The following is a 54,179-nucleotide window of genomic DNA, read 5'->3' as shown; positions in this document are numbered from 1 at the left end:
TGCCCTTGGTGGCGGCGCAGGAGGAGTCGGTGACGACGCCGGAGCCGTCGCGCTTGAGGACGGTCTCGCGGGTGTTGCAGGAGCCGGACTGGGTGATCCAGAGGGGGAAGAGGTCGCGGTCGTAGCCGGTGCGGTTCTCGGTGGCGACGGTCAGCGAGGCGAGGTAGCCGCGGGCGGTGGCGCCGCTGACCGGGGTGGGCAGGGCGGCGGAGGCGGCCGGGCCGTTCAGGAACCCGGCGGAGGCTATGAGGCCGGTGAGCGCCGCGACGAGGCCGAACCGTCGACGCGCGTAGAACTTCGGCATGCGAACTCCCTGGGGCGTGGGGGTGTTGGGGTGCGAGCAGGGGAATGCTCGAACCGCCGTGTGGCGTGCGGATGTGCGGCGGGTAAGAAGCTAGTGACGTGTGCATGGCACGTCTACGTCCGTGACGGACTTCGGGGGGTCGGAGGCGTCGCGTACGATGGACGGCGCAGAAGGGGAGTAGCTCTTCGCCGGACCGTCGACATACTGCTCAGCTCGCCTGAGCCGGCGCCCGGAGGCGGGACCCGTGCGCGGGGCCGCCAGCGAGACCTTCGGCAAGCAGTGCACGCCCGCGCCCGACGGCATGGGCGGACCGTGTGCTGCCGTGCCGAGGTGTCTCGCGTGTCGCGCGCGTCAGGGTCCTTCGGCGGGGCGGCCCCGACCGACAGAGGATCCCTTGATCAGCCTCACCGTGACGGCGCTCGTCTTCGGCGTCGTCTTCCTCGCCGAACTGCCGGACAAGACCGCGCTCGCCGGCCTCGTCCTCGGCACCCGCTACCGCGCCTCCTACGTCTTCGCCGGCGTCGCCGCCGCGTTCCTGCTGCACGTCGTGCTCGCGGTCGCCGCGGGCAGCGTGCTGACGCTGCTGCCGCGGCAGTTGGTGCAGGCGATCACCGGTGTGCTCTTCCTCGGCGGTGCGGCGGTGCTGCTGATGAAGGGGGACGAGGGGGAGGAGGAGGTCCGGGCGCCGGGGGACCAGTCCTTCTGGAAGGTCGCGGGGGCGGGGTTCATGCTCATCCTGGTCGCCGAGTTCGGGGACCTGACGCAGATCATGACCGCGAATCTCGCTGCGCGGTACGACGATCCGATCTCCGTCGGGCTCGGTGCGGTGCTTGCGCTGTGGGCGGTGGCTGGGTTGGGCATCGTCGGTGGGAAGGCGTTGATGAGGCGGGTGCCGTTGGCGTTGATCACCAAGGTGGCGGCGCTGCTGATGATCGGCCTGGGCGTGTGGAGCCTCTGGGAGGCCATCGCCGGTTGACCCTCGCGGGTGCGTCGGCTGCGCCGCTCGCTGCCCCAGCTGCGGGCAGTCGTGCCGCTGGGGCGGCACGGGTGGGCGCAGCGGCACCCCGTCGCGCCGGGCTGCGCCACGCCCCCCCCGAAGTGCCGGGTTGCGCTATGACTCCGGGCGCGGGTGCGTCGTGGCTGGTCGCGCAGTTCCCCGCGCCCCTGGGGGGTTGCTGTCACGTCGGCTGGATGGTTCGAGCCCGCGCCCCTGGGGCGTTGCGGTCGGGGCCGGCTTGGTGGCGCGAAGCGGGGTTGTTTTGTACCGTGGGGGAACAAAGTGGTTCCCGTCCGTTTTCCCTGACCGGCGGGCGGGGCCACCTTGTCCCATCCCGTGCGCCTTGGAGATCCGCCGATGCCGGCCACCGCCACCACCGTTCTCACCGCCCGCGCCCTGCTCCTGGACATGGACGGCACCCTCGTCAACTCCGATGCCGCGGTGGAGCGCGTCTGGCGCCGCTGGGCCGGTCGGCAGGGGCTGGACGGCGACGCGGTGATGAAGGTCGTGCACGGCCGGCAGGGCTACGCCTCGATGGCGCTGCTGCTGCCGGACCGCCCCATGGAGCAGAACCACGCCGACAACGCCCGCATGCTCGCCGAGGAGACCGCCGACACCGAGGGCGTCGTGCCGGTCCCCGGGGCGCCGGAGTTCCTCGCCGCCCTGCGCGGCCTGCCGCACGCCCTGGTGACCTCCGCGGACGTCGCCCTGTCCACGGCCCGGATGGCCGCCGCGGGGCTCGCCCAGCCGGACGTCCGCGTCACCGCCGAGTCGGTCGACGCCAGCAAGCCGCACCCCGAGGGCTTCCTCAAGGGCGCCGCCGAGCTGGGCGTCGCGCCCGCCGACTGCGTGGCCTTCGAGGACTCCGGCGCCGGCATCGCCGCGGCACGCGCCGCCGGGATGCGCGTGGTCGGCGTCGGCCCGCGCGCCGGCGCGCACGGCCCGGACGTGGTCGTGCCGGACCTGACGGCGGTGCGGGTGGAGAGCGGCGCGGACGGGGAGATCCGGCTCGTCATCGGCTGAAAGCTGACGCCCGGACCCTTACGGCTCCCGCGTCTCCGACTCCAGCATCCGCCGCGTCGCCGGCCCGTAGACGCCCAGCTCCTCGGAGCGAAGGCCGCGCGCCCACTGGTAGGTGCGCACCGCGTACTCGACCTGGCGGTTGTACGTGCCGTCCCGGGCGCCGATGTACAGGTACAACTGGCCCAGCCGCTGCTGGAGTTCCAGCACCTCGGGCCCCTGGTCGCCGGGGCCGAGCGAGCCGCCGTCCGCAGGAGCCTCCGGCAGGAGACCCGCCGAGTCACTGGGAGGCGCGTCCGGCGCGGTTGCGGTCGGCGCGGGCGGCCCGGACGGGGTGGACGGCGCGCTCGTCGGAGACGCGGGTCGCGAGGGCGTCGCGCTCGGGCTCGGGCTCTCGGACACCGACGCCGACGCGGAGGGCGAGGCGGACGGGGAGGGTGACGCGGACGCCGTCGCCCGGCCCGGAGCACCGGCGCCCGGGCCGGGGGCGTCCGGGGACGCGGCGGCCGGGTCCGTCGCGGCGTCCGGGACGCCGGCCCGCACCTCGTCGGGCAGGGCGCCGTCGCGCGAGGGCGTCTCGTAGGAGAAGAGCCCGCTGGCGTATCCCGCCGCGCCGATGACGACCGCCAGGGCGCCCGTGGCGGCGAGCAGCGCGTTGCGGCGCCGCCGGCCGCGCGGGGGCCGCCCACTCGGGCCCGTGGCCGCCGTGGCGCCGCCGCCCGCCGACTCGAACAGCCGCAGGTCCCCGGCGCTGGGCACGCCCGGCCCGGCCTCGACCGCGCGCAGCGTCATGGTGGCGTCCGGGTCCGGGGCCGCGGCCTCGCCGCCGTCCCGCAGCTCCACGTACGGCCGGATCCGCAGCGGCTCGAAGTCCTCGGTCGCCGCCGCCTCGGCCGTGCGCGCCTCGCGCAGGGCGTCCGACGTGCGCCGACCGCACCCGCACGCCGGCGTGTTGTCCGCCTCCCGGGCGGCCCCGCACTCCGGGCACGGCTGCCTCTGCTCCTCCATGCGCACGTCCCTCCCCTCGCGTGAGCTACAGAGATTATGCAGACGTTCTCCACACTTCGGTGCCGGAGCCGGTGCCGTCCGCCGGCTCCAGCGGCTTGGTGAACCAGTGCTCGGCGTAAGGGGAGTCGTTGTGCGGGGCGGTCTCCCGGTAGCCGAGCCGCGTGTACAGCGCGCGGGCCTCGACCAGGTCGCTCCGGGTGTCCAGCACCATCCGGGCCGCGCCCAGCGCCCGCGCCGCCTCCTCGGCCGCCCGCACCAGCCGCGCCGCACCGCCCCGGCCGCGCATCCCCTCGTACAGGAACACCCGCTTCAGCTCGGCGGTGCCGGGGTCCAGGAGCCGTACGCCGACGCAGCCGGCCGGCTCACCGCCGCACCGGGCGACCAGCAACCTGCTGTCGGGCGGGGCGAGTTCGGCCCCGGACTCGGCGGCGATCTCCCGTTCCAGCTCCTCGGTGGAGGTCCGCCGGCCCTCGTGGAGCAGGTACCAACGGTCGCTGACCTCGGTGTAGTACGTCCGCCAGAGCGCGGCGGCGAGGGGGGAGTCGTGCGGCTCCGGGGTGATGGTCCAGGTCGTCATGCGGGGCATTGTCCGTACGCCTCCGTCCCCGGGCGAACGTATTTCCGGCCGCGGGCCCGCCCCGGCCCCAACCAGCCGTTTGCGGGCGTGCTTCGGGGCAATCCGATGCGGGAGCCGGTCCGTTCGAGGGGCCGGTGGTTGGGTCCGAACCCGGAAGGCACTCATGTCCACAGGCTTGATCATCGTTTTGATCGTGATCGTGGTGGCCGTGCTCGTCGTCGGGGCCTTCCTGGCCCGGCGGGCACGGGGCTCGCAGCACGGGAACCTGAAGCGCCGCTTCGGGCCCGAGTACGACCGGGCCGTGGCCCGGCACGACGGTGACACGGCGGCCGCCGAGCGCGAGCTGGCCGAGCGCGTGGAGCGGCACGGCTCGCTCCAGCCGAAGGCCCTCGAGCCGGCCGAGCGCGAGCGGTTCGAGGGGCGCTGGGCCGCCGCCCAGGAGCGCTTCGTCGACTCCCCGCGGGAGGCCGTCGCCGAGGCCGACCGGCTGGTCGCCGAGGTCGCGGGCGCGCGGGGCTTCCCCGACGGCGCCCAGTACGAGGAGCAGTTCTCCGCGCTGTCCGTGCACCACGCCCACCACGTCGACGGCTACCGCCGCGTCCACCTCGCCACGCGTGCGGGTGAGGACGGCGGCACCGCGACGGAGGAGATGCGCGAGTCCATGGTCGCCGCCCGCGCGCTCTTCGAGGAACTGGTCGGGGACGGCTCCCGCTCCCGCGTCGCGACGCGCGGCGACCGGCACGAGCCGACCACCGGTTCCTCCCACTCCTGGTCCATGAACAAGCGTCAGCCGAAGGAGAGTTGAGTTTCATGCCCGACGTCACCCGGCAGCCCGGCGGCAGCCCCGCCGAACGCCCGGACAAGCCGCTGGACGCCGACCGCGAGGGTGCCCCCACGGCACCCGACCCGGTCCCGGCCGCCGGCGCCGACCACACGGCCGGCGCACGCCCCGAGACCACCCCCGGCCTGCACACCGAGAACCCCGCCCCGACGGGCGCGGCGCGGACGGCGGCGTCGGAGACGTCGACCGGCAAGGGGACGGGCATAGCCGCCGACCCCCACACGGTGACCGAGCCGCACACGGGTGCCGACCCGCGCACGGGCGCCGACACCGGCCTCGGCGGGACGCACCCGCGCACCGACACCGACACCGGCACCGGCCTCGGCACCCACACCGGAGCCAAGACCCCCGGGGCCGCCGGAACCACCGCAGCGGGCGCAACCGGCGCGGCCTCCACCGCAACCGGCGCGGCCACCTCGGCCTCCCCCACCGCCGCCAAGCCCGACGCCCTCGTCCCCCACGACGAGCTGGACAAGCTCGGCCAGCGCCTCCACCACGCCGTGGCCGGCTTCATCGACACCCCGCGTGAGTCCGTCGAGGAGGCCGACCGCGTCCTGGAGGAGCTGGCGACCCGCGTGACGGACGCCCTCACGCACCGCCGCCGCACCCTGCGCACGTCCTGGCACGAGAAGGGCGAGGACACCGAGCAGCTCCGCCTCGCGCTGAAGGACTACCGCGAACTGGCCGACCGCCTGACGCACCTCTGATCCAGGGCGCTCAGGCGCCTCACGCCCGCTCCGCCCGGCGCTCCCGCCACAGCCGCACGACCTCTTCGACGTCGTAGGGCTTCTTACCCAGCGGGGGGCCGGGCGGCGGCTTGAACATGACGTCCCGGATCTTGACGTTGACGTCCTCGACGATCCGGCGGACGGCCCCCTCGGAGGGCGCGTCCAGGGCCGCGGCCAGCGCGTCCTCGGCCTCCTTGCGCAGGGCGAGGGTCGGGGGCAGCGCGGACAGCCCCTCGCGGGCCATCTTCCGCCGGACCCACCACAGTTCGTCGTACGAGGCTTCCACCTCGCTCGGCAGCGGGCGCCCCGCGCCGGGCAGCCGGTCGAACGCGCCGCAGGCGTCCGCCTCGCGGATCTGGTGGTCGACCCAGGTCTCGAACTCCACGCCGGGTGGCTTCCGCTCGGTCATGGCCCCATTGTCACCCGGCGACCTATCATCGAGCGAGGTCTGCCGAAGGAGCGCACGTGCTCGAACTCACCATGGCCGCCGTCACCGCGGCGGACGCGGGCGCCACCGCCGGCATGCAGATGGCCGACGCGGCGAGCGAGCCGGGCGCGGTGCTGCGGGTGGGCCGCGACAAGTCCCTGTGCCGCCTGGCCACGCCGGACGACTGGCTGTTCGTCTCCCGCGTCCACCTGGAGTTCCGCTGCGGCCCGGACACCACCTGGCACCTCACCTGGCTGCGCGGCTCCCAGCCCACCCCCTCCTCCGAGGTCCGCCTCGGCCCCACCCCGGTCCCCTACGGCGGCTCCGTAGCCCTGCCCCGCGGCGGCAGCGGCGAGATCGTCATCCAGGACCGCTCCGGCCCGCGCAGCGTGAACGTGGGCTTCTACCTCGAAGACCTCCAGGGCTGATCTCCCATGGCCACGGTCGCGAGCCTGCTGTCCTACCCGATCAAGGGCTGCGCGGGCGTGCCCGCGCACACCGCGCTGCTGACCCCCGCCGGCCTCGCTCACGACCGCAGCTTCATGGTCACCAGCGAGGCGGGCGTCTTCCGCACCCAGCGGCGCGACCCCCGCCTGGCCCTGATCCGCCCCGAGATCGACACCGCCGGCGAGGCGCTCACCCTGCACGCCCCGGACTCCGGCCCGGACCCGCTGGTCGTCGAGGTCGACGCCTCGGGACCCCCGCGCCCGGTGGACCTGTTCGGGGCGCCGTACACGGGCATCGACCAGGGCGACGAGGCCGCCGCCTGGCTCTCCGCCGTCCTCGGCGCCCCGAGCCGCCTGGTGCGCGTACCGGCGGACCACCACCGCGTCACCGACGGCCGCACCCCCGGCACCTCCGGCTACGCCGACAGCTGCGCCGTGCACGTCCTCTCCCGGTCCACCCTGGCCCTGCTGCACGAGCGGCTGGGCGAAAAGGGCGCGGAGGGCGCGGAGGGTGCCCGGGCGGTCCCCATGGAGCGGTTCCGCCCCAACATCGTCGTAGACGGCTGGGACACCCCCCACACCGAGGACCGCGCCCACCGGATCACCGTCGGCGACGCGGAACTGGCCTACGCCAAGCTCGCCATCCGCTGCGCCGTCACCATGGTCGACCAGCACACCGGCACCAGGGCGGGCCCCGAGCCCCTGCGCACCCTGGCCCGCTACCGCCGGGCCCCCGAGGGTGGCGTCGCCTTCGGCACGAAGTACGCCGTGCTGCGCCCCGGCAAGCTCTCCGTGGGCGACGAGGTACGCGTCACCGCCTGGGGCGACCCGGAGGTCTGAAGAACCACCCCTGCGAGGTCAGACCGACGGCGCCGACCCCGGCAGCGGCCGGCCCGCCGACTCCTTCATGTACCAGACCGCGACCCCGCCGATCACGGCCGCCGCCATCATGTAGTACGCGGGCATCATCATGTTCCCGGTCGCCCCGATCAGCGCCGTCACCACCAGCGGCGTCGTGCCGCCGAACAGCGACACCGAGACGTTGAAGCCGATGGACAGGGAGCCGTAGCGCACCCGGGTGGGGAAGAGGGCGGGCAGGGCCGCCGGCATCGCGGCCGTGAAGCAGACAAGGAGCAGGCCGAGGGCCGCCATGCCCAGGCCGACCGCGAGCAGGCTGCCCTGGCGGATGAGGAGCAGGGCGGGCACGGACAGGAGCAGGAAGCCCGCACAGCCCGCCGCGATGACCGGGCGACGGCCGACGCGGTCGGTGAGGGCGCCCGCGAAGGGCTGGACGATCATCATCACGGCCATCACCGCGAGGACCACCAGCAGGCCGTGCGTCTCGTCGTACTTCAGCTCGCTCGTCAGGTAGCTCGGCATGTACGACAGCAGCATGTAGTCGGTGACGTTGAAGACCAGGACCAGGCCGACGCAGAGCAGCAGCGCCTTCCACTGCCCGGTGACCATGTCGCGCAGCGGCACGCGGGGCCGCGAGGTCTCCGCCTTGTCCAGCTCGGCCGCGAAGGCCGGGGTCTCCTCAAGGCGCATCCGCAGGTACAGCCCGATGATGCCCATCGGCCCCGCGATCAGGAACGGGATACGCCAGCCCCAGGACGCCATCGAGGCGTCGGAGAGCAGCGCGGTCATCAGCGTGACCAGGCCCGCCCCGCCGATGTAACCCGCCAGCGTGCCGAACTCCAGCCAGCTGCCCAGGAACCCGCGCCGCTTGTCCGGCGCGTACTCGGCGATGAAGGTGGACGCGCCCGCGTACTCACCGCCGGTGGAGAAGCCCTGCACCAGCCGGGCCAGCAGGAGCAGCACCGGAGCGCCGACACCGATCGTCGCGTACGACGGGATCAGGCCGATCGCGAACGTGCCCGCCGCCATCATGATCATCGTGACGGCGAGCACCTTCTGCCGCCCCACCCGGTCGCCCAGCGGCCCGAAGACCATGCCGCCCAGCGGCCGGACCAGGAAGGCCGCCGCGAAGGCGCCGAAGGTGGAGAGCAGCTGGGCCGTCGGGTTGCCCGAGGGGAAGAAGACCTTGCCGAGTGTCACCGCGATGTAGCTGTAGACGCCGAAGTCGAACCACTCCATCGCGTTGCCGAGCGCCGCCGCCTTCACGGCGCGCCGGACAAGGGCGGGATCGGTCGTCGTGGGCGACGCGGGGGGCGGGGGCGCCGTGCGGGAAGGGGTCGTACGGGACGGAGGAGCAGCGGCTATCGGTGCGGCCGACAAGACTTCGCTCGCCACCTTTCGACGGGGACGGGGACCTCGGCCCGCACGGCGGTGTGCTGTTGGCCGGAAATCGACCATAGGTGGCGGCTCGCGCGTCGCGCAGGGTGGCCGCGTCAGCGCCCGGGGTCACGAAACCGCGTGCACGCAGGGACATCACGAGGCCACGCACCGCCGCCCGCCGCACCGATTTGTGATCCTTCTCGCTCCCGGAACGGGACATCGGGCGGAACCGACCGGGATCCGGTCAGGTTAAGAGGGCATAGCCTGCGTCTCCCTCCAGGGACGGTGCACGACCCATAGGGTTCGCAAGGACATCACACGGCGTACACGAACACGTACGCGGTCACAACCGGGGCGGGAGGCCGACGAGGCGTGGCGAACGCGGAGCACGGCGGGCGACCGGCGGAGGCCCTCGCGGCCCCGTCCGTCGAGGCGACCAGGGCGCGGCTGCGCGTCGCGCGGCTCGGACTGTGGCTGATCGCCGCGATCCTCGCCGCGCGCCAGCTCGTCACCGTCCTGGGCACCCCGGAGGGCGAGCGGCTCACCGCCCTGGAGACCTGGGTCGGCGACGAGGGCGTCCTGCATGTGAAGGGCTCCCTCTACGACTCCACGGAGTTCACCGGCACGCCGTTCGTCGGCCTCGTCCTCAAACCGCTCACCCGCGCCGCCGAACAGGCCCTCGGCTGGGGCTGGACCTTCGGCTCGCTGCTGCTCGTCGTCGCCATCGGCCTGATCGTCGCCCGCGCCCTGCCCCAGCCGGCCGGCCGCCGCACCGCCCTGCTGGCCGCCCCGGTCGCCGTCAGCCTGCTGATGGCCTCCCTGCCGGTGCGCAACGCCCTCTGGCTCGGCCAGACCAGCATCCTGCCGGTGCTCCTCGTCCTCCTGGGCTGCTTCGTCGTCCGAGGGGAACGCGCGGGCGGCGTCCTCATCGGCGTCGCCGCCGCCCTCCAGCCCACCATGCTGCTCTTCGCGCCCCTGCTGTGGTTCACCGACCGCCGCCGGGCCGCCGCCTCCACCGCCCTCACCTTCGCGGCCTGCACCGCCGTCGCCTGGGCCGCGATGGCGCACGACTCGTACACCTACTGGGTGCACCACATGGCCGGCGTCGGCCTGGGCGGCGCGGCCGACGACCTCGCCAACCAGTCCCTGCACGGCGCCCTGCTCCGCCTCGGCCTCAACGGCCCCGCGGAGATCGCCCTCTACCTCCTCCTCGGCGCCGCCGTCGCCGCCCTCGCCCTGCGTCGCGCCGTGCGCTACGCCCGCGACGGCCAGCTCCTCCTCGCCGTCGCCGTCACCGGCTGCGCGGCCGTCGCCGTCTCGCCCACCACCTGGCAGCACCAGCTGCTCTGGGTGCTGCCCGCGGTCGTCGGCCGGGTCGGCAGGCGGGCCTCCGACCGGTACATGTGGCCGGTCGCCGTCGTCCTGGTCATGACGCTGCCGCCGAAGATGCTGCTGCCGAACATGGCCGTCCTCGGCACCCTCCGCGACAACGTGGTCCTCCTCGCCGCGCTGGCCGCCGCCGTGGCGGTGCCCTTCCTGCCCCGCACCTCCCCGTACTTCCTGTCCCCGGTCCCCACCGAGCACGCGCCGCCGGTCCCGACCCGCTTCCGCCGCATCCCCCTCCTCCCCTTCCTGCGCCGCGTCCTGACCCGCCCGAACCTCCTTCTGGAGCTGCTGCTCATCCGGGTCACCTACGCCGCCTACTCCAAGGTCCGCCTCGCGGCGACCGGCGGCAGCAACTCGGCGGGCCGGGAGCGGGCCGAGCGGCACGGGCACCAGATCCTCGACATCGAGCGCTTCCTGCACCTCGACATCGAGCACGCGGTCAACCACGCGGTGGTGAAGGTCGGCTGGCTGCGGGACTTCTTCGACTTCTACTACACGTCGTTCCACTTCGTCGTCCCGCTGACCGTCCTCGGCCTGCTCTACTGGCGCCGCCCCGTCGACTACCGCTGGGCCCGCGCCTCCCTCGGCTTCGCCACCCTGCTCGCCCTGCTCGGCTTCTGGCTCTACCCGCTCGCCCCGCCCCGCCTGATGCCGGGCCTCGGCATCATCGACACGGTGCACGGCGTGCAGGACTTCACGCAGCCGGACTACGGCACCCTGACCGCCCTCACCAACCAGTACGCGGCGATGCCCTCGCTGCACTTCGGCTGGTCGCTGTGGTGCGGGCTGGTCATCGCGATCGTGGCGCCGAAGGCGTGGATGAAGGCGCTCGCCCTCCTCCACCCCCTCTTCACCGTCTCGGCCATCGTCGCCACCGGCAACCACTGGATCCTGGACGCGGTGGGCGGCGCGGCCGTGGTCGGCGCGGGCTTCGGCCTGTCCTACGTCTTCCAGGGCCCCCGCGCCCGGACGGTGACGGCCGCCGCCGAGGTCAGCACCGACTCCGAGCGGCCCGCGAAGGACCGTACGCCGAGCTGATCCGGTACTCGCCGGGCGCGGAGACGGTGAGCCGGGTGAACTCGCCGTCCCGGGCCAGGCACCCCCCGTCGGAGCGCAGCCAGGGCGACCAGGCCACCCGCAGGGTCACCGCGCCGGGCCGGTGCACGCGCAGCACCATGTCGACGCCGGACGTGGTCACGACGTCGCCGGGCGCGGACACCAGCGGTACGGCGTCCCGCACCCGGTACACCGACCAGTGCCGGTCCTGCCAGACCGGCTCCAGCCACTTGGGCCGGGCGTCCCGTATCAGCTCGGCCTCCGCCTTGGAGTACCCGTCCGGCCGGGCGCCCTTCGGCAGCACGACCAGGCCGACGCCCCAGCGGTCCAGCCACGCCCGGTAGGTGCCGGGGCCGAAGCTGCCGTCGTAGAACAACCGGGCCCGCTCCATGTCGAGCTGCCGGTTCCAGCCCCGGGCCATGTTGACGTGCGGGGCCAGCCGCACGGCCTCGCGGTGGTTGCGCGCGGGCACCACCTCGACGCGGGTGCGGTCGGCGCCGAGCCCGTCGAGGGCGCGGACCACTCCGCGGGTGTCGGCGGCCCAACCCGGCACCACGGTGGAGACCTTCAGGTCGTCGGCGGTCTTCTTGCCCACCCACCACACGGAGAAGACGAGCACGAGGACGAGCCCGGTACGGGCCGCCCGCCGCCCCCGCTCCACGCTCAGCAGCGCGGCGAGCAGCACGGCCGGGGCGAACAGCTCGGCGAACCGCTCCACGTTCGTGCCGATGGGGGAGGCGATGAGGTACGTCAGCACGACCCCGCCCGCGTACACGGCGCCGCTCCACCGGGCGACGCGCCAACCGGGCGGGGCGAGGGCGGTCACGGCGAGCCCCAGCAATACGGGGGGCCATATCCGGTCGGCGGGCATCAACTGCTCGCCGGTGAACGGGAACAACAACGTCGTCAGTCCGACGACGGCGGCGGGCGGCACGAGGAGCACCAGGGCCCGCCCCCAGTCCCGCACCAGCAGATACCCCGCCCCTACGACGACGAGGAACAACCCGGCGACCGGTGAGCCCATCGTCGCCAGCGCCGCGTAGCAGCCGGCCAGCACCAGCCGCCGCTCGCCGGCCAGCAGCACGCACGCGGCCAGGCCGAAGGCGACGCCCAGCGCGAAGGTCGTCCGCCCGGACGCCACGTCGCACCACAGGGCGAGGGAGGCGAGCAGGGCGGGGCCGAGGGGGTGCCGTACGCCGGTACGCCGGATCAGCACGGCCGCCAGCCAGGTCGAGGCCAGCCCCGCGGCGACAGTGACGGTGCGGACGCCGAGGGCGGCCATCAGGTACGGCGAGATGACGCTGTAGTTGGCGGTGTGCATGCCGCCGTACCAGAACAATCCGTACGCCGAACTCCCGTGCCGCGCCGCGAAGTCCGCCCACGCGATCTGCGCCGCCAGGTCACCGCCGCCGGTCGCCAGCACGGTCCACCACAGCGCGTAGAGCGGGAGGACGGGCAGCGTGGCGAGCAGCGGGACGCGGTGCCGGACGTAAGCGGCGCGGAGCGCTTCGTTCCGGCGCCGGTCCGACCGGGGGCCCGGCCGGGTGAGGGTGAGATCAGCGGGGACCACGGGGGTGAAGACGTGAAACGGGGTGGAAACGTTGGCTTACGCGGAGGCCCAGTTCACGAAGTCGGCGAAAGCGGTGGGGGAGAGGGTGAGGGAGGGGCCGGTGGGGGCGGCCTTGGAGTCACGGACGGCGACGACGCAGGCTGTTTCGGCGACCTCGATGCAGTTGCCGCCCTGGTCGCCGCTGTAGGAGGACTTGCGCCAGGCGAGTTGACCGAGCGGGGCGCACTCGACACAGTTGCCGCCCTGGTCGCTGCTGTAGCTGGACTTACGCCACTGGATGCCCGTCTGCATACCGTTCCTCCATCACGCGCCGGATCAACTCCGCCGAGTCCTTGAGGGACAGCGCGGCGGCCTGCAGGTGATCGTAACGGAGCGAACCGTCTGCGACGCTGTCTGGGTTGGCAGTTGAATGCCCAGTGCCGTAGCCCTCGGTGTAGACGATGGCGGGGTCGCTCGGGAAGCGGTAGAGATCGAACGATCCTTGCAGCCCGGCGTGGACTCCCACCGAGAACGGCAGCACCTGGACATTGATCCGAGGGTCCGCTTCAAAGCTCAATAGGCGGCCGAGTTGGTCGCGCATGATCTCCGGGTTGCCGATCTCTTGGGCCAGTGCCGCCTCGCTGATCACTGCCCAGAAGACGGGCGATTCCTCCTTCTCCAAGATCCCCTGGCGGGCGATCCGGACGGCGGTGCGGTCGTCCAGGTTGCTCTGGTCCATCGCGCCGAGAACGGCCCGGGCGTAGGCCGGAGTCTGGAGGAGACCGTGCACCATGTGCGTGTCGAACGAGTAGATCTCCGTGGCCCGCGCCTGAAGCTCGGCAACCTGCTGGAACCAAGCCGGCAACTGGCTGCGGAGGACCAGCGTGACGAGACGGGACAGTAACCCGCCCGTCCCCAGCGCCGCGTCGACCCGTTCGCTGAACTCCAGCGTCGGCAACTTGCGGGCCGTTTCGATCTGGCCGATGAGGGAGCCGGTGTAGTTGACGATCTCGCCGAGCTGGCGCTGCGTGAGACCGGCGGCCTCCCGGTAGCGGCGTAGCTCGAAGCCGTAGTAGTCGAGCGGCGAGGCGCCCGGGTCGAGGACGTTGATGTGGGTCACACGAAGCCTCCTCCGACACAACCCCGCCCACGCGGGGACGCGTTGTATTGCTTCCGTAGCCCAGGGTAGTCGTGGGCGGTCACGCTCGGAGGGTGAACGAATACATTGCCTCCCGGCACAGGATGTCCTTCACGGTCGGCGCCCACTCGGCCCGGCACGTGCGCCGCATCGCCCGCTCCTTCCTGAGCGAGTGGGAGATGCCCGAGCTGACCGACGCGGTGGAACTGGGCGTGACGGAGCTGCTCGCCAACGTCGTACGCCACGTCCCCGACCGCCGCTGCGCCCTGCTCCTGGAGCGGCGGGCCGACGGCGTCCGGGTCGAGGTCGCCGACGGCTGCCCCGCGCTGCCGGTGCTGGGGGACCCGGGTCCGGACGCGGAGGGCGGCCGGGGCCTGCTCCTGGTCGCGGCGGTGTCGGACAAGTGGGGCGTGGGCCCGCGGATCGAGGGCGGCAAGACGGTGTGGTTCGAGGTGTCGAGTGCTCGATGACGGGGCGCGGGCTACGGGGCGTCGTGGCCGGCGCGCAGCGCGTCGACCATGCTGCGCAGGCTCCGGAACGCGGCCGACTGCTCGGTCTCGGTCATGCCGGCCAGCATCCTGACCTCGACGGACCGGACCGCCGCGGTCGCCTGCTCCAGGCTCCGTCGGCCGCGCGGCGTGAGGCGGGCCGGGAGGGCCTTGCCGACGGGCGCCTCGGCGGGCCGGATCACGTAGCCGTCGCGTTCGAGGTTCTGGAGCAGCACGTTCATCGTCTGCCGGGTCACGAACGCGCCGCGCGCCAGCTCGGAGTTGGACAGGCCCGGCCGCTGGGCCAGCAGCTCCAGGCAGGAGTAGTGGGTGATGCTCATGCCGAGGGGGCGGAGCACCTCCTCCATGGCGGCGCGCAGGGCGCTCGACGCCTCCTTCAGCAGGTAGCCCAGGGACCTGTCCAGGTCGATGCCGTCGTCGCTTTGACTCATGTCAGGATTCTGACATACAGTGGCGTGTGTCAGGAAGCTGACATGCAACTCGTACGGAAGGAGCACCACCATGCCCGCCACCGGCCCCGACTTCATCTCGCTCCAGGCCCGCGACCTCGCCGCTTCGCAGGCGTTCTACGAGCGGTACCTCGGCCTCGTCCGCTCGCCCGCCGGGCCTCCGCACGCCGTCGTCTTCGAGACCAAGCCGATCGCGTTCGCCCTCCGCGACGTCGTGCCCGGCACCGATCTCGCCTCCGCCGACCGGCCCGGCATCGGTGCCGCCATCTGGCTGCACGCCACCGACGTCCAGGCCATCCACGACGCACTGGCCGCCGACGGCCACACCATCGTCGCCGCCCCGATCGACGGCCCCTTCGGTCGGACGTTCACCTTCGCCGACCCGGACGGCTACCACGTCACGCTGCACGACCGCGCCTGACCCCTCAGTCGGACGCCGGACAACCGGACGTCGGACGAAGAGCTGGGTCCGCGGGGAAGAGCAGGTGAAAGGCGGCACCGTGTCCCGGCTCGCTGGTGACTTCCACCGTTCCGCCGTGTGCTTCGACGAGTTTGCGGACGATGGACAGGCCCAGTCCGCTGCCGCCGGTGGAGCGGTTGCGGGACTTCTCCCCGCGCCAGAAGCGGTCGAAGACGTGGGGAAGCTGTTCGGGGGGAATGCCGGTTCCCGTGTCGCGCACCTCGATGGCCACGCGGGCGGCGGTGCGGGTCGCGCGCAGGGTGACCGCTCCGCCGGGGGCGGTGTGCCGCAGCGCGTTGGACAGGAGGTTGCCCAGGACCTGGCGCATGCGCACCGGATCGGCCGTCCATGTTCCGGCCCCTTCCGCGCACACGGAGAGCGTGACTCCCGAGGCGTCCGCCTGTGTCCTGTGCGCGGACGCCGTCTGCTGGAGGAGGGCGTGCAGGTCGAGGGGTTCGCCGTACAGGCGCAGGGTTTCCGCGTCGGCCGCGGCGAGATCCTGAAGGTCGTCGATGAGGTGCTGGAGTTGGAGGGCCTCCTCGTGGAGGGAGGAGATCAGTGCGGCGTCGGTGCCGACGATGCCGTCCTGGGCCGCCTCCAGCCAGCCGCGGATGTTCGACAGGGGTGAGCGCAGTTCGTGGGCGACATCGTTGACCAGGGCGGTGCGCTGTGCTTCGAGGGCGGCGCGGTGCGCGTTCAGCTCCTGGAACGCCCGGGCCAGCCGGCCGATCTCGCCGCCGGTCGCGGCCACGGTGGTGCTCGTGGCGGGTTCGTCGCCCGACTTCATGCGCTGGGCGGACTCTGTCAGGGCCCGCAGGGGGCGCACCAGCCGGGAGGAGGCCAGCACGGTGACCACGACGGTCACCGCGAGGATGCCGGCCGCGGTGGCGGTGAGCTGTCCGAGGTTGTCCGGTGTGAGGCTGAGCCCCGTGCCGTGGATGGTCTCGCCGTCGCCGAGGTAGAGCAGCGCGGCGGATGAGGTCATCGGGGTCAGTTGTTCTCTGCGGCCGGCGGTGACGCAGGCGGTGACGTGGGTGCCGGTGTCCTGGCTGAAGGCGCCTGCGGCGGTGAAGCGCCAGGTGAAGTCGTGGCGAACGGCGACGGGGGGCAGCTGTTGTCGCCGCAGGCAGGGGGTGACCAGCTTCTCCAGTGCCGTCAGGGCGGTGCGCTCGGTGGCGGTGGGCTGGTCGAGTGCGGGGGTGGGGCAGGCGCGGGCCCCCCGGCTGTCCGGGTCGTTGGCGACGCGGATGGTGGGGCGGCCGCTGGGTTCCAGGGTGACGTGGGCGGTGAATGCCCGCGTCAGCAGGCATTGGACGCCTTCGTCGGCATGGGTGCGCAAGGTGGCCCGCTCCGCGGCGGTGAGCCGGTAGGGGCCGATCGCGCGCGGGTCGATGCCGGAGGCGTCGCCGCGTACCACGGAGCGGTCGGCGGCGAGCGGGTCCACCACGCCCGCCGCTCCTCGCGGCAGTGGGCGGCCCGGTGCGGAGTCCGCGAGAACCCGGCCGTCCCGCCGGGTCAGGGCGATCCGCTGCCCTGTGTCCTTGGCCAGTTCGCGCACGGTCCGCCCGGCGCCGTGCCATCCGGGGCCGCGGGCGCCGACGCCCAGCAGGGTGTCGTAGACCCGGGCGTCCTCGTCCAGTTCCTTGCCCTGTTCCTCGCGGATGGCGCCCGAGGTGACCTGGGCGGCCAGCCAGGCGGTGGCGGAGATCGAGCAGATCGCGACCAGCACCGACACGGCCAGCAACCGGGTCAGCAGCCGCTCGCGGAAGGGCAACGGCACGGGCACGGTCCTCGGGTCACGGGCGCGGGGCACCGGCCGGTCCTTCGGTCATGAGTTTGTAGCCGACGCCGTAGACGGTGAGGAGCCGGGCGGGGCGCCGGGCGTCGGTCTCGATCTTCCTGCGGAGATTCATGACGTGCATGTCGACGGTGCGGGCGGTGACGTAGTCCTGGGTGCCGTGGATCGTGTTGAGGAGCTGCTGCCGGGTGAACACGCGCCCCGGCTCTGCGGCCATCGTCGAGAGCACCTGGAACTCGCCGGGGGTGCACTCGACGGGCTGTCCGCGGACGGTCACCTGGTGGCGCGGAAGGTCGACCACCACGTCACCCACACGCAGGACCCCCTGGTCGTGCCGGCGGTGCTGGGAGCGGCGCAGCAGGGCGCGGGTACGGGCCATGAGCTCGCGTGGACTGTAGGGCTTGGTCATGTAGTCGTCGGCGCCCAGGTCCAGGCCCTGGAGAAGGTCCTCCTCCGCGGCGCGAGCGGTGAGCATGAGGATGGGAAGCCCTGCCACGGTGGCGTCGCCGCGCACGATCCGCAGTACGTCCCAGCCACCGGTGTGCGGCATCATCGCGTCCAGGATCAGCAGGTCGGGGACCTGCCGGCGGGCGCTCTCCACGGCTGCCCCGCCGTCGTGCACGACGGCGCAGGTGTGGCCCTCGTTCTCCAGGTAGCGGCGGATCAGTTCGGCCTGCTTCCTGTCGTCCTCCGCGACCAGTACGTATGCGCTCACACCGGGGATGTTACGCAGCGGTACTCCTCAGCCGGGCCCGGGCGCCCTCGGCGGCTTCAGTGGGGCTTTTTGTAGTCGACCTTGGTGACGTCCGGCACGCCCGCCAGCTTCTTGCGGCCCTCCAGGAGCGGGTCCTGCGCGGTGTCCTGAAGCAGGTAGCGGCGGAAGAACGCCGTGGCGTAGCCGGTGGTGATGCGGCGCTGGACGTTCTCGCCGAGCGGGGTCTGGTCCTTGTGCCTGCCGTCCTGCGAGGCGCAGGTGCCGGGCCTGGTGCCGGGGAGGGCGTCGTCGACACCGCCCACCTGTCCGCTGCGGGGCGACCACTGGGTGTTGAAGCTGTTGTGGTTGCCGCCGGTGAGCGTGATGCCGTGCAGGGGAACCTTGTTGCGTCCGCTGTTCCACTTGATGAACTCGCCGGTGTTCACCTGGTCGCACGTCCCCCACAGAACGGCGAGGGGGACCCGGGTGATCGGCTCGTTGTCCCAGGTGGCGGTGGGCGCAAGACCGAGGGCCGCCTTGACCTGAACCCCGGCGGGCCAGTCCTTGTGCCGCTGGTCGGAGACGTGCTGCATGACACCGCCCCCGCCCATGGAGTGCCCGAGGGTGCCCACTCGCTTCAGATCGACCTTTCCGGTGAAGGACACCGTGTTCTGGTGACCGCTGTTCCACACCTTCCCGGCGAGCGGCCCCTGGCCCGTCTCGAGCCGACGCCACAGGTCGAGGTGCCTGTTGATGAGGTCCGCGCGGGCCTGGTACACGGAATCGGCCTGGCCCCCGCTCGTCGCGTTGATGCCGTTGGCCCCCATGGAGACGACCACGAAGCCCTGCCGGGCGAGGTTCTCGGCCAGGTAGTCGTAGCCGGAGCTGCTGGGCAACGCGTCGACTCCCGGCTTGCACGGCCAAGCCCACAGCCGGTCGCTCATCCGGTCGATGATCTTCTGCTGGCGGGCCTCGCCGGCCTTGTCACCCGCTTTCGACGCCTGGTCGAAGGCTTTCCGCGCCCGTTCCAGAGCGCGCTGCGCACTGCGGTCGGCGCAGGTGGCCCACAGGCCGTGCTGCATGACGATCAGCGGATGCCTGCCGCGGGCCACCCCGCCCCGGTCCTTCGGGTAGTGCACCACCGCGGCGATCTCGCTCTTCCCCTGGTACGGCGCCGCGGGAGTGAACGCCTGGTTCCCCAGCTGGTACGTGGCCCTGCCCACCGCCTCGGGCTTCTGCGCCGCTGCCGCGCCGGCCGGACGCTCGGCCGGCGCCGGCCCCGGATGCCCGGTGCCCGCCGCTGCCAGGTTGGGGATCGCCGCCACGGCGCCCAGCACCACCACCGTCCCCACCGCCAGAACCGGCTTGCGGGAGAACCCTCCCAGCAGGGGCCGCGCGTGCTTCTTCACCGACATGTCCGGTACTGCCTCTCGCCGTTTGAGTGGGTCCGCGGTCCGGCAGCTGCTCTGCGACGGGCAGCACACGAGCGGACGCCGGCCCATGGTGGCGACTTCTTGTCAGGAAATTGTCAGAACCGTATGCGGAACCGGTCTTCCCGACATCGATACGGCGATGGCCGGGTGGGACGCCGGGCGCTCATCGGCGAAGTGCGCGACGCTCGAACGCGGGCCGCTACGTTCCAGGTTTCATCCCGAGGCCAGTTGCTCCGTGATCTCCTTGATCCAACCCGCGCTCCCCGCCTTGTCGTTGAGGCTCGCGGCCCATGCCTCCGGCTCCAGCTTGTGGTCGGTGGGGCCGGCCTTCAGGGCGACCAGGAGGGCCCTGGCGGAGGCCCGCAACTCGTCCGTGGTGCCGGCGCTGCCCGGGACGTCGGGGCCCGCGGCCAGGCGGTAGATCTCCCGCGCCATCAGCTGGCGTTCGCCCTTCGACACCTTCTTCCAGAACTTCAGGGCGTGCTCCAGCGACTTCGTGCGGGAGGCGGCGTCCGTCGCGGTCTCGCCCTCCGCCACGAAGCGCTCGGGGTGATGCACCTCGTCGTAGCGCTTCGTGGCGGCGCGGAGCGCCTTGTACAGGGTGACGCCGAGGACGAGTCCGGCCCCGGCGCCGGCGAGGCCCCAGCCGACCGGGTTGCTCGCCAGACCCGTGCCCACCGCGACCGCCGTCACGACGCCGGCCGCGCCCTTGGTGGTCTCGCCAAGGACACCGCCGACCGCCTCTTTGCCGATCTTGGTGGCCTGCTTCTTCTTCGCGTAGTTCTGCGCCGTGCTCAGCGTCTCCACGTCCTTCTCGGCGCGCTGGAGGCTCTCGGCGGCGTCCTGGGCCCCGCTCATCGCCTCCCAGGCGTCGTCGACGGCGTCGCCGAGGGTGTCCAACTGGACCTCGCCGCCCTCCTCCCAGTAGGAGTCAAGGGCGACGTAGGCCCGGGCGGCGGCCCAGTTGGCCTCCACGCGCGCCTCCTCCAGCCGCGCCAGCGACTCCGCGTGGAGGAGCCGGGGGTCGCCCAGGTCCTTGACCTTCTTGTACTTCCGCGCCGCGCCCCCGGCCCGGAACAGCGCCCGGCCGCCCTTCCCGAAGCCGGCGGCGGCGCTGAGGCCGCCGCCCACCTCCGACGCCATCGCCGCCTCCGCCACCTTCTGGACCTTGGTCGCCTCCTTGGCGATGCCGGCGGAGTAGGCGGCCGAGCTGGTGGCGGAGGCGAGCGTGTCGGCACCCTTGGTCTTGGCCTTCCGGGCCGCCGTGTGGTGCTTGGCGCCGGTCTTGTGAGCGCGGGCGTCCTTCGCGTTCTTGTACGCGTCCACGCCGCTGACCACGGTCCCGGGCAGCTCCGTGAGGAGGTTGCCCGACGCGGCGGCGGTCCCCGAGATGGCGGCGGACTCCTTCAGGCCCTCGTTGGCCGAGGCGGTGGCCTGCTGGGTGAAGGCGGCGTTGGTGGGGTTCTGGACGCCCTTGATCCAGGTGTCGATGGGTTCGAGGTTCTTCTTGAACCGGTCGAGGAGCCCGGCGATCCGCTCCCGGAACGGTCCCCTCGTCCCCTTGGCCCGCTGCACGGCTTCGGTCGTGGCACGGTTGCCGGCGCCGGACTGCATCTGGAGGAGGTCCGGCTCCACCGACCTCCCACCCCGCCCCCGCCTGGCCGACTCCGTGGTGTCCACGGGTGGCCGGGTTGAGGAGTGCGGGACCTGGGCTCTCATGGGGGCGAAGCTAGCCAGGCGGGGCGAACGGGAGGGGCGCGGCGGGGAAACACCTCACGGCGAGGGAGCACCGGCGACGGGCGGCAGGGGCCACGCCCCACGGTCCAGCAGGTCGAGGACGAGCCCGGCGATGTTCCACGCGTCGTCCTCCCCCCGGTGGTGGCGGCCTTCCAGGGGCAGACCGGCCAGCCGCAGCGCGCTGTCCATGCCCGGCCGCCGGGTCAGCCCGTACGCCGAGGCGAACACGGCCTTGGCGTTGGTGTGCGTGCGCTCCGGCGGGTGGCCGAAGGGGTAGGCAACGCCGTCAGCCTGGCTCTGGCGCGCGAACTGCCGCCGGTCGTAGTCAGCCCGGTCAGCTAGGTGCAGAAGGCACTGACCGTCGACCGGGCCGGACGGACCAGGATGCCGCCCCGCGACACCCGGCGCCGCGCCCGCACGTCCACCACGGTGACACCGACCTCGATGATCTCGCTGACGGCGCCCGGTGGCGGCTGGCCGTCCCAGCAAGTGGCTTCCACATCAATGACGTTGAGGAGAGCGGACGCGTGCGGCATGCGGTCAGTCTAGGGACGTGGCGTCGCGGTGAGGGGCGGAGATGTGACGCCGAGCCTCGCCCAGAAGCATGACGCCGGCTGCTCCTCGGGGCTGATCGCCGGGTGCGGGTCTCGTTCCAGCGGCTGGCCGGCATCGGACCCGGAGGCCGATGGAACGCGCCGCGAGCTGCTCGATGATGAGCCACATGGACATGGAGCAGGCACCTTCCCCCGCCGTACCCGTCACGGCGGCGCCCCGTTGGGCGGTCCGGGCCGCGCACCTGACCGCACTGGTCGTCCTGCCGAGCGGGTTGTGGCGCGTCGCCCTGGTGCTCGGACACCCCGCCGGCTACACGGAGGCGGGCTTCGTGCCGTTCGAGACGTTCGGTGCCAAGGTCTGGATGCTGGCGCTCAGTGTGCTCTGCGAGCTGGCCGCGCTCCTGACGATCGGCCTGGTTCGTCCGTGGGGCGAGGTCGTACCGCGCTGGATACCGCTGATCGGCGGGCGTGCGGTCCGCCCCATGGCCGCCGTCGTGCCCGCCGCCGTCGGCGCGGTGGCGCTGACGCTGATGTGGGCCAACGTCCCCTGGTGGTGGACGTACCCGCACGAGGACATGACGTCCACCGGCAACCTCGTCGTCGGCGTCCTCTACCAGCCGTTGGTCCTCTGGGGACCGCTGACCGCGGCCGTCACTCTCTCCTACCACCGTCGCCGGCGCGCCGCGCGGGGCCGGGATCAGGTCGGCTGAGTCCGCGGCGGGTCCGGTCGTCGCTGCCCGTCAGCCCGTCGAAGGTCACCGGCGCCTCGAAGGCCGCCCGGCGGGTGGCGCGGCGGAGGGCCTTGAGGATCGGGGGGCCGAGGGTGGCGGTCAGGAGGACCGTGACGACGGCGCGGCCGGTGTCCCAGCCGAGGGACGTGGCGAGGCAGTACGCCGTGAAGCGGGCCAGGTTGGTGGCGAGGCCGGCGTCGGGGGCGGGGCCGAGGTTCGTGGTGGCGGGGTCCAGGAAGGGCCAGCCGGCCATGTTCATGATGGTGCCGTAGGCGAGCGCGGCCAGGGCGCCGTACGCGGCGAGCAGGGCGAGTTCGGCCCGGCCGCGCAGGCGGTCGGGGAAGGGCAGCAGGCCCGCGCCCATCGTGAACCAGCCCATCGAGAGCATCTGGAACGGCATCCAGGGCCCCACCCCGCCGGTCAGCAGCGCCGAGGCGAACATCGTGACCGAGCCGAGCACGAAGCCGAAGCCCGGGCCGAGGACCCGGCCGCTGAGGACCATCAGGAAGAACATCGGCTCCAGGCCCGCCGTCCCGGCGCCCAGCGGACGCAGTGCCGCGCCCGTCGCCGCCAGGACGCCCAGCATGGCCACCGCCTTCGGGCCGAGGCCCGACTCCGAGATGGTCGCCGCGACGACGGCCACCAGGAGGACCAGGACGCCCGCGAAGAGCCACGGCGCGTCCTGCGCATGCGCGTTGACCTGCGCCGACGGCGGCGCCAGGAACGGCCAGCCGAACGCCGCCACGCCCACCGCGCTGACCAGCGCGAGGGCGGCGACGGAGCGCGGGCCCAGGCGTATCGCGCGGGTCATGCCAGGGCCTCGCGGACGTGCGCGACCGTCAGCCAGCGTTGCGGGGCCAGCACCTTCGCCACCTGCGGCGCGAAGGACGGGGAGGCCGTGACGACCTCCGCCGCCGGACCGTCGGCGATGACCTCGCCCTCGGCGAGCAGCACCACACGGTCGGCCAGCTCGGCGGCAAGTTCGACGTCATGGGTGGCCAGCACGATCGCGTGCCCCTCGGCGGCGAGGGTGCGCAGGATGCCGGCCAGGCGGGCCTTGGCCGCGTAGTCCAGGCCCCGGGTCGGCTCGTCGAGGAGGAGCAGCGGCGGGCGGGCGGCGAGGACGACGGCGAGGGCGAGGGTGAGGCGCTGGCCCTCGGAGAGGTCGCGCGGGTGGGTGTCGTCGGCGACGCCGGGCAGCAGGTCGTCCAGGAGGGCGCGGCAGGTGCCGGGCTCGGCGTGCGCGTCCTGGTCGGCGGCCCGGCATTCGCCGGCGACCGTGTCGGCGTAGAGCAGGTCGCGCGGCTCCTGCGGGACCAGGCCGACCCGGCGTACCAGGTCGCGGGGCGCGGTGCGGTGCGGCGCGCGGCCGCCGACGCGGACCGTGCCGGAGGTGGGGGCGAGGAGGCCGACCAGGGCGGAGAGGAGGGTGGACTTCCCGGCGCCGTTGCGGCCCATGAGGGCGACGGTCTCGCCGGGGGAGACGGTGAGGCCGACGGCGCGGAGGGCTTGGACCCGGTCGCGGCGTACGGCGAGGTCGCGGACCTCGGCGACGGGGTCCGCGGGTGGCGGCGCGGGTCGGCGCGGGGCCTCCCGGCCGGCCAGTCGCTCCCGCAGCGGGGCCGCGCGGCGGCGGGCGTCGCGGACGGTGAGCGGCAGGGGCGACCAGCCGGCGAGCCGGCCCAGCTCCACCACCGGCGGGTACACCGGTGAGACGGCCATGACCTCCGCCGGGGTGCCGACGACGGCCGGGGCGCCGGGGGAGGGGAGCAGGACGACCTGGTCGGCGTACTGCACCACCCGCTCCAGGCGGTGCTCGGCCAGCAGGACCGTCGTCCCCAGGTCGTGCACGAGGCGCTGGAGGACCGCGAGGACCTCCTCGGCGGCGGCCGGGTCCAGCGCGGAGGTCGGCTCGTCCAGGACCAGCACGTCCGGGTGCGGGGTGAGGACGGAGCCGATCGCCACGCGCTGGCGCTGGCCGCCGGAGAGCGTGGCGATGGGGCGGGCGCGGAGGTCGGCGAGGCCGAGGAGGTCGAGGGTCTCCTCGACGCGGCGGCGCATCACGGCGGGCGGGACGCCCAACGACTCCATGCCGTACGCGAGTTCGTCCTCGACCGTGTCGGTGACGAAGTGGGCCAGCGGGTCCTGGCCGACCGTGCCGACCACGTCGGCGAGGTCGCGCGGCTTGTGGGTGCGGGTGTCGCGGCCCGCCACCGTGACCCGGCCGCGCAGGGTGCCGCCGGTGAAGTGCGGGACCAGGCCGCCGACCGCGCCCAGCACGGTGGACTTGCCCACGCCCGACGGCCCGGCGAGGAGCACGAGTTCGCCCTCCGGGACCTCGAAGTCGATGCCCTGGACGGCGGGTTCGGCGGCGCCGGTGTAGGTGACGGAGACGTCCTCGAAGCGGATCACGAGGGCTCCTTGCGGGAGGTCGGGGGTGCGGGGGTGACGAAGGCCGGGAGCAGGCCGAGCAGGACCGCCGCGGCCGGCCAGAGGGGGAGCGCGGGGGCGGTCAGCGGGACCACGCCGGGGTGCAGGGCCGCCGGGTCCCGGGCGCCGGCCAGGAACATCAGCGCGGCCACCGCGACGCCGGACCCGGTGACCAGCCAGGCGCGGGCGTCCCAGCGGTCGGGGCGGTACCGCGTACGCAGCGAGCGGCGACCGCCGAGCCAGAGCCCGGCGCAGGCGGCGGCGAGGCCGGCCAGCAGCACGGGGACGCCGTACGTGCCCCCGGCGGCGGTCAGCAGGCCGTACGTGCCCGCGCAGACGCCGAGCAGGCCGGTCAGGGTGAGGCCGGTGGTGAGGCGGCGGACGCGGGCGGGGACCTGGGCGGTACGGCCGTAGCCGCGGGCGTCCATCGCGGCGGCGAGCGCGACGGAGCGCTCCAGGGCGCCCTCCAGGACGGGGAGCCCGACCTGGAGCAGCCCCCGTACGCCCTTGTCCGGGCGGCCCCGCAGGCGGCGGGCGGCGCGGAGGCGGTGGACGTCGGCGATGAGGTTCGGGGCGAAGGTGAGGGCCACGACCACGGCCACGCCGGCCTCGTAGAGGGCGCCGGGGAGGCTCTTGAGGAGGCGGGTGGGGTTGGCCAGGGCGTTCGCGGCGCCCACGCAGAGCAGGAGCGCGGCGAGCTTCATCGCGTCGTAGAGGGCGAAGGCGAGGCCCTCCGCGGTGACGCGGCCACCGAGGCGGATGCCCTGCGCCCAGGCGGGGAGGGGGACTTCGGGGAGGGTGAGGAGGGTGTGGGTGCCGGGGATGGGGGAGCCGAGGAGGGCGGTGAAGGCGAGGCGGACGGCTATGACGGTGAGGGCGAGTTTGGCGAAGGCGGAGTAGGAGCGGGCCCAGGGGGCGGTGGGGCGGCGGGCGATGACGACGTATGTCGATACGGCGGTGAGGAGGGCGAGGAGGAGGGGGTTGGTGGTGCGGGTGGCCGCCGTGCCGAGGGCCAGGGCCCAGAGCCACCAGGCGCCGGGGTGCAGGGGGGTGGGTGCGCGGCCCGGCGCGGACGGGGTGCCTCCCCCAAGCTCTCCGAGCAGGGGGGACCCCCAGCCCACCCGTGCCGCCCCAGCGGCACGACTGCCCGCAGGCTTACGCATGGCGGCGGCGCCTCGCCTGCCAGGCCGCTGCTCCTCCCAGGGCTGCCACCGCGGCGACGCCGGCGATGAGGCCGACGGAGGGACCGCTGTCCCGGCCGTCACCCCCGCTCTCGGACATCTGCTCGCCGCACCCCGTCCTCGGATACCCCGCGATGGCGCAGAGCAGGGCGTTGGAGTCGTAGCGCAGCGGGCGGGCCACGGCGGCGAGGGCGTCGGCGGCCGTCGCGTCGGGGGCGACGCGGGCGCAGGCCGTGCGGGCGGCCGGGGGGCGTTCGCCGGACGGGGCGTCGGCGGCGGTGCCGAAGTCGAGGACGAGGGCGACGCGCTTGCTGCCCTCCTTCACGGGCGTCCGCGCGCAGATCGAGGCGAAGTCGGCCGCGCCGCGCGGCCGGGTCGCGTCGCCGGAGTCCTCGCTGACGGCGAACCGGAAGCCCTGGACGTCCCCGTCGGCGGGGCGGGTGGTGGAGGGGCCCTGGGTGGCGTAGGTCCAGTGGTCGCCGGCGCGGTCCCAGAAGGACCAGTACCGGTACCCGGCGGCCTGCGCCTGGCCCGCGCCGGCGAGGAAGAGCAGCGAGGTCAGGAGCAGGAGGAGGACGCGGCGCGGCGTCACGGCCGCGGGCTCTTCTTGTTGCGGCCGCTGAGCAGGAACCCGATGCCGATGCCGAAGACGAGGCAGACGCCGACGAACCACCAGACGCCGAACCCGGAGCCCTCGTCCTTCTTCTCCTGAGGCTTCTCCTGAGCCTTCTTCTCCTGCGGCGCCGGGCCGGTCGCGTTGAGCTGCGTCACCAGGTCGGCCTCGCCGAAGTGGCGGGGGTCGCTGCCGGTGGCGTGGGCGGCGAGGATGAGCTGGGCGTAGGCGGCGGGGCCGCTCTGCTTCGCCCAGGCGGCGGAGTTCTGCTCCAGCCAGGCCAGCGGCTTCGCCGCCTTGTCCGCGCCGCCCTGTGCCGCGAGGGCGACGACCGCGTCGGCGGTGTTGCCGTAGTCGGGCTGGGGGTCGGCGCCGGCGAGGGCGGAGGTGAGGTGGCCGTCCTTGGCGAGGGCGCGGGTGAGGTAGCCGGCCCCGTGGGCGGCGCCCTGCGCGGGCGTCTTGGCGCCGCAGCCGTCCGCGTTCCCCGTCGCCTTGCCGGCCTCGGCGACCAGCCCCTTGCCCAGCGCGCCCAGGACGGCCGCCGCCGTGGCGTCCGGGTTGGCGACGAGCTTGCCCTTGTCGGGCTGGAAGGCGAAGGCCCCGGCGTCCTTGGCGGCCGTGCCGCAGGGCAGGGCGAAGGTGAGCAGGGCGTCGGTCGGCTTCTTGCCGCCCTTCACCACACTCCCCGGATCCGTCCCGGCCGCCGCGAGCGCGCCGATGACCACGGACGTGGAGTTGGCGTCGCTGGGGCCACCGGCGTTGTACCCCCACCCGCCGTCCTTGTTCTGCACGCCCCGCAGCCAGCCCACCGCACCCTTGACCACGTCGTCGTGCCCGCCCAGCGCGGCCAGCGCCTGCACGGCGGCGGCGGTGCTGTTGGTGTCGGTCACGGTCTTGGCGTCGCACGCCTTGGCCGGGTCGGGCCGGAAGGCCGGGAAGGCGCCGTCGGCACACTGCTGCGAGGTCAGCCACTCCACGGCCTCGGCCGCCGGGGTCACCTTCACCGTGTGCTGCGCGAGCAGCGCGAGGGACTGCCGCCAGACGCCGTCGTACTGCGGATCGCCGCTGCCGTACAGCCCGTCCGGCGTGGACGCGGAGGGCGAGGGACCGGCGGCGACGGCGGGCACCGCCCCGACACCGGCCACGGCTATGGCGGCCAGCACGGCGACGGCACTGCGACGGACGTTCATGATCGGCGGATGCCTTTCGTACGAGGGTTGCCGGCCCCGTACTCAGGGCGGGACTGCGGGCCAGCGCCGGGATCACGCCGGTTCCACCACATACGGGCACGCTGACGACCCGGTCACTTTACCCGGCCGGTCCCGGCACCCAGCGGCCCCGGTTCGCTCAGGTCTCCGCCAGGTCGCCGTCAGGCATCCGTCAGGTCGAGCAACCGGCACGCCGTCTCGATGTCCGCCCGGACCTCGGCGATGGACGACCGGCCCGAGAGCCAGGTGAGCAGGGTCGAGTGCCAGGTGTGTTCGATGACCCGGATCGCGGAGAGCCGGCCGGGGGTCGGCGGGGTCGGGGAGGCGATGGCGTCGAGGATGAGGGCCGTCGTGCGGTGGGAGATCCGGTCGACCTCCGGGGAGACGCTGCGGTCGGCCGAGGTGAGGGCGCGGGTCATGGCCTCGGCGAGGCGGGGCTCGCGTTGCAGGGCGGCGAAGGCGCGCATCAGCGTCTCGGCGACGCGGGCCGAGGGGGTGGGGGCCGTCGGGGGGCTCTTGCGGAGGGTGCGGTGCAGGTGGGCCAGCTGGTCCTGCATCGTGGCGACCAGGAGGTGGACCTTCGAGGGGAAGTAGCGGTAGAGGGTGCCCAGGGCGACCTGGGAGGACTCCGCGACCTCCCTCATCTGCACGGCCTCGTAGCCGCCCCGGGCGGCCAGGCGGGCGGTGGCCCGGAGGATGCGGGCGCGGCGGGCCGCCTGGCGGGCGGTGAGGCGGCGCGCGGGACCCGGGTCCGGCTCGTCCGCGCAGGGCACCTGGGGCATCTGGGGCACCTTCCTCCGCGCCGTGGCGGGAATCACCCGGGCCACCGGCCCGACCGCTCCTACCTGCCGGTAGATTCAGAGGCTCCGAACGATCAGTTCTGAAACTTGTTCTACATTATCGTCCCGGCGTACCCTCGCGGGACGGCGCTGCGAGAAGGGGGCCCAGAGTGACCGCTGAGGCCAGTCGGGACCTTGCGGGAGACCGGGCGCTCCGCATCGCCCTCCTGACGTACAAGGGCAACCCGTTCTGCGGCGGCCAGGGCGTCTACGTCCGGCACCTCTCGCGGGAGCTGGCCCGCCTCGGGCACCGGGTCGAGGTCATCGGGGCGCAGCCGTACCCCGTCCTCGACCCGGGGCTCGACGGGCTGCGGCTCACCGAGCTGCCCAGCCTCGACCTGTACCGCCAGCCCGACCCCTTCCGCACGCCCGGGCCGGGCGAGTACCGCGACTGGGTCGACGCCCTCGAGGTCGCCACCATGTGGACCGGCGGGTTCCCCGAGCCGCTGACCTTCTCCCTGCGCGCCCGCCGCCATCTGCGGGCGAGACGCGGCGACTTCGACGTCGTGCACGACAACCAGACGCTCGGGTACGGGCTGTTGGGCGATCTCGGCGCGCCCCTCGTGACCACCGTCCACCACCCCATCACCGTCGACCGGCAGCTCGAACTCGACGCCGCCGAGGGGTGGAAGCGGAACCTGAGCGTGCGGCGCTGGTACGCCTTCACGCGGATGCAGAAGCGCGTCGCCCGCCGGCTGCCCTCCGTGCTCACCGTCTCCGGGTCGTCCCGGCAGGAGATCGTGGATCACCTCGGGGTGCCGGAGGGCCGCGTCCACGTCGTGCACATCGGCGCCGACACCGGCCTCTTCTCACCCGACCCGTCCGTGCCCAAGGTGCCCGGCCGGATCGTCACCACCTCCAGCGCCGACGTGCCGCTCAAGGGCCTGGTCTTCCTGGTCGAGGCGCTCGCGAAGGTGCGCACCGAGCAGCCCGAGGCCCATCTGGTCGTCGTCGGCAAGCGGCCCACCGAGGGGCCGGTCGCCCAGGCGATGGAGCGCTACGGGCTCGAAGGCGCCGTGCGGTTCGTCAAGGGCATCTCCGACGCCGAGCTGGTCGACCTCGTCCGCTCGGCCGAAGTCGCCTGCGTGCCCTCGCTCTACGAGGGGTTCTCGCTGCCCGCCGCCGAGGCCATGGCCACCGGCACGCCGCTGCTCGCCACCACCGGCGGCGCCATCCCGGAGGTCGCCGGACCCGACGGCGAGACCTGCCTCGCGGTGCCGCCCGGCGACGCCGGCGCGCTGGCCGCCGGGCTGAAGCGGCTGCTCGGCGACGACGACGGCGCGGGCGAGCTTCGCCGGCGCCTCGGCGCGGCCGGCCGCGAGCGCGTGCTGCGCCGCTTCACCTGGGCCCGCGCCGCCGAGGGCACCGTCGCCCGCTACCGCGAGCTGCTCGACGGGCCCGCGACCGGCGTGACGCCCACGCCCACCTCCACCCCCACCGGTGTCCATCCCGAAAGCAGGGCCACGTGCTGACCGTCGACTTCTCCCGGTTCCCGCTCGCCCCGGGGGACCGCGTCCTGGACCTCGGCTGCGGTGCCGGCCGGCACGCGTTCGAGTGCTACCGGCGCGGCGCCCAGGTCGTCGCGCTGGACCAGAACGGCGAGGAGATCCGCGAGGTCGCCAAGTGGTTCGCGGCGATGAAGGAGGCCGGCGAGGCCCCGGCCGGCGCCACCGCCACCGCCATGGAGGGCGACGCGCTCGCGCTGCCCTTCCCGGACGGCTCCTTCGACGTCGTCATCATCTCCGAGGTGATGGAGCACATCCCCGACGACAAGGGCGTCCTCGCCGAGATGGTGCGCGTCCTCAAGCCGGGCGGCCGCATCGCCGTGACCGTGCCGCGCTACGGGCCCGAGAAGGTCTGCTGGGCGCTGTCCGACGCGTACCACGAGGTCGAGGGCGGCCACATCCGCATCTACAAGGCCGACCAGCTGCTCACCCGGATGCGCGAGGCCGGGCTCAAGCCGTACGGCAGCCACCACGCGCACGCGCTGCACTCGCCGTACTGGTGGCTCAAGTGCGCCTTCGGCGTGGACAACGACAAGGCGCTGCCGGTGCGCGCGTACCACAAGCTGCTCGTCTGGGACATCATGAAGAAGCCGCTGGCCACCCGCGTCGCCGAGCAGGCGCTGAACCCGCTGATCGGCAAGAGCTTCGTGGCCTACGCGACCAAGCCGCACCTGCCGCCGGTGGACGTCGCGTGACGGCGTCCCGCACCCCCCGCACCGAACACCTCGTCCTGCCGGGCGTGCTGACCGCCGGCGAGGCCGCCGAGACGGTGCGCGGCATCCTCGGCGTGCAGCGGGCGGACGGGGCGATCCCCTGGTTCCGGGGCCACCACCTCGACCCGTGGGACCACACCGAGGCCGCGATGGCCCTGGACGCGGCCGGCGAGCACGAGGCCGCCGAACGCGCCTACGCCTGGCTGGCCCGGCACCAGAACGCCGACGGCTCCTGGTACGCGGCCTACGCCGACGGCGACTTCGCGGACGTCACCGACCGGGGCCGGGAGACCAACTTCGTCGCCTACGTGGCCGTCGGCGTCTGGCACCACTACCTCACCACCGGCGACGAGGCGTTCCTGGAGCGGCTGTGGCCGGTCGTCGTGCGGGCCGTGGAGTGCGTGCTGCGGCTCCAGCAGCCCGGCGGGCAGATCGGCTGGCGGCGCGAGGACGACGGCACCGCGACCGCCGACGCGCTGCTGACCGGCAGTTCGTCCATCCACCACGCGCTGCGGTGCGCCCTTGCCATCGCCGAGCAGCTCGAAGAGCCTCAGCCGGACTGGGAGTTGGCGGCGGGGGCGCTGCGGCACGCCATCCGGCGGCACCCGGAGCGCTTCCTGGACAAGGGGCGCTACTCGATGGACTGGTACTACCCGGTCCTCGGCGGCGCGCTGACCGGCACCGAGGCCCGCTCGCGCATCGAGGAGAGCTGGGACCGCTTCGTCGTGCCCGGGCTCGGGGTGCGCTGCGTGGTGCCCAACCCCTGGGTGACCGGCGGGGAGTCGGCCGAACTCGCCCTCGCCCTGTGGGCGGTGGGGGAGTCCGACCGGGCCCTCACGATCCTGCAGTCCATCCAGCACCTGCGCGATGCGGACAGCGGCCTGTACTGGACGGGGTACGTCTTCGAGGACGCGGCCATATGGCCGCGCGAGCTGACCACCTGGACGGCGGGCTCGCTGCTGCTCGCGGTCGCCGCGCTCGGCGGCCACGAGCCCACCTGCCAGGTGTTCTCCGGCGAGCACCTGCCGCGCGGCCTCGACCCGGACTGCTGCGTCTGACCTGCGGGCCGGGAGGCCGGGTGGCCTGGGTGGCCCGTCAGCGCAGGCGGCCGGCGATGGCGTGGCCGACGAAGAGGTACACCACGGCGGCCAGGCCGTAGCCGGCGACGACGCGCTCCCACTCCTCGTCGAAGGTGAAGAGGTCACGCGACCAGCCGGCCAGCCAGGCCGCCGCGTCATGGACGAACTTCACCAGGTCGTTGGCCCGGTTGGCGTCCAGCAGGTACATCAGGATCCACAGGCCGATGATGAACGCCAGGATGTCGGCGACGACCGCGACGGCTCTGCCCGCCGAGTTGGAACCACCGTGATATCTAGACATGCCCTCCGTATGGCCCGGGACGGGCCCCGGAAACCTGTGCGAACGGCCCCTGCCCCGGACGTGATCCGGGGCAGGGGCCGTTGCCGGTGACGCGGTCAGCCGCGCTGGATTCCGGAGGTGTCCTGGAGGACGCCGCGGCGGCCGTCCTGCGTCTGGGCGACCAGGTTGGCGCCGCGCTGCTCGACGGCCAGGTACCAGGTGCCCGGCGCCAGTTCGGCGATCGGCGACGGCGAGCCGTCCTCCCCGAACAGCGGACGCGGCACCGGCACGGCGAACCAGAACGGGGAGAAGTCCCCGGCCGGCTGCGCCTGGCCCGGACCCGGCTGGCCGGGCTGCGGCTGACCCGGACCCGGCTGGTTCGGACCGGGCTGGTTCGGCTGCGGCTGGCCCGGCTGCGGCTGACCGCCGCCGAAGGGCTGGCCCTGCTGGCCGTGACCCGGCTGACCCGGTTGACCCGGCTGACCCGGGTGGCCCGGCTGCGGCTGCCCCGGCTGGCCGCCGTACGGCTGCTGCTGCGCGCCCGGGTAGCCGTAACCGCCCTGCGGCTGACCGCCGTAGGGCTGCGGCGCGGCGGGGCGGGAGGCCGGGACCAGGGGGGCCTTCAGGGCGGGGACCAGCGGGGTGGCGATCGCGGCGGCGGCCATGACCAGCGTGGCGATGAGCGCGAGGATCAGGCCGATCCCGGCCGACGGGCCGTCGTTGCCGAAGCCGCCGCCGAGGTTGTCGACCGCCCCGCTCGGGTCGAAGACGTTGCCGAGCGCGGTCCACGCCGCGAACAGGGTGAACGCCGCACCGAACGGCACCAGTTCCAACCCCGCGACCTTCTTCGGCTGCGGCAGCGCGTGGCCCACGACGACGAGCGCGGCGCCGATGATGCCGGCGAGCACGACGCCCATCAGCACCGGACCGCTCCCCCACAGGTTGGGCAGGTCGAAGCCGTCGGGCGTGTTGTCGAACGAGTAGATGTCGAGGAACGACGCGATGAAGAGCAACACCGCTGCTCCGATCACCACGCCGTCGCCTCTAGTGAGGGAGCGGATATTCACTTCAGGTCCTTCGCAGGTCGTCTCGTCGTCGTCGGTACCGGCGTCGCTGACACCGACCGACGACACTATCGTCCGCGCCTTCGAGCTGTCCCTCGGGATCCGCGGGCTGATCGTCAACCGCGCAGGAAACTCACGATTCCCTCGGACATCCCCTGCGCGGCCTTCTGCCGCCACGCCCCGCTGGTCAGCAGCGCCGCGTCCTTGCTATCGCGCATGTTGCCGCACTCGATGAACACCTTGGGAACCGTTGACAGATTGAGACCACCCAGGTCGGTGCGGGTGACCAGGCCGGTGCCGCCGCCGACGTAGTTGGACGGCGCGCTGCCGGTGGCCCGCACGAAGTTGCCCGCGATCCGCTCGCCCAGGTCGGCCGAACGGCCCACGATAGGGCGGGTGTCGGCGGCCCCGCCGTGCACCGATCCGGGCAGGATGACGTGGAAGCCGCGGTTGCCGGCCGCCGAGCCGTCGGCGTGGAGGGAGATCGCCGCGTCGGCGTGCGCCTCGTTGCCGATCCGGGCCCGCTCGTCCACGCAGGGGCCCCAGGGCCGGTCGCCGTCCTGCGTCAGCTTCACCGTGGCACCCTGCGCCCGCAGCAGGTCGCGCAGCCGGTGGGCCACGTCCAGGGTGAACTCCGCCTCCGGCCACCCCGCGTTGGTGGCGGTGCCGGTCGTGTCGCACTCCTTGCTGCTCGGGCCGATCTCGACCTGGCGGTTGATCTCGGCCGGGTGCTTGAAGTTGCCCGGGTTGTGACCCGGGTCGATGACCACGACCTTGCCCGCGAGGGGGCCCGAGGCGGGCGGCTGCGCCGGCTTCGACCCCGGCTTCGATGCCGACGGGGACGTGCCGGTGGGGCGCTTGCCGTCGTCGGTGGCCCCGGGGGAGCGCGAGCCCGGGGAGGAGGCCGGCGGGGTCGACGACGCGACCGCCCCGCCGGTGTCGTCCGTACCGCCCCCGACGGCCGCGTACACCCCCCAGCCGAGCAGCGCGCCCGTGACGAGCGCGGCGAGCGCCACGGTCAGCGGGCGGCGCAGCGGGGAGCGGCGGGCGGGCTGGGGAGGATCGAAGTCCGGGCCTTTGTACGACACGCCAGCCACCCTACGGCCGGTGACGGCCGGAGCGATGAGTTTCCCGGGCCGCGCCGGTCTACCCTGCCACGACCCCATGAGGAGGAGAGCCATGCCCCAACTGCTGCGGGTGCAGAACTTCAACGTCTCGAGCGACGGCTACGGTGCCGGTACCGGGCCGACCCTGGAGCGGCCGTTCGGCCACGCCGACCCGGGGGAGATCTTCTCCTGGGCCGGTGCCACCGCGAGCTGGCCGATGCGCACCGACCCCGGCGGCAGCCGCGGCCTGGACGACTACCTCACCCGCGACTACGCCCGCAACATCGGCGCCGAGATCATGGGCCGGGGCAAGTTCGGCTACCAGACCGGTCCCTGGGAGAACCTTGAGTGGCAGGGCTGGTGGGGCGAGGAGCCGCCCTTCCGTACCCCGGTGTTCGTGCTGACCCACCACACGCGCCCGTCGATCACCCTGGCCGACACCACCTTCCACTTCGTGGACACCGACCCGGCCACGGTCCTCGCGCAGGCCAAGGAGGCAGCCGGCGGCAAGGACGTCCGGCTCGGCGGCGGGGCCACCACGATCCGGGAGTTCCTGGACGCCGGCCTCGTGGACACCTTGCACGTCGCCGTCTCGCCACGGAAGCTCGGCGAGGGCTCGCGGCTGTGGGAGTCGCCGGACGAGCTGCTCGACCGCTACCACTGCGACATCGTCCCGAGCCCCGGCGGGAAGGTCACGCACCATCTCTTCTGGCGCAGGTGACCGTCAGATCCCCGCCCCCGTGCGCCGCAGCACCCGCAGCGAGTCCGTCGCCGACACCTCGGTGAAGGCGCCGGACGCCAGCGCCCGCAGGTAGACGCGGTAGGGCGCCTGGCCGGTGAACTCGTCGGCCGGCTCGGGGAAGACGTCGTGGATGACCAGCAGGCCGCCGTCGGCGACGTGCGGGGCCCAGCCCTCGTAGTCGGCGCCGGCGTGCTCGTCGGTGTGGCCGCCGTCGACGAAGACGAGGGCGAGCGGGGTCTGCCAGACGGCCGCGACCTGCGGGGAGCGGCCGACCAGGGCGACGACGTGCTCCTCCAGACCGGCCCGGTACAGGGTGCGGCGGAAGGCGGGCAGGGTGTCCATCACGCCCAGCTCGGGGTCGACCGTGTCCGGGTCGTGGTAGTCCCAGCCCGGCTGCTGCTCCTCCGAGCCCCGGTGGTGGTCGACCGTGAGGGCGGTCACCCCGGCCGCGCGGGCCGCGTCGGCGAGCAGCAGCGTGGAGCGCCCGCAGTACGTGCCGACCTCCAGGAGCGGCAGCCCGAGCCGGCCGGCCTCCACCGCCGCCGCGTACAGGGCGAGGCCCTCGTGCGCGGGCATGAAGCCCTTCGCCTTCTCGAAGGCGGCGAGGGTCTTGGGGGCGGGGGAGGGGGTGCTGGGCATCGGGTTCCCTTCGGCGCGGCGGTGCGGGGGCTGAGCGGTGGTGCGGGGGCGCCCCATGCTGCCGCACTCCCCGCCGCAGGCTGCGACAGGGGGTGCGTACGAGACCGGCGCGGAGGTCAGGCCGAGACCGTCTCCCCGGGCAGCGACAGGTCCAGGTCCACCGGCCGCTCGGCGCCGTGGTGCACGGCGGAGTGGGCCAGCGGGCCGTGCCCGGCGGCGCGGGCGGCGAGGACGTAGGGGCCCTCGGCCGGGACCGGCAGGGTGTAGCCGCCGTCCCCGTCGGAGAGGGTGGCGCCCGCCTGGCGGCCGTGCCGGTCGATCAGCGTGACCTTGGCGCGGGCCACCGGCGCCCCGTCGGCGGCCAGCACCCGGCCGCGGAAGCCGCGCAGCGCCTCCTCGGCGCGGGCCAGGTTGGCGTCCTCCTCGCTGCTGGCGCGCAGCTGCGGCACCTGGGCCGGGCGGCGGCTGGGCAGGAAGAAGGCGAGGACCAGGCCGACGAAGACCGCGCCGGTGGCGATCAGGAAGGACACCCGGAAGCCGTGCATGGTCGGCAGGGCGACGCCGCCGCCCGCGTCCTGGGCGGTGTTGGCCAGCACCATGCCGATGACGGCGCTCGACACGGACGTACCGATGGACCGCATCAGGGTGTTCAGGCCGTTGGCCGCGCCGGTCTCCGAGGCCGGGACGGCGCCGATGATCAGGGCGGGCAGCGAGGAGTAGGCGAGGCCGATGCCGGCGCCGAGCAGCACCGAGGTGATGACCGTCTGCCAGGCGGCGTCCATCAGGCCGAGCCCGCCGCCGTAGCCGATCGCGATGACCAGCAGGCCGATGATCAGCGTGGTGCGCGGGCCGTAGCGGGCGGACAGGCGGGCGTAGACGGGGGCGGTGAACATCATCGTCAGGCCGAGCGGGGCCACGCACAGACCGGCCACGACCATCGACTGGCCGAGGCCGTAGCCGGTGGCGCTGGGCACCTGGAGGAGCTGCGGCAGGACGAGCGAGACGACGTAGAAGGAGACGCCGACCATGATCGAGGCGAGGTTGGTGAGCAGCACCTCGCGGCGGGCGGTGGTGCGCAGGTCGACCAGCGGGGCGGCCACGCGCAGCTCCATCAGGCCCCACAGGACGAGGACCACGGCGGCGGCGCCGAACAGGCCCAGCGTGGTGCCCGAGGACCAGCCCCAGTCGCTGCCCTTGGTGATCGGCAGCAGGAAGAGGACGAGGCCCGCCGACAGGCCGAGCGCGCCCGGCAGGTCGAAGCTGCCCTTGGCGCGCAGCGGCGACTCGGGCACGACGGCGAGGGTGAGCGCGATGGCGAGCGCGCCGAGGCCGGCGGCGCCGTAGAACAGGGCGTGCCAGTCGGCGTGCTGCGCGACGAGCGCGGCGGCGGGCAGGGCCAGGCCGCCGCCGACGCCGATGGAGGAGCTCATCAGCGCCATCGCCGAGCCGAGCTTCTCGCGGGGCAGCATGTCGCGCATCAGGCCGATGCCGAGGGGTATCGCGCCCATGGCGAAGCCCTGGAGGGTGCGGCCGACGATCATCGGGAGCAGAGCGTCGGTGAGGGCGCTCAGCAGGGCGCCGACGACCATCACGGAGAGGCTGAGGACCAGCATCCGGCGCTTGCCGTACAGGTCACCGAGGCGGCCCATGATCGGGGTGGCCACGGCTCCGGAGAGGAGCGTGGAGGTCAGCACCCAGGTGGCGTTGCTGGGGGTGGTGTCCAGGAGCTGCGGCAGGTCCTTGATCACCGGGACGAGCAGGGTCTGCATCACCGCGACGACGATGCCCGCGAAGGCGAGCACCGGCACCACTGCTCCGCTCGCTCGCCGGGCGGGTTCGTCGGTCGTCGTGTGGCTCATTGAGAGGGGCCTCCAGGCCGGAAGTAGGAGCCAGGTAAGTGGTGGGTGAACCTCGTACGCCGGGGCGACTATTCCGTTGCTTTGAGCCGCTAACGAATTCTTGACCTTCTCTTGGCCCGGGCCGGGTCCTGGGCCGATGGGCCGATGGTCCTGGGCCGATATGCCCATGCAAGGGGCGCTGCGGGCCTGCGACCATGACACGTATGCCCGAAGCAACCAGCACCGCCCGCACCACCCCCGTCCGCGCCGCCGCCACCCCCCGCCGCACCCCGCCCACCTGGCTGGTGGTCGCGCTCGCCTGCGCCGGGCAGTTCCTCGTCGTGCTCGACGTCTCCGTAGTGAATACCGCGCTGCCCTCGATGCGCGCCGGACTCGGCCTCGACGGGCAGGGCCTGCAGTGGGTGGTCAACGCCTACGCCATCGCCTTCGCCGGCTTCATGCTGCTCGGCGGCCGGGCCGGCGACCTCTACGGGCGCAAGCGGATGTTCCTGGTCGGGCTCGGGCTCTTCACGCTGGCCTCGCTGGGCGGCGGCCTCGCCCAGGACGGCTGGCAGCTGCTGCTCGCGCGGGCCGTGCAGGGCCTGGGCGCGGCGGTCCTCGCCCCCTCGACGCTGACACTGCTGACCGCGGCCGTCCCCGAGGGCGCGGCGCGGGCCCGGGCCATCGCGACCTGGACCGCGGTGGGCGCGGGCGGCGGCGCGGCGGGCGGCCTGGTCGGCGGCCTGCTGGTGGACACCCTCTCCTGGCGCTGGGTGCTGCTGATCAACGTGCCGGTCGGCGCCGTGGTGCTGCTCGGCAGCGCCCTGTGGCTCCGGGAGAGCCGGGCCGGCGGGCGCAGCCGCCTCGACCTGTGGGGCGCGCTCCTGGTCACGGCCGGCCTGGCCGTCCTCGCCTACGGCATCACGCACGCGGAGTCCGCCGGCTGGTCGGCGCCCGGCACGCTGGTGCCGCTGGTGGCCGGGCCCGCGCTGCTCGCGCTCTTCCTCGCCGTCGAGGCCCGCACGGCGGCCCCGCTGATGCCGCCGGCGCTGCTGCGGATCAGGTCGGTGGCCTCGGCGAACGTGGCGATGCTGGTCTGCGGCTCGGCGATGTTCTCGATGTGGTTCTTCATGACCCTCTACGCGCAGAACGTGCTGGGCTACTCCCCGCTGAAGGCCGGCCTCGCACTGGTGCCCAGCTCCCTGGCGGTGCTGCTCGGCTCCAAGTCGGCCCCGCGCCTGATGCCCCGGTTCGGCGCGCGCAACGTCGCGGCCGGGGGCACGCTGATCGCCGCGGTGGGCTTCGGCTGGCAGTCCACGATGACGGCGGACGGCGGCTACGTCACCGCGATCATGATCCCGGGCATGCTGATGATGCTGGGCGCGGGCTTCGCGGCGACCCCGCTGGCGTCGCTGGCCACCTCCGGTGCGGCCCCCGGGGACGCCGGGCTGGTCTCCGGGCTCGTCAACACCTCCCGCACGATGGGCGGTTCGCTGGGCCTCGCGGTCATGTCGACCCTCGCGGCGGCCCGCTCCGGCGGCGAGGACGCCGGTCCGGTGGCCCTGACGGAGGGGTACGCGCTGGTGTTCCGCACCGGGGCGGCGGTGCTGGTCGCGGGCGCGGTGCTGATGTGGGCGTGGCTGCCCGCGGCGAAGGCCGCCCCGCTCACGGCGGGCGCCGGGCGGCGCTGACGGGCCGGGCCCCGGGTACGCGGCGGCCCCGCCCACCGGACGCGGTGAGCGGGGCCGTACGTCGCGTGGGTCGGAGAGCGTCAGGCCGCGGCCTCCGCCTCCCCGGTCTCGCCGGCCGGCTTGCGGTGGCGACCGCGCGGGGTCACCGCGCCGTCCCCGCCGCCCACCGGGCCCCGGTGCCTGCCGTGTCCGGCGTCGGACTCCTCGACGGCGGCACCGTCGGCGACGTGGGCACCGTCGGCCTGTCCTGGCTGGGTCGTGCTGGCGTCGTTCATCGGAAGGAACTCACCCCGTCAACATCATCTTCTCAACAGCCGGGCGAGTCTAACCGGCACACCTCGGGTCGAATCCAGGCGGTCACGCCGACCGGCACTACTTCGTCACAAGTCGCCCCAGCGGCGCCTGTTGCAGGGGTACGGGGCGGGGTGCGGCCGGGGGCTCCGCCACGGGGACGTCCGCCGGCCCCGCCGCGGGGACGGTCGCCGGCTCGTCCTCCTCCGGCACCCCCGCCGACCGCGCCAGCCCGCACGGCGTCCGCTCCGTCGCGTACGGCAGCAGCAGCTCGCCCTCCGGCGTCCACAGTCCGGCGCCCGCCAGCCACCCCTCCGGCGCGAGCAGGTGCCGCACCCGGCGTCCGGCCGGGCGCCACACCCCGACCCAGCTGCCGAACGCCCCGTCGAGCCGCAGCGCCACCCCGCACCGCTCCGGCGTCAGCACCTGCCCCGGCTGGATCGCGAACGGCGTCACCGCGCACTCCGGCAGCCGCAGGCACTCCGGGAAGCGCACCGGCAGCGTGCCGCCGAGCACCCCCCAGCCGAGCCGGGGCTCCCCGGGTGAGGGCGCGTCGGAGTGGACCAGGACGAGGCCGCTGTCCGGGTCGGCAAGGAGCACCCGGTCGTCGCTGTCCTCCGCGATCTGGAGCAGCGGGGACACCTCGCCGCCCCGCGCCAGGTCCACCACCACGGCCTTGGTGCGCCCCTCGGCCTCCCGGTCCAGGGCGAGCATCCGCCCCGCCCGGTCCAGCCACGCCCCTCCCGAGCAGCGCCCCGGGACCACCGCGAGGTGCTCGGGCCCGAAGGCGCCGCCCGCCACCAGCCACAGCGCCGACGAACGCGGGCCGACGGCGAGGGCGTACGCCCGCTCACCGCCCGGCACCGGCGGCAGCAGCCGCAGCCGCACGGTCTCGTCCGGGCACTCGACCGAGCCGAGCGGCAGCTCGCCGGTGCCGGGCCCGGTCGGATACAGCAGCGAGAACAGGTGCCGCCCGCCCGCCACCCGGTGCACCAGCACCCGCCCGTCGCCCATCGGCTGCACCTCGGTGCCGGGCTCCTCGGGCTGGCCGCCGGCCAGCGCCACCGCGTACGGCTCGGGGCCGGCCAGGGTCCAGCGCTCCGGGTAGCGGTTCCCGTCACCGTCGCCGGTGAGGCGCGCGGCGTACCCGCCGTCCGCGCCGATGGTGCAGGCCGCCCGCGGGCCCTCCGTGTCCCCGGCGCCCGCCGAGGGCTCGATCGCACACGCCGTCATCGTTCGGTCACCTCCCGCCACGACGGTAGGTATCGCACGCACGGGCGGGTGACGGAGGACCGCGCCCCTCACCCGTACGGGTGGTGCGGGAACGATTCGGCGGGGCGGCCGGGGCGAGGTGTGCTGGGGCCCGCGGGGGCGTGCGCGGGCCGTGCACCGGGCGGTGCGGGGGCGCGGAACGGCCAGGTAGCCTTGCCTCCGTGCCCCGTCTGTCAGAAGTCATCGCCGCGCTGGAGAACCTGTGGCCCGCCGGGCGGGCCGAGTCCTGGGACGCGGTCGGCACCGTCACGGGCGACCCCGACCAGGAGGTCTCCCGGGTCCTGTTCGCCGTGGACCCGGTACGGGAGATCGCCGACGAGGCGGTGAAGCTCGGCGCCGATCTGCTCGTCACCCACCACCCGCTGTACCTGCGCGGCACGACGACGGTCGCCGCGGCCACGCCCAAGGGCCGCGTGGTGCACACCCTGATCAAGCACGACATCGCGCTGCACGTCGCGCACACCAACGCGGACACCGCAGAGCCCGGCGTCTCCGACGCCCTGGCGGGCGCCCTCGGCCTGCGCGTCGTAGGGCCCCTGGTGCCGGACGCGGGCGACCCCGAGGGCCGCCGCGGCCTCGGCCGGATCTGCGCTCTCGACCACCCGCTGACCCTGCGCGAGTTCGCCGCCCGCGCCGCCGAGCGGCTGCCCGCCACCGCGCAGGGCGTCCGGGTCGCCGGCGACCCGGAGGCGGTGCTGCGCACGGTCGCCGTCAGCGGCGGCTCCGGCGACGGCCTCTTCGACCAGGTCCGCGCGGCCGGCGTCGACGCCTTCCTCACCGCGGACCTGCGCCACCACCCGGCGTCCGAGGCCCGCGAGCAGGCGCCCCTGGCGCTGCTCGACGCGGCGCACTGGGCCACCGAGTGGCCCTGGTGCGAGCAGGCCGCGGCCCAGCTCGACGAGATCTCCGACCGCGAGGGATGGGACCTGCGCGTCCACGTCTCCCGGACGGTCACCGACCCCTGGACCGCCCACGCGGCGTCCACCACCCCCGACGACGCGTCCGTGTACGCGTCCGACCCGACAGCAGGAGCCCCCAACTGAACGCCGCGCCCGCCGACCAGATCCGCCTCCTGGACGTCCAGGCCCTCGACCTGCGCCTGACGCAGCTCGCGCACAAGCGCAGGTCCCTGCCCGAGCACGCCGAGATCGAGTCGCTGACCCGGGACCACGCCCAGCTGCGCGACCTGCTCGTCGCCGCGCAGACCGAGGAGAGCGACACCGCGCGCGAGCAGACCAAGGCCGAGCAGGACGTGGACCAGGTGCGCCAGCGCGCCGTCCGCGACCAGACGCGCCTGGACTCCGGTGCCGTCACCTCCCCGAAGGACCTGGAGAACCTCCAGCGCGAGATCGCCTCCCTCGCCAAGCGGCAGGGCGACCTGGAGGACGTCGTCCTGGAGGTCATGGAGCGCCGCGAGTCCGCCCAGGAGCGGGCCGCCGAGCTGACCGAGCGGGTCGGCGCGGTGCAGGGCAAGATCGACGACGCCACCGCGCGCCGCGACGCGGCCGTGGCCGATCTGGACCGCGAGGCGGCCTCGGTCACCAAGGACCGCGAGGTCGTGGCCGGGTCGGTCCCGGCGGACCTGCTCAAGCTGTACGACAAGCTGCGCGAGCAGCAGGGCGGGGTCGGCGCGGCCAAGCTGTACCAGCGCGCCTGCCAGGGCTGCCGCCAGGAGCTGGCGATCACCGAGCTGAGCGAGATCCGCTCGGCGGCGCCGGACACGGTGGTGCGCTGCGAGAACTGCCGCCGCATCCTGGTGCGCACGGCCGACTCCGGGCTGTAGGGCCTTCCGATGGCCTCCGCCGTGCGGGAATTGGTCGTCGAGGCCGACGGCGGCTCGCGGGGCAACCCCGGTCCGGCCGGCTACGGCGCGGTGGTGCGCGACGCGGCCACCGGGCAGACCCTGGCCGAGACCGCCGAGTACCTGGGCGTGGCCACGAACAACGTCGCCGAGTACCGGGGCCTGCTGGCCGGCCTGCGCGCCGCGCGCGAGCTGGACCCCGGGGCGGCGGTGCACGTCCGGATGGACTCCAAGCTCGTGGTCGAGCAGATGTCGGGCCGCTGGAAGATCAAGCACCCCGGCATGAAGCCGCTGGCGGCGGAGGCGGCGGGCGTCTTCCCGCCGGACCGCGTGACGTACGAGTGGATCCCGCGCGCCGAGAACAAGCACGCGGACCGGCTGGCGAACGAGGCGATGGACGCGGGGGCGCGGGGGGAGGCGTGGTCGGCGTCGGGGTCGACGGCGGAGCTGGACGCCGGCGGGGGTTCCCGTACGGGGTCGGCGGACGCGCGGGCCACTGGGGCCCGGTCTGCGGCGGAGCCCCTGCGAGAGGTGTCGGCCGAGGTGGGGGACGACCCTGCCGGCGCCCGCGCGGGGGCGTCTCGTACGGGGGCCGCGGATGCGCGGGCCGCCAAGGCCGTGGCCGCCACGGCGACCGCCCCGGCCTCAGTGGCCGCTCCCGCGTCGGCGACCGCCCCGGCCTCAGTGGCCGCTCCCGCGTCGGCGACCGCCCCGGCCTCAGTGGCCGCTCCCGCCGCACCTGGCTGGGGTCCGCCCGACATGGGCGCCCCCGCCACCTTCGTCCTGCTGCGGCACGGCGAGACCCCGCTGACCCCGCAGAAGCGGTTCTCCGGGAGCGGCGGCAGCGACCCGGCCCTGTCGGCGGTGGGCCGGGAGCAGGCGGCGCGCGTCGCCGAGAGCCTGGCAAGGCGCGGCACGGTGCAGGCGATCGTCTCCTCGCCGCTGGCCCGTACCCGGGAGACCGCCGGCGTCGTCGCGGCCCGCCTCGGTCTTGAGGTGGCCGTCGACGAGGGCCTGCGCGAGACGGACTTCGGCGCCTGGGAGGGGCTGACCTTCGCCGAGGTGCGCGAACGCCACCCCGAGGACCTGGACGCCTGGCTGGCCTCGCCGGACGCCCGACCCACCGGCGGCGGCGAGAGCTTCGCGGCGACCGGCGCCCGGGTCGCCGCCGCGCGGGACCGCCTGGTGGCGGCGTACGCGGGCCGCACCGTACTCCTGGTCTCCCACGTGACGCCGATCAAGACCCTGATCCGCCTCGCCCTCGGCGCCCCGCCCGAGTCGCTGTTCCGCATGGAGCTGTCGGCGGCGTCGCTCTCGGCGGTCGCGCATTACGCGGACGGCGGCGCCAGCCTCCGCCTGTTCAACGACACGTCCCACCTGCGCTGAGCGCCGCCGCCTCGCGGGCCAGCGCCTCGACGCGCGCCCAGTCCCGGTCGGCGATCGCGTCCTTCGGCAGCATCCAACTGCCGCCCACGCAACCGACGTTGGGCAGCGCGAGGTACTCCGGCGCGGAGGCCGGCCCGATGCCGCCGGTCGGGCAGAAACGGGCCTGGGGGAGCGGGGCGGCGAGCGCCTTGAGGTAGGCGGTGCCGCCGGCGGCCTCGGCGGGGAAGAACTTCATCTCCCGCACGCCGCGCTCCAGCAGCGCCACCACCTCCGACGTGGTCGACACCCCCGGCAGGAACGGCACCCCGGACGCCCGCATGGCCTCCAGCAGCGACTCCGTCCACCCGGGGCTGACCAGGAACCGCGCCCCGGCCGCGATCACGTCCCGCACCTGCTCCGGGGTGATGAGCGTCCCCGCGCCGACCACGGCACCCGGCACTTCCCCGGCAATGGCCCGGATGGCGTCCACCGCGACCGGCGTCCGCAGCGTCACCTCGATGGCGGGCAGACCGCCGGCGACGAGGGCGCGGGCGAGCGGTACGGCGTCGGCGAGGTCGTCCACGACGACGACGGGCACGACGGGGGCGATCTCGAGGACGGAGGGGGCCGGGGGCAGCGCGGAGGTCATGGGCACATCGTGCCGGGCGCGAGCATCCTGCGCAAAGCCCGTTGCATCGCGCGCAACGGAGGCCGCCTCAGTGCACGTCCTCCACCAGCACGTCCAGCGCCCACGGCTGCCCACCCCGCCGGGTCGGCGCCGCCGCCTCCACCACGTATCCGAGGTCCCGCAGCGCCTCGACCAGCTCCGCCGGCCCCGCGGGCGCGCTCCCGGAGGTGAGCAGGCTCCGGACGATCCGCCCCTTGGTGGCCTTGTTGAAGTGGCTGACCACCTTCCGCGTCGGCGCGTGCAGCACCCGTACGCTCGCCGTCCGCCCGGCGACCTCCCCCTTGGGCCGCCAGGCGGTCGCGTAGGCCGCCGACCGCAGATCGAGCACCAGCCCGCTCCCGGCCACCTCGGGCAGCACCTCGGCCATCGGCTCCCGCCAGAACGCCCCGAGCGCACCGAGGCCGGGCAGCTTCACACCCATCGAGCACCGGTAGGAGGGAATCCGGTCGGTCACCCGCACCGCCCCCCACAGCCCGGAGAAGACGAGCAGCGACCGGGCGGCCCGCCGCTTGGCCCCCGCGTCCAGCGAGGCCAGCCCCAAGGCGTCGTAGAGCACGCCGGTGTAGACCTCCCCGGCCGGCCGCGCCCCCGCCTCCCGCAGCCCGGCGTTCTTGGCGACCTCCCCGCGCAGCCCCTCGCTCAGCCCGAGCACCTCGCGGGCCTTCTCCTCGTCCCCGGCGCACAGCTCGACCAGCTCCCCGAGCACGGTCTCCCGGGCGGACGCGAGCCCCGGCAGCGACAGGGCCTCCGGCTTCAGCGGGGCACCCCGCCCGGACGACGCCTTACCCTCCGACGGCGGCAGCAGGACCAGCACACGTACTCCTCGTTCTCCGACTCCCGGCTCAGGGTACGGCGTGCCGCGCGGCGGCCCCGACCGCCCGTACCAGCCCGTCGGGGTCGTCGGCGTGGCAGCGCACGACGGTGACGGTGCGAGGCCGTCCGAGCAGGGAGACGTGGGTGACGGGCTCGGCGAGTTCGAGAGTGACGGACGTCTGCGCCCCCACGGCCAGCTCCAGCGCGCCGTCACCGGGCCGCTGTGAGGTGCGCAGCTCCCGCCGTACGGAGGCGATGTGCGCGAGCGGTATCCGTACGTCGGCGTGCACGGCCCGGCGCAGGCGCAGCGTGCCGGCGTCCAGCAGGTGCGGGTGCGTGACGGCCGCGGCGTACATCCCGGCGACGGAGAGGAGGGCGTACAGATCGAGCCCGAGCACGAGGCCGTGCGCGACGGGCCACCGCCGCAGCAGCAGGGCCATCATGACGGTCTCGACCAGGCACACGAACCCGAGCCCGAAGGCCATGGCCCCCTGCCCCCGGGCATACCCGAAGCGGCCGGGCCCGCCCCTCGGCGTCCGCCGCAGCCCCCACGCGGCCACACTCCCCAGCACCCGCGCCTCGTGCCGCAGGAGCCGGCCGAGAACCCTCACGCCCGCGGCCCTCGCGAGACGATGCGCACGGCCTCCCGGACGGCCTCGGCCTGGGCGGGCGCGAAGTCGTCGTAGAAGATCCGCAGGAATCCGTCCTCGGCCCGGTTCGCCGCGTCGTTCCCGGCGTCGTTCCCGGACACGAGCTGAGCGGGCACGCACGCGGCGAGCAACCGGGCGGCCTCGGCGACGCGCGGGTCCGCGGGCGGTGCGTCGACGAGGGCGTCGAGGAGCGCGTAGGCCCGCCGGGCCCGGTCGGCCGCGCCCGGCTCGGCGTAGGCGGCGCGCAGAGCGTCCAGCAGCCGCGCCCGCCCCTCCTCCGATGAGGTGCTCTCCACCAGCGCGAGCAGTTCCCGGTCCCGGGCGGCCATGGGGGAGCCGCCGGCCCCGGGGAGCAACGCGGCCAGCTCGGGCGACACCGGCCCGTCGGCGCTCAGCGCTCCCTCCGCGTCCAACAGCGTCCGCAGCCGCGCCCGCCGCTCCCGTATCGCCGCCTCCTGCCGCGCCAGATCGGCGTCCAGCTCCTCGACGACCTCGACCAGATCCTTCCCGGCGTCGCGACGCAACACGTCCCGCACCTCGGGGAGCCCGAGCCCCAGCTCCGTCAGCCGCCGGATCCGGGCCAGCACGACGACGTGCCGCAGGGTGTACGTCCGGTACCCGTTGGCCAGCCGCCCGGGCTCGGCCAGCAGCCCCTCGTGGTGGTAGTGCCGCACGGCCCGCGTGGTGACGCCGACGGTGGCGGCGAGTTCTCCGATCCGCATGGGGTCAGTGAAGACGTTGACGGTGCGGCAAGGTCAAGGGGGCCGCCTCCTACACGATCGAGCGAACGACCCCCTTCACACCGGCCGGGCGCTCGCCGGTGCCCCACGCTGGCGGAATGACCGCGGACATCCTCCTGGAGGGGTTCCTGGCCCTCGGCACACCGGAGGGCTTCCGAGCCCAGCTGATCGAGGGGGAGATCGTCGTGACGCCGCCGCCGGCGCCTCTACCGGGGCGCGGACATCTGGATGCCCTCCGACGGCGTCTCCCTGGTCCTTCAGGTGACCCCGGCCAGGCCGCAGGTGGACCGCGAGACCGGTCGCCGCCGCTGCTACGCCGGTGCGCAGATCCCCGCCTACCTCCTCGACCCCGTCCCCCTCCCGGAACCCTTCGCCTTCGACCTGGACACCGGCGACTTTCTCTGAGCCCGGGCCGGTACCATGGTCCACACGGCAGACGAGCCGGGCGGACGGTCGCGTGGGGTCCCTTCGGGGGCCTCCCGAGGAACGTCCGGGCTCCACAGGGCAGGGTGATGGCTAACGGCCACCCGGGGTGACCCGCGGGACAGTGCCACAGAAAACAGACCGCCGGGGATCTCGATCCTCGGTAAGGGTGAAACGGTGGTGTAAGAGACCACCAGTGCCCAGGGCGACCTGGGCAGCTAGGTAAACCCCACCCGGAGCAAGGTCAAGAAGGGGACACCCCGGTGTCCCTGCGCGGATGTTCGAGGGCGGCCCGCCCGAGTCCGCGGGTAGACCGCTGGAGGCCGGCGGCAACGCCGGCCCTAGATGGATGACCGTCACCGGAAGGCCCGCGAGGGCCCCCGGGACAGAACCCGGCGTACAGCCCGACTCGTCTGCCGCTCGGCTCTTCGAGCTGACCGTAGCGGGACTCAGCCCCACGTCGCCCTCGGCGCCCTCGGCGCCCTAAATGATGTGCGCCCGTTCCCGGCCCCGGGCTACCGTCGCACCGTTGCCGCAACGGGGGGAGGACCCGATGACCAGGCTCAATCAGATCGTCGCCGTCGAGAAGGGCGTCAAGAGCAAGGCGCTGCAGGATGTGAACCAGGCGCACGCGAAGGTGGGCAAGGGGGCTCTGCTCGCCGGGATCTCGCGGACGTACCAGCCGAAGGACGAGGAGGGCGAGCAGCTGCCGCCCGAGTCCACTCGGGTGCAGGTGCGGGCGGAGGACGTGCTGCGCGAGATGGCCGCCTCGCTGACCCGGCTGTTCGACGTGACCGCCACCAAGGACTGGGCGAACTGCGCGGCCCGCGCGGACGTCGCGGTGGACGGGCGGACCGTCGTCGCCGACGTGCCGGTGAGCTACCTGCTCTTCCTGGAGAAGCAGCTCGGCGAGGTGCACGCCTTCGTGCGCAAGCTGCCCACCCTGGACAGCGCCGAGTCCTGGTCCCCGGACCCGTCCACCGACTGGTGGAAGACCGACCCCGTGCGCACCATCCGGACCAAGAAGGTGCCGCGCAACCACGTCAAGGCCGAGGCCACGGAGAAGCACCCGGCGCAGGTCGAGGTGTACTACGAGGACGTGCCGATCGGGTACTGGACGACCGTCAAGTTCTCCGGCGCGCTTCCGGCGCGACGGGTGAACGAGCTGGTGGAGCGGGTCGAGAAGCTCCAGCAGGCAGTGAAGTTCGCCCGCGAGGAGGCCAACGGCGGCGAGGTCGCCGACCAGCGGGTCGGGGACGCGGTGTTCGGGTACCTGTTCGGCTGACGTCCCCCTCATGAAACGCCCCCGCGTGCGAGCGCGGGGGTGCGCGAAAGGCGCGGGCCGGGATGAGGACCGGTTCGCGCGCGGAGCGCAAGCTGAAACTGAACGTCAGACTGATGGGCTCGCGGGGCGCGAAGACGTCCGCGGCCCGGCAATCTCAGACTCTCGCTCCAGCTTCAGCATCGCCACCGATCGCCGGAGCGACCCGGCCGGACGAGCGCCGTCGGATGCGAGTTCGACTCTCGCCTGCACCTCTCGTGGTGCGGTAGTTCAAAGGCAGAACGCGGCGGCATGACGACTGATCCGGTCTCTCGAAACGCCTCCGGCGTGCGTGTGCGGGTGGCATCCCCAGGGGCCCGGGAGCTGGATACGCCTCCCGGGTCCCGTCACCCACCCGACCCCGACCCCCGGAGCGGCCCCGGCCGGCCGGTCACCCCGGCCGCTCAGTCGAACAGCGACTCCTGCCGCTCCTCCGCCGCCCGCCGCACCCGCCGGTTCCGGCCGCCCACGACCGCCGCCGTGCCCGCCGCCGTCGCCGCCAGGGCCGCCGGGACCATCCAGGCGCGGTTGACCGTGTGGCCGAGGGCGTGGTCCAGAGAGAGGCGGCCCGGGCCCGCGACCGCGAGGGCGGTGGACGTCAGGGCCAGGTAGGCGGCGTACTCGTAGCCGCCGGACTGGGCGAAGAAGCCGTTCGGCGTGTGCACCGCCGCCGCGCCCGCCATCCCGCCGGCCGCCGCCGCGCCCGCGGCCGGGGTGGCCAGGCCCAGGGCGAGCAGCAGCCCGCCGCCGGCCTCCGCGGCGCCCGCCGCGATCGCGCTGGCCCGGCCCGGCGTGTAGCCGATGGACTCCATGAACTGGCCGGTCCCCTCGATGCCGTGGCCGCCGAACCACCCGAGCAGCTTCTGCGCGCCGTGCGCGGCGAGGACACCTCCCGTGCCCAGACGGAGTAGCAGCAGACCGAGATCGCGGCGGTCGAAACAGGACATGTCGGCTCCTTCGGTGGACGGCGGCGGCAGCACCCGACGACGGCGGCACCCGACGGCGACGGCAGCATCCTCCGTCCACCGTCCCACCGCCCGCTGCCCGGCGACATCCCACGGGCGCGCGCCGGACGCCGTTCGGGTGGCGGGCCCCCGCGGCCGGTGTGACGCTGACCCGCATGACGATTCAGCCGACCCGACTCAGCGACCCGGCCGTCCGCGCCTTCGTCGCCGCCGTCAACGCGCACGACCGCGACGCCTTCCTCGCCACCCTCGCCCCGGACGCCACCATGGCCGACGACGGCGACGACCGGGACCTCGCCCAGTGGATCGACCAGGAGATCTTCTCCTCCAACGGCCACCTGGAGGTCGACCGCGAGTCGAACGGCGGGCGCGCCCTCGTCGCCCGCTACCGCAACGACGCCTGGGGCGAGATGCGCACCCGCTGGGACTTCACCGTCGACGAGGACGGCCGCATCGCCCGCTTCGAGACCGGGCAGGCGTAGGCGTAGGCACGGGCGTAGGCGTATGTGTAGGCGGACGGTGGTCAGGGGCGGAAATGTGGCAGCCGTTCCGCCCCGCCGGTGAGTTCCCCCCCCACCCGGCGGAGCCGAACGGCTGCCGTCCCCCCTCGACATGGCTCGGCACGGCCGGGCGCGGCTCGCGAAGAGTCGTCGAAGACCGGTGCTGTACGTGTGAAGCTCCGGTGAAGGAAAGTTGAGCACACCTCACCCGCCAGCCGCAATAGGGCGGATCATCGAATTCCGCTCGTGCGCGTGACCTTTCGGGCTCAGCCGCGCCCCACATACGGCATCGCCGTCGCCAGCACCGTCGCGAACTGCACGTTGGCCTCCAGCGGCAGCTCCGCCATGTGCCGCACGGTGCGCGCGACGTCGGCCACGTCCATGACGGGCTCGGGCGCCACCTCGCCGCCGGCCTGGAGCGCGCCCGCCTCCATCGCCGCGGTCATGTCGGTGGCCGCGTTGCCGATGTCGATCTGGCCGACCGCGATGCGGTACGGACGGCCGTCCAGGGAGAGGGACTTGGTGAGGCCGGTCAGCGCGTGCTTGGTCGCCGTGTAGGCCACCGAGTGCGGGCGGGGGGTGTGCGCGGAGATCGAGCCGTTGTTGATGATCCGGCCGCCTTGCGGGTCCTGCTCCTTCATCTGCCGGTACGCCGCCTGCGCGCACAGGAACGCCCCGTTGAGGTTGGTGTCCACCACGTGCCGCCACGCCGCGTAGTCGAGGTCCTCGACCGGCACGCCGCCCGGGCCGAAGGTGCCGGCGTTGTTGAAGAGCAGGTCCAGGCGGCCGAAGCGGTCCCGTACGGCGGTGAACAGGGCGCGTACGTCGTCCGGTTGTGACACGTCGGCCTGGACGACGAGCGTGTCGCCGTACGGGACCAGGGCGGCCGTCTCCTCCAGGGCCGCCACGCGGCGGCCGGCCAGGGCCAGCGACCAGCCGGCGCCGAGGAGTTCGGCGGCCACCGCCCGGCCGATGCCCGATCCGGCGCCGGTGATCAGCGCCACCGGCCTGCCCTGGTCCCGCGCCTCTTCCGTGCCGCCGGTCGCGTCCGCGGTTGTCTCGGTGTTCATGGGGCCGCAGCGTACGCGTCGCCGATCATGCGGAACTCACCCATCCGACATGCGGTCGCCATGTCCGCGCCAAGCCCGAGTCGTCCCCCGCCGGTCGAATGCTCCGTGCACCCAGCGCGCCGCCCGCCACCGCGGCGCCACCGCAAGGGGAGGACCGGATGACCACCGCTCACGACCGCACCCCGCACGCGACCGAACTCCGCGCCGCCGCCCGGCACCTGGGCCGCAGGCGCTTCCTGACCGTCACCGGCGCCGCCGCCGCGCTCGCCTTCTCCGTCAACCTGCCGGCCGCCGGCACCGCGAGCGCCGCCGAGCTGGACACGGCCCGGCTCGACGCCGACCCCTTCACCCTCGGCGTCGCCTCCGGCGACCCGCTGCCCGACTCGGTCCTGCTCTGGACCCGGCTGGCCCCCGTGCCCTACCAGGCCGACGGCGGGCTGCCCGCCAAACGCGTCGACGTCCGCTGGGAACTCGCCCTGGACGAGCGCTTCCGCCGGATCGTCCGGCGCGGCTGGGACACCGCCCACCCCGAGTTCCAGCACACCGTGCACGTCGAGGTCGGCCACCTCGACCCCGGGCGGGAGTACTACTACCGCTTCCGCGCGGGCAGTTGGGTCAGCCCCGTCGGCCGCACCCGCACCGCGCCCGACCCGTCGAGCCGCACCCGCGAGCTGAGCCTCGCCCTGGTCTCCTGCCAGAAGTACGACGAGGGGTACTACACGGCGTACCGGCACCTGGCGCAGGACGACGTGGACGTCGTCTTCCACCTCGGCGACTACCTCTACGAGTACCCGGTGAACGCCACCGGCGGCTCCCGCGCCTACCCCGGGGGCACCCTGCCCGCCCTGTTCAACCACGAGACGACGACGCTGGAGGACTACCGCCTGCGGTACGCCCTCTACAAGTCCGACCCCGACCTGCGGGCCGCGCACGCCGCGCACCCCTTCGTCGTCACCTGGGACGACCACGAGACCGAGAACAACTACGCCGACGACGTCCCCGAGGACGGGGGCCCCGCCGAGGAGTTCCTGATCCGCCGGGCCGCCGCCTACCGGGCCTACTGGGAGAACATGCCGCTGCGCCGCCCCCAGCTCCCCGACGGCCCCGACCTCAAGCTCTACCGCCGCCTGCACTGGGGCCGGCTGGCCCAGTTCGACGTGCTCGACACCCGCCAGTACCGCTCCGACCAGGCGTACGGCGACGGCTGGCAGTTCCCCGGCCCGGAGTCCGAGGACCCGAGGCGCACGCTCACCGGCGACGCGCAGGAGCGCTGGCTGATCAACGGCTGGCGGCGCTCCGACGCGCTGTGGAACGTGGTGCCGCAGCAGGTGACCTTCGCGCTGCGCAACCAGAACAGCGCCGTGCCCGCCAAGCTCTCCATGGACTCCTGGGACGGCTACCCGGCCTCCCGTGACCGGATCATGGCCGGCGCGCGGGCCGCCGGGGTGGAGAACCTGATGGTCCTCACCGGCGACGTGCACGTGCACTACGGCTTCGACATCAAGCGGGACTTCGCCGACCCCGACTCCCCGACCGTGGGCACCGAGATCGTCACGACCTCCATCGCCACCGGCAAGGACGGCTCGGCCAGGCCGTCCAACTACGACGACCTCACCGCCGCCAACCCGCACCTGAGGTTCTACAACGGGCTGCGCGGCTACGCGACGGTGCGGCTCGGCCGGGACCAGGCGCGCGCCGACTTCAAGACGGTCTCCCGCGTGACCGTGCCGGGCGCGCCGCTCACCGTCTCCGGCTCCTTCGTGACGGAGGTGGGGGAGCCCGGCCTCAAGCCGGCGTGAGGAGGGCGGCCCCCTCACCGGGTCCGTCACCGGGCCCCTCACCGACCCCCTCGCCCGCCCGTCCGTCGCTCTCGCCGGGGTAGCGGACGCCGATCCGGTCCCGTACCGCGTCCAGCGTCCGCATCACGGCGAGCGTGGAGTCCAGCGGGACCAGCGGGGACTCCTTCTCCCCGGCGCGCAGCGCCCGCATCACCTCCCGGGCCTCGTGCCTGAGGCTGGCCCGGGGCCCGTCCGCCGGGTCGGCCGCGAACTCCTCCGGGTCGCGGCCGGCCCGGTGCAGCACGAAGCGCTCCGGGAAGAAGAAGCCGTCCGGCACGTCGATCCGGCCCGCCGAGCCGGTGACCGAGGCGGCGTTCGGGGTGGCGCCGACGATGGAGCAGTGCACCGAGGCGAGAGCGCCGCTCTCGTACGAGAGCACGGCACCGGTCTGGAGATCAACGCCCTCCTCCGAGAGCACCGCTCGCGCCACCACGTCCGCCGGCTCCCCGAGCAGCAGGTGCGCGAAGGACACCGGGTACACCCCCAGGTCGAGCAGCGCCCCGCCGCCCTGCGCCGGATCCCGCAGCCGGTGCGCGGCGGGGAAGGGCCCCGCGAGCCCGAAGTCGGCCTGCACGCTGCGCACCTCGCCGACCGCGCCGTCCGCCACCAGTGCCGCGAGGCGGCGCACCAGCGGATGGCAGTACATCCACATGGCCTCCATCAGGAAGCTCCCGCGCGCGCGGGCCAGCGCGACCAGCTCCTCCGCCTCCCGCACGTTCAGCGTGAACGGCTTCTCGCACAGCACGTTCCGTCCCGCCTCCAGGCAGAGCCCGGCCGCCGCGCGGTGCGCCGCGTGCGGGGTGGCGACGTACACCACGTCGACCTCCTCGTCCGCGGCCAGCGACGCCCAGTCGCCGTAGGCCCGCGCCACCCCGAAGCGGTCGGCGAAGGCCCGCGCCGACGCCTCCGACCGCGAGGCGACCGCCACCACCTCCGCGTCCGGCAGATCGACCAGATCCGCCGCGAACGTCGCCGCCATCCCGCCGGTCGCCAGAATTCCCCAGCGCACCCTCTGCTCGGCCACCGCTGCCCCGCCCTCGCCCTGTTCGGTCGTGTTCGTTTCCGCCCGTACGAGCTGAGAGCATAGGGGCCGGATCCGAACGAGAGGGAGGGGCACATGCCCGAGCGCGGGCCGTCCATGTCGGCCACGGAGACTCACGCGGACGCGTCCGGGGCCGCGGCCGCACACGCCGTGCCGGCCGCCGCCGCCCGGCGCACGGGGCTCCTGGTCACCCTGCTGCTCGGCGGCCTGACCGCCACGCCGCCGCTGGCCATGGACATGTACCTGCCCTCCCTGCCCGAGGTCACCCGGTCCCTGCACGCGCCCGCCGCGACCGTGCAGCTCACGCTCACCGCCTGCCTGGCCGGCATGGCGCTCGGCCAGCTCGTGGTCGGGCCGATGAGCGACAAGTGGGGCCGCCGCCGGCCCCTGCT

Annotated in this window: 55 protein-coding genes, 1 other RNA gene and 2 pseudogenes (2 of these 58 cut by a window edge); 24 read left to right on the top strand and 34 right to left on the bottom strand. The window is 74.1% G+C overall.

Going from position 1 to position 54,179, the window contains the following annotated elements; all coding sequences use genetic code 11:
* Positions 1 to 304, bottom strand: partial view of an HNH endonuclease family protein gene (locus ACGFZL_RS00815; protein WP_355166611.1) — the start only. Its footprint begins 341 nt before the window's first position; 304 of the gene's 645 nt are visible here — the first part of the coding sequence; its start codon is at positions 302 to 304; its stop codon lies beyond the left edge, outside the window.
* Between the two features lie 394 nt (positions 305 to 698).
* On the opposite strand from ACGFZL_RS00815, the gene ACGFZL_RS00810 reads away from it, so the two are divergent.
* Entirely contained in the window at positions 699 to 1,280 is a 582-nt protein-coding gene (locus ACGFZL_RS00810) for a TMEM165/GDT1 family protein (RefSeq protein ID WP_393687943.1), read from the top strand.
* A gap of 378 nt (positions 1,281 to 1,658) precedes the next feature.
* Positions 1,659 to 2,324, top strand: coding sequence for an HAD-IA family hydrolase (locus ACGFZL_RS00805; protein WP_393687941.1), 666 nt, complete (start codon positions 1,659 to 1,661; stop codon positions 2,322 to 2,324).
* An 18-nt stretch (positions 2,325 to 2,342) separates the two neighbouring features.
* Here ACGFZL_RS00805 and ACGFZL_RS00800 read toward each other — a convergent pair whose 3' ends face one another.
* Positions 2,343 to 3,329: a peptidoglycan-binding protein gene (locus tag ACGFZL_RS00800; protein ID WP_393687939.1), complete on the bottom strand. Its 987-nt coding sequence runs from the start codon at positions 3,327 to 3,329 to the stop codon at positions 2,343 to 2,345.
* 34 nt (positions 3,330 to 3,363) lie between these two features.
* A complete protein-coding gene (locus tag ACGFZL_RS00795; protein ID WP_393687937.1) occupies positions 3,364 to 3,906 on the bottom strand; it encodes a GNAT family N-acetyltransferase in 543 nt (180 codons plus the stop codon).
* 163 nt (positions 3,907 to 4,069) lie between these two features.
* Between ACGFZL_RS00795 and ACGFZL_RS00790 the strand changes: the two genes are divergently transcribed.
* Positions 4,070 to 4,711: a hypothetical protein gene (locus ACGFZL_RS00790; RefSeq protein ID WP_393687935.1), complete on the top strand. Its 642-nt coding sequence runs from the start codon at positions 4,070 to 4,072 to the stop codon at positions 4,709 to 4,711.
* Positions 4,712 to 4,716: 5 nt separating this feature from the next.
* Complete coding sequence (locus tag ACGFZL_RS00785; protein ID WP_393687933.1) at positions 4,717 to 5,454, top strand: hypothetical protein; 738 nt, start codon at positions 4,717 to 4,719, stop codon at positions 5,452 to 5,454.
* Positions 5,455 to 5,473: 19 nt separating this feature from the next.
* On the opposite strand, the gene ACGFZL_RS00780 is transcribed toward ACGFZL_RS00785, so the two are convergent.
* Entirely contained in the window at positions 5,474 to 5,884 is a 411-nt protein-coding gene (locus ACGFZL_RS00780) for a DUF1992 domain-containing protein (protein ID WP_393687931.1), read from the bottom strand.
* Between the two features lie 56 nt (positions 5,885 to 5,940).
* Between ACGFZL_RS00780 and ACGFZL_RS00775 the strand changes: the two genes are divergently transcribed.
* Positions 5,941 to 6,330 carry a hypothetical protein gene (locus ACGFZL_RS00775; protein WP_393687929.1) on the top strand — a complete coding sequence of 130 codons (390 nt, stop codon included), beginning with the start codon at positions 5,941 to 5,943 and terminating at the stop codon, positions 6,328 to 6,330.
* Positions 6,331 to 6,336: 6 nt separating this feature from the next.
* On the top strand, positions 6,337 to 7,188 hold the full coding sequence (locus ACGFZL_RS00770) for an MOSC domain-containing protein (RefSeq protein ID WP_393687927.1): 852 nt from the start codon (positions 6,337 to 6,339) through the stop codon (positions 7,186 to 7,188).
* A gap of 18 nt (positions 7,189 to 7,206) precedes the next feature.
* Here the strand turns inward: ACGFZL_RS00770 and proP are convergent, their stop codons facing one another.
* Entirely contained in the window at positions 7,207 to 8,586 is a 1,380-nt protein-coding gene (gene proP / locus ACGFZL_RS00765; protein WP_393687925.1) for a glycine betaine/L-proline transporter ProP, read from the bottom strand.
* 372 nt (positions 8,587 to 8,958) lie between these two features.
* Between proP and ACGFZL_RS00760 the strand changes: the two genes are divergently transcribed.
* Positions 8,959 to 11,010, top strand: a complete 2,052-nt coding sequence (locus tag ACGFZL_RS00760) for a bifunctional glycosyltransferase 87/phosphatase PAP2 family protein (RefSeq protein ID WP_393687923.1) — start codon at positions 8,959 to 8,961, stop codon at positions 11,008 to 11,010.
* On the opposite strand, the gene ACGFZL_RS00755 is transcribed toward ACGFZL_RS00760, so the two are convergent.
* Genes ACGFZL_RS00755 through ACGFZL_RS00745 form a run of 3 tightly spaced genes read right to left on the bottom strand, consistent with a single transcriptional unit; the run spans position 10,964 to position 13,697 of the window.
* Positions 10,964 to 12,598, bottom strand: coding sequence for a hypothetical protein (locus ACGFZL_RS00755; protein ID WP_393687921.1), 1,635 nt, complete (start codon positions 12,596 to 12,598; stop codon positions 10,964 to 10,966). The two genes, ACGFZL_RS00760 and ACGFZL_RS00755, sit on opposite strands and share 47 nt — an antisense overlap.
* A 36-nt stretch (positions 12,599 to 12,634) precedes the next feature.
* On the bottom strand, positions 12,635 to 12,889 hold the full coding sequence (locus ACGFZL_RS00750) for a DUF397 domain-containing protein (RefSeq protein ID WP_393687919.1): 255 nt from the start codon (positions 12,887 to 12,889) through the stop codon (positions 12,635 to 12,637).
* Positions 12,864 to 13,697: a helix-turn-helix domain-containing protein gene (locus ACGFZL_RS00745; RefSeq protein ID WP_393687917.1), complete on the bottom strand. Its 834-nt coding sequence runs from the start codon at positions 13,695 to 13,697 to the stop codon at positions 12,864 to 12,866. Before ACGFZL_RS00745 ends, ACGFZL_RS00750 begins: the two co-directional genes overlap by 26 nt.
* Positions 13,698 to 13,819: 122 nt before the next feature.
* Between ACGFZL_RS00745 and ACGFZL_RS00740 the strand changes: the two genes are divergently transcribed.
* Positions 13,820 to 14,185 carry an ATP-binding protein gene (locus ACGFZL_RS00740; RefSeq protein ID WP_393688642.1) on the top strand — a complete coding sequence of 122 codons (366 nt, stop codon included), beginning with the start codon at positions 13,820 to 13,822 and terminating at the stop codon, positions 14,183 to 14,185.
* A gap of 11 nt (positions 14,186 to 14,196) precedes the next feature.
* On the opposite strand, the gene ACGFZL_RS00735 is transcribed toward ACGFZL_RS00740, so the two are convergent.
* Positions 14,197 to 14,655: a MarR family winged helix-turn-helix transcriptional regulator gene (locus ACGFZL_RS00735; protein ID WP_393687915.1), complete on the bottom strand. Its 459-nt coding sequence runs from the start codon at positions 14,653 to 14,655 to the stop codon at positions 14,197 to 14,199.
* A gap of 70 nt (positions 14,656 to 14,725) precedes the next feature.
* On the opposite strand from ACGFZL_RS00735, the gene ACGFZL_RS00730 reads away from it, so the two are divergent.
* On the top strand, positions 14,726 to 15,094 hold the full coding sequence (locus ACGFZL_RS00730; RefSeq protein ID WP_393687913.1) for a VOC family protein: 369 nt from the start codon (positions 14,726 to 14,728) through the stop codon (positions 15,092 to 15,094).
* A gap of 4 nt (positions 15,095 to 15,098) precedes the next feature.
* On the opposite strand, the gene ACGFZL_RS00725 is transcribed toward ACGFZL_RS00730, so the two are convergent.
* From ACGFZL_RS00725 to ACGFZL_RS00705, 5 genes and pseudogenes are all read right to left on the bottom strand, one after another.
* Positions 15,099 to 16,913, bottom strand: a complete 1,815-nt coding sequence (locus ACGFZL_RS00725; RefSeq protein WP_393687911.1) for an ATP-binding protein — start codon at positions 16,911 to 16,913, stop codon at positions 15,099 to 15,101.
* A gap of 16 nt (positions 16,914 to 16,929) precedes the next feature.
* A complete protein-coding gene (locus tag ACGFZL_RS00720) occupies positions 16,930 to 17,646 on the bottom strand; it encodes a response regulator transcription factor (RefSeq protein WP_393687909.1) in 717 nt (238 codons plus the stop codon).
* A 56-nt stretch (positions 17,647 to 17,702) separates the two neighbouring features.
* Complete coding sequence (locus tag ACGFZL_RS00715) at positions 17,703 to 19,040, bottom strand: alpha/beta hydrolase family protein (RefSeq protein ID WP_393687907.1); 1,338 nt, start codon at positions 19,038 to 19,040, stop codon at positions 17,703 to 17,705.
* 231 nt (positions 19,041 to 19,271) lie between these two features.
* Positions 19,272 to 20,693, bottom strand: a complete 1,422-nt coding sequence (locus tag ACGFZL_RS00710; protein ID WP_393687905.1) for a hypothetical protein — start codon at positions 20,691 to 20,693, stop codon at positions 19,272 to 19,274.
* Between the two features lie 138 nt (positions 20,694 to 20,831).
* A pseudogene (locus tag ACGFZL_RS00705) lies at positions 20,832 to 21,331 on the bottom strand (DNA polymerase III).
* A gap of 185 nt (positions 21,332 to 21,516) precedes the next feature.
* Here ACGFZL_RS00705 and ACGFZL_RS00700 point away from each other — a divergent pair.
* Entirely contained in the window at positions 21,517 to 22,059 is a 543-nt protein-coding gene (locus ACGFZL_RS00700; RefSeq protein WP_393687903.1) for a hypothetical protein, read from the top strand.
* Here ACGFZL_RS00700 and ACGFZL_RS00695 read toward each other — a convergent pair.
* The 6 genes from ACGFZL_RS00695 to ACGFZL_RS00670 form a co-directional block, all read right to left on the bottom strand.
* Positions 22,001 to 22,891, bottom strand: a complete 891-nt coding sequence (locus ACGFZL_RS00695; RefSeq protein WP_393687901.1) for an ECF transporter S component — start codon at positions 22,889 to 22,891, stop codon at positions 22,001 to 22,003. The two genes, ACGFZL_RS00700 and ACGFZL_RS00695, sit on opposite strands and share 59 nt — an antisense overlap.
* A complete protein-coding gene (locus tag ACGFZL_RS00690; protein ID WP_393687899.1) occupies positions 22,888 to 24,492 on the bottom strand; it encodes an ABC transporter ATP-binding protein in 1,605 nt (534 codons plus the stop codon). The genes ACGFZL_RS00695 and ACGFZL_RS00690 overlap by 4 nt, the downstream gene beginning before the upstream one ends.
* A complete protein-coding gene (locus tag ACGFZL_RS00685; protein WP_393687897.1) occupies positions 24,489 to 25,673 on the bottom strand; it encodes an energy-coupling factor transporter transmembrane component T in 1,185 nt (394 codons plus the stop codon). Before ACGFZL_RS00685 ends, ACGFZL_RS00690 begins: the two co-directional genes overlap by 4 nt.
* Positions 25,666 to 26,283: an SCO2322 family protein gene (locus tag ACGFZL_RS00680; protein ID WP_393687895.1), complete on the bottom strand. Its 618-nt coding sequence runs from the start codon at positions 26,281 to 26,283 to the stop codon at positions 25,666 to 25,668. The genes ACGFZL_RS00685 and ACGFZL_RS00680 overlap by 8 nt, the downstream gene beginning before the upstream one ends.
* Complete coding sequence (locus tag ACGFZL_RS00675; protein ID WP_393687893.1) at positions 26,280 to 27,494, bottom strand: prenyltransferase/squalene oxidase repeat-containing protein; 1,215 nt, start codon at positions 27,492 to 27,494, stop codon at positions 26,280 to 26,282. Before ACGFZL_RS00675 ends, ACGFZL_RS00680 begins: the two co-directional genes overlap by 4 nt.
* Positions 27,495 to 27,673: 179 nt before the next feature.
* A complete protein-coding gene (locus ACGFZL_RS00670; protein ID WP_393687891.1) occupies positions 27,674 to 28,294 on the bottom strand; it encodes a TetR family transcriptional regulator in 621 nt (206 codons plus the stop codon).
* Between the two features lie 167 nt (positions 28,295 to 28,461).
* Here ACGFZL_RS00670 and ACGFZL_RS00665 point away from each other — a divergent pair, with 167 nt between their 5' ends.
* The 3 genes from ACGFZL_RS00665 to ACGFZL_RS00655 are packed head-to-tail and all read left to right on the top strand — an operon-like array spanning position 28,462 to position 31,627.
* Complete coding sequence (locus ACGFZL_RS00665; protein ID WP_393687889.1) at positions 28,462 to 29,823, top strand: glycosyltransferase family 4 protein; 1,362 nt, start codon at positions 28,462 to 28,464, stop codon at positions 29,821 to 29,823.
* Positions 29,817 to 30,551: a class I SAM-dependent methyltransferase gene (locus tag ACGFZL_RS00660; RefSeq protein ID WP_393687887.1), complete on the top strand. Its 735-nt coding sequence runs from the start codon at positions 29,817 to 29,819 to the stop codon at positions 30,549 to 30,551. The genes ACGFZL_RS00665 and ACGFZL_RS00660 overlap by 7 nt, the downstream gene beginning before the upstream one ends.
* Positions 30,548 to 31,627: a prenyltransferase/squalene oxidase repeat-containing protein gene (locus tag ACGFZL_RS00655; RefSeq protein ID WP_355166669.1), complete on the top strand. Its 1,080-nt coding sequence runs from the start codon at positions 30,548 to 30,550 to the stop codon at positions 31,625 to 31,627. Before ACGFZL_RS00660 ends, ACGFZL_RS00655 begins: the two co-directional genes overlap by 4 nt.
* Positions 31,628 to 31,664: 37 nt before the next feature.
* On the opposite strand, the gene ACGFZL_RS00650 is transcribed toward ACGFZL_RS00655, so the two are convergent.
* From ACGFZL_RS00650 to ACGFZL_RS00640, 3 genes are all read right to left on the bottom strand, one after another.
* Positions 31,665 to 31,949, bottom strand: coding sequence for a hypothetical protein (locus ACGFZL_RS00650; protein ID WP_355166671.1), 285 nt, complete (start codon positions 31,947 to 31,949; stop codon positions 31,665 to 31,667).
* Between the two features lie 95 nt (positions 31,950 to 32,044).
* On the bottom strand, positions 32,045 to 32,995 hold the full coding sequence (locus ACGFZL_RS00645) for a DUF5336 domain-containing protein (protein ID WP_393688640.1): 951 nt from the start codon (positions 32,993 to 32,995) through the stop codon (positions 32,045 to 32,047).
* Positions 32,996 to 33,108: 113 nt separating this feature from the next.
* Positions 33,109 to 34,080 (bottom strand): N-acetylmuramoyl-L-alanine amidase, encoded by a 972-nt coding sequence (locus ACGFZL_RS00640; protein WP_393687884.1) that lies wholly within the window; start codon positions 34,078 to 34,080, stop codon positions 33,109 to 33,111.
* A gap of 91 nt (positions 34,081 to 34,171) precedes the next feature.
* Here ACGFZL_RS00640 and ACGFZL_RS00635 point away from each other — a divergent pair, with 91 nt between their 5' ends.
* A complete protein-coding gene (locus tag ACGFZL_RS00635; protein WP_393687882.1) occupies positions 34,172 to 34,819 on the top strand; it encodes a dihydrofolate reductase family protein in 648 nt (215 codons plus the stop codon).
* 3 nt (positions 34,820 to 34,822) lie between these two features.
* On the opposite strand, the gene ACGFZL_RS00630 is transcribed toward ACGFZL_RS00635, so the two are convergent.
* Both ACGFZL_RS00630 and ACGFZL_RS00625 read right to left on the bottom strand, forming a co-directional pair.
* The gene (locus tag ACGFZL_RS00630) at positions 34,823 to 35,479 is read right to left on the bottom strand and encodes a class I SAM-dependent methyltransferase (protein ID WP_393687880.1); all 657 of its coding nucleotides are present in this window, start codon (positions 35,477 to 35,479) and stop codon (positions 34,823 to 34,825) included.
* A 116-nt stretch (positions 35,480 to 35,595) separates the two neighbouring features.
* Positions 35,596 to 37,338 carry an MFS transporter gene (locus tag ACGFZL_RS00625; protein ID WP_393687878.1) on the bottom strand — a complete coding sequence of 581 codons (1,743 nt, stop codon included), beginning with the start codon at positions 37,336 to 37,338 and terminating at the stop codon, positions 35,596 to 35,598.
* A gap of 194 nt (positions 37,339 to 37,532) precedes the next feature.
* Here ACGFZL_RS00625 and ACGFZL_RS00620 point away from each other — a divergent pair, with 194 nt between their 5' ends.
* Positions 37,533 to 39,008, top strand: a complete 1,476-nt coding sequence (locus ACGFZL_RS00620) for an MFS transporter (RefSeq protein WP_355166681.1) — start codon at positions 37,533 to 37,535, stop codon at positions 39,006 to 39,008.
* An 80-nt stretch (positions 39,009 to 39,088) separates the two neighbouring features.
* Here ACGFZL_RS00620 and ACGFZL_RS00615 read toward each other — a convergent pair whose 3' ends face one another.
* Positions 39,089 to 39,283, bottom strand: coding sequence for a hypothetical protein (locus ACGFZL_RS00615; RefSeq protein ID WP_355166683.1), 195 nt, complete (start codon positions 39,281 to 39,283; stop codon positions 39,089 to 39,091).
* Positions 39,284 to 39,380: 97 nt separating this feature from the next.
* Positions 39,381 to 40,532 (bottom strand): hypothetical protein, encoded by a 1,152-nt coding sequence (locus ACGFZL_RS00610; protein ID WP_393687875.1) that lies wholly within the window; start codon positions 40,530 to 40,532, stop codon positions 39,381 to 39,383.
* A gap of 200 nt (positions 40,533 to 40,732) precedes the next feature.
* Here ACGFZL_RS00610 and ACGFZL_RS00605 point away from each other — a divergent pair, with 200 nt between their 5' ends.
* Genes ACGFZL_RS00605 through ACGFZL_RS00595 form a run of 3 tightly spaced genes read left to right on the top strand, consistent with a single transcriptional unit; the run spans position 40,733 to position 43,758 of the window.
* On the top strand, positions 40,733 to 41,614 hold the full coding sequence (locus ACGFZL_RS00605) for a Nif3-like dinuclear metal center hexameric protein (protein ID WP_393687873.1): 882 nt from the start codon (positions 40,733 to 40,735) through the stop codon (positions 41,612 to 41,614).
* On the top strand, positions 41,611 to 42,354 hold the full coding sequence (locus ACGFZL_RS00600; RefSeq protein ID WP_355167176.1) for a C4-type zinc ribbon domain-containing protein: 744 nt from the start codon (positions 41,611 to 41,613) through the stop codon (positions 42,352 to 42,354). Before ACGFZL_RS00605 ends, ACGFZL_RS00600 begins: the two co-directional genes overlap by 4 nt.
* A gap of 21 nt (positions 42,355 to 42,375) precedes the next feature.
* Entirely contained in the window at positions 42,376 to 43,758 is a 1,383-nt protein-coding gene (locus tag ACGFZL_RS00595) for a bifunctional RNase H/acid phosphatase (protein ID WP_393688637.1), read from the top strand.
* On the opposite strand, the gene eda is transcribed toward ACGFZL_RS00595, so the two are convergent.
* The 4 genes from eda to ACGFZL_RS00575 all read right to left on the bottom strand — a co-directional run bounded on the left by eda (position 43,733) and on the right by ACGFZL_RS00575 (position 46,610).
* Positions 43,733 to 44,386, bottom strand: coding sequence for a bifunctional 4-hydroxy-2-oxoglutarate aldolase/2-dehydro-3-deoxy-phosphogluconate aldolase (gene eda, locus ACGFZL_RS00590; protein ID WP_355166689.1), 654 nt, complete (start codon positions 44,384 to 44,386; stop codon positions 43,733 to 43,735). The two genes, ACGFZL_RS00595 and eda, sit on opposite strands and share 26 nt — an antisense overlap.
* Positions 44,387 to 44,453: 67 nt before the next feature.
* Positions 44,454 to 45,239, bottom strand: a complete 786-nt coding sequence (gene yaaA, locus ACGFZL_RS00585; RefSeq protein ID WP_393687870.1) for a peroxide stress protein YaaA — start codon at positions 45,237 to 45,239, stop codon at positions 44,454 to 44,456.
* 28 nt (positions 45,240 to 45,267) lie between these two features.
* Positions 45,268 to 45,849, bottom strand: a complete 582-nt coding sequence (locus ACGFZL_RS00580; protein ID WP_393687868.1) for a hypothetical protein — start codon at positions 45,847 to 45,849, stop codon at positions 45,268 to 45,270.
* The gene (locus ACGFZL_RS00575) at positions 45,846 to 46,610 is read right to left on the bottom strand and encodes a MerR family transcriptional regulator (RefSeq protein WP_393687866.1); all 765 of its coding nucleotides are present in this window, start codon (positions 46,608 to 46,610) and stop codon (positions 45,846 to 45,848) included. Before ACGFZL_RS00575 ends, ACGFZL_RS00580 begins: the two co-directional genes overlap by 4 nt.
* Before the next feature lie 116 nt (positions 46,611 to 46,726).
* Between ACGFZL_RS00575 and ACGFZL_RS00570 the strand changes: the two are divergent.
* From ACGFZL_RS00570 to ACGFZL_RS00560, 3 genes and pseudogenes are all read left to right on the top strand, one after another.
* A pseudogene (locus ACGFZL_RS00570) lies at positions 46,727 to 47,033 on the top strand (hypothetical protein).
* A 32-nt stretch (positions 47,034 to 47,065) separates the two neighbouring features.
* Positions 47,066 to 47,467, top strand: an RNA gene (gene rnpB, locus ACGFZL_RS00565) — RNase P RNA component class A.
* A 137-nt stretch (positions 47,468 to 47,604) separates the two neighbouring features.
* Positions 47,605 to 48,336, top strand: coding sequence for a hypothetical protein (locus tag ACGFZL_RS00560; RefSeq protein ID WP_355166699.1), 732 nt, complete (start codon positions 47,605 to 47,607; stop codon positions 48,334 to 48,336).
* Positions 48,337 to 48,776: 440 nt separating this feature from the next.
* On the opposite strand, the gene ACGFZL_RS00555 is transcribed toward ACGFZL_RS00560, so the two are convergent.
* Positions 48,777 to 49,319 carry a DoxX family membrane protein gene (locus ACGFZL_RS00555; protein ID WP_355166701.1) on the bottom strand — a complete coding sequence of 181 codons (543 nt, stop codon included), beginning with the start codon at positions 49,317 to 49,319 and terminating at the stop codon, positions 48,777 to 48,779.
* 173 nt (positions 49,320 to 49,492) lie between these two features.
* Here ACGFZL_RS00555 and ACGFZL_RS00550 point away from each other — a divergent pair, with 173 nt between their 5' ends.
* Complete coding sequence (locus tag ACGFZL_RS00550; protein WP_355166703.1) at positions 49,493 to 49,819, top strand: nuclear transport factor 2 family protein; 327 nt, start codon at positions 49,493 to 49,495, stop codon at positions 49,817 to 49,819.
* 284 nt (positions 49,820 to 50,103) lie between these two features.
* On the opposite strand, the gene ACGFZL_RS00545 is transcribed toward ACGFZL_RS00550, so the two are convergent.
* Positions 50,104 to 50,907, bottom strand: a complete 804-nt coding sequence (locus ACGFZL_RS00545) for an SDR family oxidoreductase (RefSeq protein ID WP_393687863.1) — start codon at positions 50,905 to 50,907, stop codon at positions 50,104 to 50,106.
* Between the two features lie 158 nt (positions 50,908 to 51,065).
* Between ACGFZL_RS00545 and ACGFZL_RS00540 the strand changes: the two genes are divergently transcribed.
* Positions 51,066 to 52,706, top strand: a complete 1,641-nt coding sequence (locus ACGFZL_RS00540; protein WP_393687861.1) for an alkaline phosphatase D family protein — start codon at positions 51,066 to 51,068, stop codon at positions 52,704 to 52,706.
* Here ACGFZL_RS00540 and ACGFZL_RS00535 read toward each other — a convergent pair.
* Entirely contained in the window at positions 52,693 to 53,769 is a 1,077-nt protein-coding gene (locus ACGFZL_RS00535; RefSeq protein ID WP_393687859.1) for a Gfo/Idh/MocA family protein, read from the bottom strand. The two genes, ACGFZL_RS00540 and ACGFZL_RS00535, sit on opposite strands and share 14 nt — an antisense overlap.
* A 93-nt stretch (positions 53,770 to 53,862) precedes the next feature.
* Here ACGFZL_RS00535 and ACGFZL_RS00530 point away from each other — a divergent pair, with 93 nt between their 5' ends.
* Positions 53,863 to 54,179, top strand: partial view of a multidrug effflux MFS transporter gene (locus ACGFZL_RS00530; RefSeq protein ID WP_393687857.1) — the 5' end (the start) only. 1,138 nt of this gene lie beyond the right edge of the window; only the first 317 of its 1,455 coding nucleotides appear in the window; the start codon lies at positions 53,863 to 53,865; its stop codon lies off the right edge, out of view.

This window comes from Streptomyces sp. NPDC048182 (assembly GCF_043202555.1).
Lineage (GTDB): Bacteria > Actinomycetota > Actinomycetes > Streptomycetales > Streptomycetaceae > Streptomyces.
The sequence above is the reverse complement of the archived record's forward strand: the minus strand, read 5'-3'. Positions and strand labels throughout refer to the sequence as shown.

Coding starts and splice junctions, on each gene's coding strand:
- ACGFZL_RS00805 (WP_393687941.1), top strand. CDS start 1,659: ATGCCGGCCACCGCCACCACCGTTCTCACCGCCCGCGCCCTGCTCCTG.
- ACGFZL_RS00800 (WP_393687939.1), bottom strand. CDS start 3,329: ATGGAGGAGCAGAGGCAGCCGTGCCCGGAGTGCGGGGCCGCCCGGGAG.
- ACGFZL_RS00795 (WP_393687937.1), bottom strand. CDS start 3,906: ATGACGACCTGGACCATCACCCCGGAGCCGCACGACTCCCCCCTCGCC.
- ACGFZL_RS00790 (WP_393687935.1), top strand. CDS start 4,070: ATGTCCACAGGCTTGATCATCGTTTTGATCGTGATCGTGGTGGCCGTG.
- ACGFZL_RS00785 (WP_393687933.1), top strand. CDS start 4,717: ATGCCCGACGTCACCCGGCAGCCCGGCGGCAGCCCCGCCGAACGCCCG.
- ACGFZL_RS00780 (WP_393687931.1), bottom strand. CDS start 5,884: ATGACCGAGCGGAAGCCACCCGGCGTGGAGTTCGAGACCTGGGTCGAC.
- ACGFZL_RS00770 (WP_393687927.1), top strand. CDS start 6,337: ATGGCCACGGTCGCGAGCCTGCTGTCCTACCCGATCAAGGGCTGCGCG.
- ACGFZL_RS00750 (WP_393687919.1), bottom strand. CDS start 12,889: ATGCAGACGGGCATCCAGTGGCGTAAGTCCAGCTACAGCAGCGACCAG.
- ACGFZL_RS00740 (WP_393688642.1), top strand. CDS start 13,820: ATGTCCTTCACGGTCGGCGCCCACTCGGCCCGGCACGTGCGCCGCATC.
- ACGFZL_RS00735 (WP_393687915.1), bottom strand. CDS start 14,655: ATGAGTCAAAGCGACGACGGCATCGACCTGGACAGGTCCCTGGGCTAC.
- ACGFZL_RS00730 (WP_393687913.1), top strand. CDS start 14,726: ATGCCCGCCACCGGCCCCGACTTCATCTCGCTCCAGGCCCGCGACCTC.
- ACGFZL_RS00715 (WP_393687907.1), bottom strand. CDS start 19,040: ATGTCGGTGAAGAAGCACGCGCGGCCCCTGCTGGGAGGGTTCTCCCGC.
- ACGFZL_RS00700 (WP_393687903.1), top strand. CDS start 21,517: ATGGACATGGAGCAGGCACCTTCCCCCGCCGTACCCGTCACGGCGGCG.
- ACGFZL_RS00695 (WP_393687901.1), bottom strand. CDS start 22,891: ATGACCCGCGCGATACGCCTGGGCCCGCGCTCCGTCGCCGCCCTCGCG.
- ACGFZL_RS00685 (WP_393687897.1), bottom strand. CDS start 25,673: ATGCGTAAGCCTGCGGGCAGTCGTGCCGCTGGGGCGGCACGGGTGGGC.
- ACGFZL_RS00675 (WP_393687893.1), bottom strand. CDS start 27,494: ATGAACGTCCGTCGCAGTGCCGTCGCCGTGCTGGCCGCCATAGCCGTG.
- ACGFZL_RS00670 (WP_393687891.1), bottom strand. CDS start 28,294: ATGCCCCAGGTGCCCTGCGCGGACGAGCCGGACCCGGGTCCCGCGCGC.
- ACGFZL_RS00650 (WP_355166671.1), bottom strand. CDS start 31,949: ATGTCTAGATATCACGGTGGTTCCAACTCGGCGGGCAGAGCCGTCGCG.
- ACGFZL_RS00635 (WP_393687882.1), top strand. CDS start 34,172: ATGCCCCAACTGCTGCGGGTGCAGAACTTCAACGTCTCGAGCGACGGC.
- ACGFZL_RS00630 (WP_393687880.1), bottom strand. CDS start 35,479: ATGCCCAGCACCCCCTCCCCCGCCCCCAAGACCCTCGCCGCCTTCGAG.
- ACGFZL_RS00625 (WP_393687878.1), bottom strand. CDS start 37,338: ATGAGCCACACGACGACCGACGAACCCGCCCGGCGAGCGAGCGGAGCA.
- ACGFZL_RS00620 (WP_355166681.1), top strand. CDS start 37,533: ATGACACGTATGCCCGAAGCAACCAGCACCGCCCGCACCACCCCCGTC.
- ACGFZL_RS00615 (WP_355166683.1), bottom strand. CDS start 39,283: ATGAACGACGCCAGCACGACCCAGCCAGGACAGGCCGACGGTGCCCAC.
- ACGFZL_RS00610 (WP_393687875.1), bottom strand. CDS start 40,532: ATGACGGCGTGTGCGATCGAGCCCTCGGCGGGCGCCGGGGACACGGAG.
- eda (WP_355166689.1), bottom strand. CDS start 44,386: ATGACCTCCGCGCTGCCCCCGGCCCCCTCCGTCCTCGAGATCGCCCCC.
- ACGFZL_RS00575 (WP_393687866.1), bottom strand. CDS start 46,610: ATGCGGATCGGAGAACTCGCCGCCACCGTCGGCGTCACCACGCGGGCC.
- ACGFZL_RS00560 (WP_355166699.1), top strand. CDS start 47,605: ATGACCAGGCTCAATCAGATCGTCGCCGTCGAGAAGGGCGTCAAGAGC.
- ACGFZL_RS00555 (WP_355166701.1), bottom strand. CDS start 49,319: ATGTCCTGTTTCGACCGCCGCGATCTCGGTCTGCTGCTACTCCGTCTG.
- ACGFZL_RS00550 (WP_355166703.1), top strand. CDS start 49,493: ATGACGATTCAGCCGACCCGACTCAGCGACCCGGCCGTCCGCGCCTTC.
- ACGFZL_RS00545 (WP_393687863.1), bottom strand. CDS start 50,907: ATGAACACCGAGACAACCGCGGACGCGACCGGCGGCACGGAAGAGGCG.
- ACGFZL_RS00540 (WP_393687861.1), top strand. CDS start 51,066: ATGACCACCGCTCACGACCGCACCCCGCACGCGACCGAACTCCGCGCC.